Raw genomic sequence first — 55782 nt, forward strand, 5'->3', positions numbered from 1 at the left:
GCCCGCCCCGCGCGTGCCGAAAGCGTCGGTGACCTTCCACGACCAAGGGTGGTCGACGGTGCACATCACCGGGCGTACCACGGATGTGCTGCCGGTCTACCGCGCGGCGAACAACGACCCCCAGGCGTGGCTCAAGGACACGCGCAGCACGGGTGGGGACGCTGCGTTGACCACGGTGCTGAACATGGACATCGGCGACTTCGCCCAGTGGCGCACACGCGGCGACGGGGAAGTCGAGGTGCAGCTGACCAATGGTGAGTGGCTTTCTGGTGCGCAGTTGGTCAACCGGAAGCTGCACGCCTCGGGCTATATCGCTTTGATCTCCGCCACGGATGGGCCGGTGAACCTCTACCCGGTGCGTCTTGAGCGCCACGCGAGTGGTGAGTTGCGCGCGTTGATGAGCGCGGATGGCGTCACCTGTGCGTGGCCGGGGTGTAACCAGCCGGCGGATTTCTCGGAGGCGCACCACATCAAGGAGTGGTCGAAAGGCGGGGCGACCGAGATTGGGAATATGTGCTGGTTGTGCACGTATCACAATCGGCAAAACGGGCGGCCGAAACGCGGGCGGATGCAGCGCGTCGGCGGGCAGATCATGTGGCAAAGCCCCAAAGGCTACCTCTCACCCAGAGGCACACGCCACACCAACCCCGCACGCCGACACGCCCGACTCGCACACACCCCAGCAACAGGACCACCGGGGTAGTTAGGCGCGGTGGCGTCCGTGGGCCTTGCGCCCGGACGCCTGCTTGGCGCGCTGTGCGCGACGCAGTCGAACCTTCTCCGTTTCGGTGAGGTAGTCGCCTGCGCCCTTGACGTCGTGGCCCGGGGTGGCGGAAACGGGCGCTTCTGCAGGCTCGGGTGTGCTTGCAGGCGCGTCATCGACCACGCCGAACATTTCCGTCGGCGCGGCGATTTCCTCCGGACGCGGCCCACCCGCGAGCGAAACGTAGCGCGCGGTGTGCCGCGGACGCAGGACATCTTCGTCGTCAACAACGTAGTCGTGCTCGACGGTCACCGCCCAACTGCCGTCGGGGAAGTCGACCAGCGACCACGGCTGCCGCGGCCGCGCATCCGGCTCACTCAACGCCGGGACAAGGACGACGCCCTCATCCGGGTGGCCGACATCGAGGCCAGCCATGCCGTCCAACAGCACCGCGCGCGCGTAGACCTCGGGCGCGCCCATAGACAGCGCTTCGTCGACGGCGGCGGTGATGTCTGCGGCATCGGTGCCGTTGAAGCTGCCGATGACGCGGCCGTCGTAAAGCGCGACGACAGTGTCCGCGATGCGGTGGAGCGCGACGAACCACTGGCCCGGCGAAAGCAGCGCGAGCTCTTCGGCGGAGAATTCTCCCGCGGAGGTGTCGATGACGAGCATGTCACCCGGCGGCAGCACCCAGGCACCTGCTGGGGTGTTGTTGCGCGGGACGCTCAGCAGCGGGGGCGGCAGGATGACGGCGGGTTCGAACTGGCCGGTTTCCGCATTGAAGCTCACAGAGGCGGTTGTGCCGGGGCGCAAGAGCGAGCGGTGGACGCGCTCGATGTCGGGGAAGCGGGCGCGATCGGCGGCGGGCACGGAGCCGATGACGGCGCCGTTGTAGCGCACGCGCCACGTGCCGCTCAACGGGTTGGCCTCTAAGTCGACGTCGATGTAGCGCGTGGCGCGCTGCGGCGTGAAGTCGGTGAACAAGGCGGCCTGCACGACGTGCGTGAGCTGGATTTCCTCGCCGGCTCCCCAGATGGCGGGCGAGAGAGGGTAGCGCTGGAGTCCCACGGCGTGCTTGGCCTCCTTGTCCGGTGTGCGTACGTGTCTTGTGCCAGTCTAGGCGCACCCCGCGGCAGGACCCTAGGAGCGCTGCGTGAGCGCCTTCACTGCGCGGACGACGCCGAGGATAATTAGGCCGGCTGCGAGCCCGAAGAGCATTGAGATGCCGGTGTCGACGAACCATCCGGCCGCGCCGCCGCCCACGAGTTCGGTGCCGCGTTCGATCAGGTCGTGGGGGAGGTGCCAGCCGATGACTTCGTCGAAGCCGCGGACGATGAGGTGGCCGCCGACCCACAGCATGGCGACGGTGCCGATGATGCCGATGGCGTTGAGGACGTAGGGCATGCCGTTGACGAGCGCGCGGCCGAGGCCGGGGGCACGGTCGCGCTCGATCATGCCGAGGCCGATGTCGTCGATCTTGACCAGCACCGCGACCGCGCCGTAGACCACAAACGTGATCAGGATACCGACGGCGATGAGCACGGCTGCCTCCATCCACACGGGCTGGTCGGCGACTTCGTCGAGGGCGATGATCATGATTTCGGCGCTGAGGATGAGGTCGGTGGTAATTGCCGATTTCACCAGCGTGTCTTCGTCGTCGGGCGATTTGTTTGTGGCGCGCTCGGCGTCTTCCTCGGTATTAGAGGTGAGCTTGTGCACGATCTTTTCGGCGCCCTCGAAGCCCAAGTAGCAGCCGCCGAGCATGAGTAGTGGCACGAGCGCCCAGGGCGCAAAGGCGTTGAGCAGCAGCGCGATGGGCAGGATGATGAGCAGCTTGTTGCGCAGCGAACCTTTGGTGATCTTCCAGATCATCGGCAGCTCGCGCGCAGGCGTGACACCTGAGACGTATTGCGGGGTCACCGCCGCGTCGTCGATGACCACGCCCGCGGCCTTGGCGGAGGTTTTCGCGGTCAGGGCCGCCACGTCGTCGGTTGAGCTTGCGGCGGTGCGGGCGATGAGCGCGACGTCGTCAAGCAGTGCGAGGAGGCCACCGGCCATGTTTGTTCCTTTCCTTTGGGGGGCAGTGCAAGCTTATCGACGCCACGCTGCCCCGCGCCGCAGCGCCCCGCCTTTTTCGCGACGTGAGCTGTGGCAAGGGGAAGTTTCTGCGAGCGAGCTGCCAGCGGGGTTAACGGAGTTTATCCGGGAGGTGAAGAAAAACTTTCCAAACGGTTCCCATATTGCCGACAAATGTGATGCAATGGTAGCTAACCGCCCCTTGTGTGTCCTCTCACAAGTGGGATGGAGTGAACGTAGAGCGACATGTAAGGAGGCGCTGTGTTGGCGAAAAAGACCACAGCGATTTTGGCGGCAGGAACTCTGGCTTTTGGACTGGTCGCGTGTGGCGGCTCGTCTGATTCCGGGGCAGAGAATGCATCCGGGTCTGATGGTGCAGAGATCGGCAACGTCGTCCTGGCAAACGGTTCTGAGCCGCAGAACCCGCTGATCCCGGGCAACACCAACGAGACGGGTGGTGGCCGCATCGTCGACGAGATCTTCGCCGGCCTGGTGTACTACGACGCGGACGGCGAGGTGCACAACGATCTCGCCGAATCCATCGAGCTCGAGGGCGACAAGACCTACCGCGTCAAGCTCAAGGACGCGAAGTGGTCCGATGGCTCGCCGGTGACCGCTGAAGACTACGTCAAGGCGTGGAACTACACCGTGGCCAACTCCCTGCTGGCCTCCTACTTCTTCGAGCCGATCCTCGGCTACGAGGAGGGCGTGGAAGAGATGGAGGGCCTGAAGGTCGAAGACGACCACACCTTCACCATCGAGCTCGCGCAGCCGGAGGCTGACTTCCCGACGCGTCTGGGGTACTCCGCGTACTTCCCGATGCACCCCTCGGCCTACGACGACATCGATGCCTACGGCGAGGCTCCGATCTCCAACGGCCCGTACAAGCTGGTGGAGTGGAACCACAACCAGGACGCCACCGTCGTTCCTAACGAGGAGTATGCGGGCGAGCGCCAGGCGCAGAACGAAGGCGTGACCTGGGTCTTCTACGCGCAGCAGGATGCCGCGTACGCGGACCTGCTCGCCGGCAACTTGGACGTGCTCGACGCGATCCCGGACTCCGCGTTCGCGACCTACGAGGACGAGCTGGGCGAGCGCGCGGTGAACCAGCCCGCCGCGATCTTCCAGTCCTTCACCATCGGCGAGTCCCTGCCGCACTTCTCTGGCGAGGAGGGCAAGCTGCGTCGTAAAGCACTGTCCATGGCGATCAACCGCGAGGAGATCACCGACACGATCTTCGAGGGCACCCGCACCCCGGCGACCGACTTCACCTCCCCGGTCATCCCGGGCCACACCGATAGCCTCGAGGGCGCAGAGGTGCTGGAGTACAACCCGGAGGAGGCCAAGCGCCTGTGGGCCGAGGCCGAAAAGATCGCGCCGTTCGAGGGCGAGTTCACCATCTCCTACAACGCTGACGGTGGGCACCAGGCCTGGGTCGACGCGGTGGCCAACTCCATCCGCAACACCCTCGGCATCGAGGCCACTGGCAACGCGTACCCGGACTTCAAGTCCCTGCGCGACGATGTGACCAACCGCACCATCAAAGGCGCGTTCCGTACCGGCTGGCAGGCGGACTACCCGTCGCTGGGTAACTTCCTCGGCCCGCTGTACGGCACCGGCGCCGGCTCCAACGACGGTGACTACACCAACCCCGAGTTCGACTCGCTGCTATCCGAGGCGGCGAACGCCGGCGAAATCGAGGCGGCATCGGAGTCCTACAACAAGTCGCAGCAGATCCTGCTCGAGGACCTGCCTGCTATCCCGCTGTGGTACGCCAACGTCAACGGTGGTTCCGCAGACACGGTAGACAACGTCGTCTTCTCCTGGAAGTCGATGCCTGTCTACACCCAGATCACCAAGCAGTAACCCTTTACGCGCGAGCAACGCATCCCAACCCCGGCCGCCATGGTGCGCGGCGCGGGGTTGTGCGCCGTCAACGCGGCGTCGAGTGCGTGCTCCGAATCTGAAAGCATCATCATGCAGCGATACATCGTGCGGCGACTGCTCCAAATGATCCCCGTATTCTTTGGCGCAACGCTGCTGCTCTACGCACTCGTGTTCCTCATGCCCGGCGACCCGGTCGCCGCGCTCGGCGGCGACCGAGGCTTAACCGAAGCCGCCCGCGCCCGCATCGAGGCCGAATACAACCTGGACAAGCCGTTCCTCGTCCAATACCTGCTCTACATCAAAGGCATCTTCGTCGGAGATTTCGGCACGACCTTCTCCGGCCAGCCCGTGTCTTCGGTGATGGCGAACGCTTTCCCCGTGACGATCAAGCTGGCGCTCATGGCGATCGCCTTCGAGGCAATCTTTGGCATCCTCTTCGGCTTCATCGCCGGCATTCGCCGCGGCGGCATCTTCGACTCCACCATCCTGGTGGCCTCGCTGATCATCATCGCCGTGCCGTCCTTCGTCATCGGCTTCGTGCTGCAGTACCTCGTCGGCGTCAAGTGGGGGCTGCTGCCCGTGACCGTCGGGCGCAACGAAACCTTTGAGGCGCTGCTCATGCCGGCGGTGGTGTTGGGCGCGCTCTCGTGCGCCTACGTCATCCGGCTGACCCGGCAGTCGGTGAGCGAGAACCTGCAGGGAGACTACGTGCGCACCGCGCGCGCCAAGGGCTTAAGCGAAGGCTCCGTGTTGCGACGCCACGTGCTGCGCAACTCCATGATTCCGGTGGTGACCTTCCTCGGCGCGGATCTTGGCGCGCTGATGGGCGGCGCGATCGTCACCGAGGGCATCTTCGGCATCAACGGTGTCGGCGGCACCATCTACCAGGCAATCTTGAAGGGCGAGCCCGCCACCGTCGTCTCGTTCACCACCGTGTTGGTCATCGTCTACATCGTGGCCAACCTGCTCGTCGATCTGCTCTACGCCGTGCTCGACCCAAGGATCCGTTATGCATAACCACCCACACACAGAGACCAACACGAATCGGGCGGTCGCTCGGCGCGGCCAGGAATACTTCGTCGCCGAGGTGGATGAAACCGGCCTCGGCGCAGTCGACGCGGTTCCCGACGACCGCGCGCCGTCGAACCAGTGGACCGAGGCCTGGCACGCGCTGCGCCGCCGACCCCTGTTCTGGATCTCCGCGATCCTCATCGTGCTCGCCGTGGCAATGGCGCTGTTTCCCGGCCTGTTCGCCAGCGTCGACCCGCGCGAGTGCATGCTCTCGCGCTCGCTACAACCGGCGGAGTCGGGGCACCCCTTCGGCTTCGACCGGCAGGGCTGCGACATCTACGCGCGCACGATCTACGGGGCGCGCGCCTCGGTGACTGTCGGCGTGCTTACCACGCTGATCGTGACCCTGCTGGGCACGCTCATCGGCGCGATCGCCGGCTTCTACGGCGGTATCTGGGACACACTCCTGTCGCGCTTGACCGACATCTTCTTCGCCGTCCCGCTCGTGCTCGCGGCGATCGTGGTCATGTCGATGATGAAGGGCCAGCGCTCCATTTGGATGGTGGTCTTCGCCCTGTCCATGTTCGGCTGGACGCAGATCGCGCGCATCACCCGCGGCGCGGTGATGAGCGTGAAAAACGAGGAGTTCGTCACCGCCGCCCGCGCGCTTGGCGCAAGCAACCCGCGCATCATCATCTCCCACATCCTGCCCAATGCCGCGGCGCCGATTATCGTCTACGCTACCGTCGCGCTGGGCACGTTTATCGTGGCGGAGGCGACTCTGTCCTTCCTGGGCATCGGCCTGCCCACCACGGTGGTGTCCTGGGGCGGCGATATTTCGGCGGCGCAGGCGTCGCTACGCACCCAACCGATGGTGCTGTTCTACCCGGCAATTGCTCTGGCACTGACCGTGCTGAGCTTCATCATGATGGGCGACGCCGTGCGCGACGCCCTTGACCCGAAGGCGAGGAAGCGATGAGCACTGCACTTTCCAACGACACCCAGCCGCTGCTGGACGTCGAGGACCTGAAAATCACCTTTTCATCCACAACCGGCGTAGTCGAGGCGGTGCGTGACTTCAACCTGACGATCTACCCCGGCCAATCGGTGGCGATCGTGGGGGAGTCGGGCTCCGGCAAGTCCACCGCCGCGATGTCCATGCTCGGCCTGCTGCCCGGCACCGGCAAGGTGACCCACGGCGCGATCCGGCTCGAGGGCAAGGACCTCACCGAGCTGGACGCGAAGCAGTGGCGCGAGGTCCGCGGCAATCAGATTGGGCTGGTGCCGCAGGACCCGATGAGTAACCTGAACCCGGTGTGGCGCGTCGGCACGCAGGTGGAAGAGGCCTTGCGCGCGAACAACGTGGTCGAAGGCTCGAAGCGGCACGAGCGCGTCGTTGAGCTGCTCGAAGAGGCGGGCCTGACGGACACGGAGCGCCGCGCACGGCAGTACCCGCACGAGTTCTCGGGCGGCATGCGCCAGCGCGCGCTCATCGCGATCGGCCTGGCCGCGCGCCCGAAGCTGTTGATCGCTGACGAGCCGACCTCCGCGCTCGATGTCACCGTGCAGAAGAAGATCCTGGACCACCTGCGCTCGCTTATCGACGAGCTGGGCACCGCCCTCCTCTTCATCACCCACGACCTCGGGCTTGCCGCAGAGCGTGCTGACCACCTCGTGGTGATGCACCGCGGACGCATCGTGGAGCAGGGGCCCAGCCTGCAGATCCTGCGCAACCCGCAGCACCCGTACACGAAGCGCCTCGTCAAGGCAGCGCCCTCGCTCGCGTCGGCGCGCATCCAATCTGCGAAGAAGCAGGGCCTTGAGACCGCTGAAAAGCTGGCCACTGGCGAGGCAGGCGAGTGCGTCGTCGAGGTGAAGAACCTGGTCAAGGAATTCGAAGCGCGCGGCCGCAAGTCGAAGGGGAAGATGTTCCGTGCTGTGGACGATGTCTCCTTCGACATCCACCGCGGCACGACCCTGGCGCTGGTGGGCGAGTCCGGGTCGGGCAAATCGACGGTGGCCAACATGGTGCTCAACCTGCTCGAGCCGACCAGCGGCGAGGTGCGCTTTGAGGGCAAGGACGTCACTACGCTCAAGGGCGCGGAGCTGCGGGAGATGCGGCGCAAGATGCAGGTGGTCTTCCAAAACCCCTACGGTTCGCTGGACCCCATGCACTCGATCTACCGCTGCATCGAGGAGCCGCTGACCCTGCACAAGGTGGGCAACCGCAAACAGCGCGAGGCGCGCGTGGCGGAGCTGCTCGACATGGTGCAGATGCCGCGCTCAGCGATGCGGCGCTACCCGAACGAGCTCTCCGGCGGCCAGCGCCAGCGCATCGCGATCGCGCGCTCGATGGCGCTGAACCCGGAAGTGATCGTGCTCGACGAGGCGGTTTCCGCGCTCGACGTGCTTGTGCAGAACCAGATTCTGCAACTGCTCACGAGCCTGCAGGAAGAACACCAGCTGTCCTACCTGTTCATCACCCACGATCTCGCGGTCGTGCGTCAGACGGCGGACCACATTGTGGTGATGGAGAAGGGCCGCGCGGTGGAGCAAGGCAGCGCCGACGACATCTTCGACAACCCGCAGCACGAGTACACGCGAAACCTCATCGCCTCGGTGCCGGGGCTCAACATCGAGTTGGGCACTGGCGAGGAGCTCGGTATCGACGTCGGGTAGGCTATCTGGGCACTTGAAAACACGGGAGCTGGGCGCACGCTCGGCTGAGAATCCGCGACACGCGGTAAACCGTCGAACCTGATCCGGGTAATGCCGGCGATAAGGAAGGAAAACCATGACAAATCGTGCTGCCACCGGAACGAACTCCTGGCGCGTCATCGACATCGTCACTGCGGCGGTCCTCGGCGTGGCCTGCGGTCTGCTGTTCGTGCTGTGGAACGGCGTGGGCTACGCCGGGTACAAGGCGATCGACGCGCTCACGCCCGGCCTCGGCGGGCTGTTCAACGGCATTTGGCTCATCGGCGGCGTGCTGGGTGGGCTGATCATCCGCAAACCTGGCGCGGCCGTGTTCGTGGAGGCGCTCGCCGCCTCGGTGTCCGCGCTGCTGGGCAGCCAGTGGGCCATCGAGACGCTCTACTCGGGCCTGGCGCAGGGCCTCGGCGCCGAACTGATCTTCCTAATTTTCATGTACAGGCGCTTCTCGCTTGACGTCGCGGTACTTGCCGGCATCGGCGCCGGCGTGGGTGCGTTTGTGCTAGAGCTGTTTACCTCCGGCAACCTGGCGATGAGCCTGTCGTACAACCTGATCTACCTCGTGTGCACCTCGATCTCGGGCGCGGTGCTCGCCGGCGTGCTCGGGTACTTCCTGGTCAAGGCGCTGGCCAAGACCGGTGCGCTCGACCGCTTCGGCGCGGGCCGCGAGCGCTTGCGCGCTGAGGCTCGCTAGATGCCCGAACCCGCAATTGAGGCCAGGGGCTTAAGCTATCAGTACGCCACGCGCGCCGAGCCGGCATTTACCGGCGTCGACCTGCGCATCGAGCGCGGAGAGCGCGTCATCCTCACCGGTGATTCAGGCTCCGGCAAGTCCACGCTGCTCGCGGTGCTCGCGGGTTTGGCCGGTGACGAAGAAGACGGCCACGCTACAGGCCACCTCAGCGTCAACGGCACGGTCGGCATGGTCATGCAAGACCCGGAGGCGCAGACCATCCTCACCCGCGTTGGCGACGATGTCGCCTTCGGCGCGGAGAACCTCGGCGTCCCGCGCGAGGAGATTTGGCCTCGTGTGGAACGCGCCCTCGACGCGGTCGGGCTCGACGTGCCGCTGGAGCACAACACCGCACACCTCTCGGGCGGGCAGAAGCAGCGGCTGGCGCTCGCAGGCGTTCTCGCCATGGGCGCGGACATCCTCATTCTCGACGAGCCGACCGCCAACCTGGACCCAACAGGCCGCGACGAAGTCATCGCCGCCGTGGAACGCGTATGCGCTGAGTCCGGTGCCACGCTCATCGTTGTGGAGCACCGCCCGCGACATTGGGCGCACCTGGCCACGCGCGCGTATCGCTTGGAGTCCGCTGGGGTGGATGAGGTGGGCGTCGAGAAGCTGCCCGGGGCTCCGCAACTGCCGCCTGCGCGCGGCGTGCGAGCCGACGCTTCGGCGCTTGCCACGCGCGGGGTGAGAACCCGGGTCGGGCTCACGCGCGACCTGCGGATCCCGCAGGGGGCATCCACCGTGATCACAGGCGCGAACGGGGTGGGCAAGACGACGCTCGCGCACGTGCTGGCGGGCCTCGACGTGCCGCGGGCGGGCGAGGTGGTGTACGCGGAGTCGATCCGCCGCGGGCTCGACACCCCCGCGATCACGTGGAAGTCGGCGCAGCTCGCCGAGCGCATCGGCTTCGTCTTCCAGGAGCCGGAGCACCAGTTCGTCACCTCGACGGTGCGCGAGGAGATGGCGCTGTCTGGGGCGCCGCAGGCGCGCGTCGATGAGCTGCTGGCGCGACTGCGACTCGACCACCTGGTCGGTGCCAACCCCTTTACGCTCTCGGGCGGGGAAAAGCGGCGGCTGTCGGTGGCGACTGCGCTGGTCAACGCGCCCAGGCTTGTGCTTTTCGACGAGCCCACCTTCGGCCAAGACGACCGCACCTTCGTCGAGCTGGCGGCGCTGATCCGCGAGCTGACCGATGAAGGGGTGACCGTGGTGTCGATCACCCACGACGAGGCGTTCATCGCTTCGCTCGGCGACCACATCATCCACCTGGAGGCGGCCCAATGAACCTGCTCGAGGGGATCAACCCGGTCACGCGCATTCTGGGGCTGGCGCTTCTGACCACGCCGCTGCTGGTGAGCATCGATTGGGTGTCGGCCACCATCGCGATCGTGGCGACGCTTGTGGCCGCGCCGCTGTGCGGGGTGGGTTATCGACGGTTTGTGCGCCGCGCGTGGCCGATTTTCCTGCTCGCGCCCGTGGCGGGCATCCCGATGGCGCTCTACGGGCAGTCGGGCGGCGAGGTCTACCTCGACTATGGCCTGATTCAGGTCTCTGCGCTGTCGGTGTCGCTGGCGTGGGCGATTACGCTGCGTGTGCTGGCGGTGGCGCTGCCGGTGGTGGTGCTTTCGGCCGACGTGGATCCGACGGATTTGGGCGACGGGCTCGCGCAAGTGCTGAAGCTGCCGGCGCGGTTCGTGCTCGGGTCGGTGGCGGCGCTGCGGATGCTTACGCTTTTGCGCGAGGACGTCGAGGCGATGCGGCGGGCGCGGCGGGCGCGCGGGATCGCGGATACCAACCGGGTGCGATACGCGTTTTCGCTGGCTTTCGGGCTGTTGGTGATGTCGCTGCGCCGCGCGGGCAAGCTCGCCACGGCGATGGAGGCACGCGCGTTTGGCCGTGCGGGCGAGCGTACGTGGGCGCGCGAGTCAAAGCTTGGGCCCCGCGATTGGGGCGTGCTCGCCATCTGTGTGCTGCTCGCGGCGGTTGCGCTCGGTGCGGCGTGGGTGGCGGGCGAGTTCCGCCCGGTGTGGGCGGTGGGCTAAGTGCCGTACACGCTGCTTATCGACGGCCCCTCCGGCGCCGGTAAGACCACACTCGCCAACCAGGTCGGCGCGGCCTTGGGCGTCCGGGTGGTGCATCTCGACGACTTCTACCCGGGGTGGAGCGGCTTGGCGCAGGGCGCGGCGATGGTCGGGCGCGACGTGCTAGATCCGCGTGCGCCGGGGTACTGGCGCTGGGACTGGGAACGCGACCGGCGAGGGGAGTGGGTGCCACTCGACCCGGGCGCCGATGTGATTGTTGAGGGGGTGGGAGCGGTCACGTGGGCGTCGATAGGTAAGGCGCGGGCGCGCGGCCCGGTCGACACGGTGTGGGTGTGCGCGGACGAGAGCTTGCGGAAACGGCGCGCGCTGGCGCGGGATCCGTACTACGCCGAGTACTGGGACATGTGGGCCGCGCAGGAGGCGGCGCTTGCGCGGGCGCCGGCGGATGTGACGGTGCGCAGGCGCTAGCCGACGGGGGCGAGCTCGACCTCGTCAGCCCAGGTCAGCTCGATGCCGAGGGTGCGCAGCCACTCCATGGCGTCGTCGTCGTGGCGGGTGATGCCCTCGACCGCGCGCAGCGTGACGTCCATGGCTTTTTCGGCCTCCTCGGCGGTGATGAGGCCGGCGGAGCAGGCGGCGGCCAGCTCGTCGATGTCAAGCACGTCGATGGGGTTGCCGGTCAGCGAGACCAGGTCGACGTAGAGGTCGCGGGTGCGCCACACGCCGCCGTCGACATCGATATCGGCGACGTCGAAGTAGAAGTCCTGTTCTTTCTCCGCGCCCTCGCGGAAGTGGAAGATGTTGGCGCGCAGGCCCAGCTCGGGCAGCAGCCAGCTTTCCAGGTAGCCGAACTGCGGGTGGTTCGCGCCGCGCGCCATGTAGAGCCCGAAATCCGTGACCTTGAAGGTATCCACTTCGCGTAAGAACCCCTTGGGGTCGGTGTTCGTCTTCGAGGCAGTGTCGAAGCTCTCCTGCTTTACAGGGTGCAGATCGGCGCTCATGGTGCTTACCTCACGTGGAAACTCGCGGCGGTCGGGGCAAAGGTGCAGGTCTTGTCGGCGGTGCGCGCGGCACCGTCGATGACTGCGAGGACGCGGCCCGGGCCTGTCGCGGCGGTGCCGGACAAGGTGGTCGGTCCTGTGGGGTTTATCCCGTGATTGCCGAGCGGCGTTACACCGGTGCGCAAGGTGTCGAGGTTGATCCAGTATGCGTTGAGCCCTCCCTGCTGTTTTGCCGCCGGCGGGGTGCCGAGCGCGGTGAAGACGAACACGGCCTCGCCGGCGCGCGCGCCCGGCTGTGGTGTCTTCGTGGGTCCGGGTACCGCGATGGCGGAGGCGGTGGAATGCATGCGCGGGCCGATGCAGTTCGAGGACACCGTGGGCCAGGCGAACTGGGTAAAGGCGGGCGCGTTGTCCGGCAGCGGCGGGCCGCCGAGTTCGCCCTGGCCGGCGAAGAACGCGAGCGCGGTGCGCAGCGCGTTGGCGGCAGGCTCCGGGACGAAGGGCTGGCTGGCGAAGGCCTCGACGCGCGCGATCGTCTCGTCGTTGGGGCGGCCGAGGTTGTCGAGCGGGTTCGACGAGGTTGTCGAGCCGACGGTGATCGGCCCGGCGGAGGGCGCGGCGTTGGCTGGTGCGAGCGTTGCTGCCAAGGTGAGTGCGGCGGCGCAGGCAGCTGCAACGCGGCCGGCGCGCTTGGGCGTGTCGGTGATTCGCACGGCGGGGTCGGTGTCCTTCGTCGGGTCGGGGCAAGATTTGTCAGGCGCGCAGCAAACACCACGCAACTTAAGCAACACTAGTCACATTTGTCACACTGTCAAGGCGGATTGCCAGGAATCTGGGTGTCTGTAGTGGGGTAGGCGGGGTGCGATCCGCGGAGCACAGGGGTAAGGTTTAATCGTTCTACTCGCCTATGTATAAGGAGCACCGGATAAGTGTCGCATCCTGAATTTCGAAATGTCGCAATCGTCGCCCACGTTGACCACGGCAAAACCACCCTGGTCAACGGCATGCTGGAGCAGTCCGGCGTGTTCGGCGACCACGGCGAACACGGCGACCGCGTCATGGACTCTGGCGAGCTCGAGTCCGAGCGCGGCATCACCATTCTGGCGAAAAACACCGCAGTGCGCCGCAAGGGCAAGGGCAAGGATGGCCGCGACCTGGTCATCAACGTCATTGACACCCCGGGCCACGCCGACTTCGGTGGCGAGGTCGAGCGCGGCCTGTCCATGGTCGACGGCGTCGTGTTGCTGATTGACGCCTCCGAGGGCCCGCTGCCGCAGACCCGCTTCGTGCTGGGCAAGGCGCTCGAGGCGAAGAAGCCAGTGATCATCTGCGTGAACAAGACCGACCGCCCGGATGCGCGCATCGACGAGGTGGTGGAAGAAGCCCAGGACCTGCTCCTCGAGCTGGGCGCCAGCCTGGAGGACCCGGAGGCCGCTGAGGCCGCGGAGAACCTGCTCGAGCTGCCCGTGCTCTACACCTCCGGCCGCGAGGGTCGCGCGTCCCTGGAGAACCCGGGCAACGGCAACGTCCCGGACAACGAGGACCTGCAACCGCTTTTCGACGTCATCTACGACGTGCTCCCGGAGCCCTCCGCAGAGATCGACGCGCCGCTGCAGGCGCAGGTGACCAACCTGGACTCCTCTTCCTTCCTCGGCCGTATCGCGCTGATCCGCGTGTACAAGGGCACCGTGAAGAAGGGTGACACCGTCGCCTGGGTCCACTACGACGCCGAGGGCGAGCAGCACGTGAAGAACGTGAAGATCGCCGAGCTACTCGTCACCGAAGGTCTGGACCGCGTGCCGGCAACTGACGGCGTGGTCGCGGGCGACATCGCTGCGGTCTCCGGCATCGACGAGATCATGATCGGCGACACGCTGTGTGACCCGGAGCACGTCGAGCCGCTGCCGCGCATCAAGATCGACGACCCGGCCATCTCCATGACAATCGGTGTCAATACCTCCCCGATGGCGGGCCGCAACGGCGGCGACAGGCTCACCGCGCGCATGGTCAAGGCTCGCCTTGACCAGGAGCTTATCGGTAACGTCTCGATCAAGGTGCTGCCGACCGAGCGCCCCGACGCGTGGGAGGTGCAGGGCCGCGGCGAAATGGCGCTGACGGTGCTGATTGAGACGATGCGTCGTGAGGGCTTCGAGTTGACCGTCGGTAAGCCGCAGGTGGTGACGAAGGAGATCGACGGCAAGACCTACGAACCCTACGACCACATGATCATTGACACCCCGGCGGAGCACCAGGGCGCGGTCACGCAGCTGATGGCGAGCCGCAAGGGCCAGATGACCACCATGGGCAACGCAGGCAGCGGCGACTGGGTCCGCATGGAGTTCGACGTGCCTTCGCGCGGCCTCATCGGCTTCCGCACGACCTTCCTCACCGAGACGCGCGGCGCTGGCATCGCTAACTCCTACTCCATCGAGCACCGTCCGTGGGCCGGCGAGATCAAGGGGCGCCCGACCGGCTCGCTCGTCGCGGACCGCTCCGGCCAGGTCACCGCGTACGCGCTGCAGCAGCTCGCGGACCGCGGCGACTTCTTCGTCGAGCCGGGTGCAGAAGCCTATGAGGGCATGGTCGTCGGCGCGAACAGCCGCGACGAGGACATGGACGTGAACATCACCAAGGAAAAGAAGCTGACCAACATGCGCTCCGCGACCGCGGACGCGACGGTCACCCTGGCGAAGGCGCGCACCCTGTCCTTGGACGAGGCGATCGAGTTCTGCGACGAGGATGAGTGCGTCGAGGTCGCCCCGGAGGCGATGCGCGTACGCAAGATCATCCTGAACGCGACCGAGCGCGGCCGCGCGCGTTCCCGCGCAAAGGCGAAGAACAAGTAAGCAGGTTTTGCGTGCAGGGTCGATTTGCTGCGCGTGCCGCAGCGCTTTCCGCCGCGGCACTGCTCGCGGGCTGCGCGGCCAATCCCGGCCCGCCGCCGCTCGTCGACCCGGCGGAGGCCCCTGCTCAGGAACACAACGAGGACGCCGAGCAGGACCAGCCGCGCCAGCGCTCGACGCAGTCGCCCGAGCGATCGCAGGTCACCGTCGGCACGGACGGGCTGCGAGGCGGGCTCAACCCGCACCTGCAGGCGGATGAATCGGCGATGGTGCGCAGCATCGCCGACCTGGTGTTGCCGAGCGCCTTTTTAGGCGGGGAGCGCAACGACGAGCTGCTCAAGGCGGCGACGCGGCTGCCCTCTTCCCGCTATGCCATGACGGTGCGCTACGTCATCGCCCCCGAGGCGCAGTGGTCCGACGGGACCCCGATTACGGGCTCCGACTTCGTCTACCTGTGGCGCGGCATGACGCAGACCGCGGGCGCAATCGACGCGGCGGGCTACGACGCGGTGGTGGGCGTGCGTGTCTCAGGCACCGGCGGCAAGGTCGTCGACGTGGACTTTGCGCAGCCGGTGCGCTCCTGGCAGACCCTGTTTTCTCACCTGCTGCCCTCGCACCTGCTCGCCCCGGACGCGACAGATTTCCGCGCCGCGCTCCACGACACCATTCCCGCCTCTGCCGGCCGCTACATGGTGCGCGAGGTAGACCGCGGCCGCGGCACGGTCACGCTGCACCGCAACGACCGGTTCTGGGGCCACGCGCCGGCGAACATCGACATCGTGACGCTGCAGACGGTGCGCACCACAACCCAGGTTGCGGACCAGCTGCGCGCGGGCCAGCTCGGGTTCGTCGACAAGGCACCGCAAGAAACCTCCTCGCGCGTCCTTGCCCTCCTCCCGTCGACGCAGACACGCCTGGTCACGGGCCCGCGCACCCTCGGCGTGCACGTCTCGGCCACCTCCGGGCTGACTCACGCGATGCGCGAGGAGCTGCGCATGCTTATCGACGTCCCCCTGCTCGCCGCCATCGGCACCGGCCGCTCCACCGACCTGGCCCTAGCGCCCGAGACCCCACAGCTCGCGGGTGAGCCGGTAGCGCTGCAGCAGTATGTGGCGTCTCATCGCCCGCTGCGCATCGGCGCGGATGCCTCCGACCCGCAAGCCGCGGCGGCCGCCCGTTCGCTGGCCGATCTCCTGCAGCAGCGCGGCGTCCGCGCCAACGTGGTGACCACGGATACAGATTCGCTGTTGTCGCGGAGTTTGCCGGAGGGCAACATCGATGTGCTCGTGGGGTGGCGCGTTGACGCTGGCACGGCAACGCAGCTGGCGGGAAGGCTCACGTGTCCGGCGGATGGCGCGCGCGACGAGAACATTTCCGGGCTATGTACGCAGGAAAACCAGGAGCTGGCTGGCCGGATCCTCGCGGGTACCGTTGGGCTGGACGCTGCGCGTGCGCGCGTGGCCGAGATGGAGGCCCGCGAGGTGTTGTGGGTACCAATTGTGCACGAGACGCGCATCCAGGCCTTAGGGGCCGCGCTTCAAGGGCCGTCGCCGGATCTGCAACGATGGACGCAAGGACTCTCGGGCGCCGCCTCGTGGAGACTCGTGGGACCACACGCCGCGGACCCGGACGCGGCTGAATAGAAGGAGCTTTCGCAATGTTGGATACACACAACCGTGACCTGGCGGGGTACCGCGTGATGGCGGTGCACGCCCACCCGGACGACGAGGCGATCACGATGGGCGGGTCGCTGGCAGACCTTGTCGCTCGCGGCGCCGACGTGTTGGTGGTGACCTGCACGCTCGGCGAGGAGGGTGAGGTCATTGGCGAGACGTACCAGCAGCTCACCGTCGACCACGCCGATCAGCTCGGGGGCTTTCGCATCCGCGAACTTGCCGATTCTTTAGCGGCGATCGGGGTGCGCGGGGCGTTTCTCGGCGGGGCGGGCTGCTACCGCGATAGCGGGATGGCTGGCTCGGCGGCGCACGAGCACCCGCGGGCGTTTGTGCGAGGAGGGCAGGGGAGCGTCGAAAAGCTTGCGGCGCTGATGGAAGCGCAGCGCCCGCACCTGGTGCTGACCTATGGCCCTGACGGAGGCTACGGCCACCCTGACCACATCCGGGCGCACGAAATTGCGCATGCGGCGGCCGAGCGCGTCGGCGTGCCGCGCATCCTGTGGTCAGTGCGACTGGCGGAAGAGACCGCGGCGCTGCTGCCGAAGGTCGCGCCGGAAGGCTGGCGGCTGCCGGAAGACGGCGAGCTTGACGGCGTGGAGCACTCGGATATCGCGGTCCGGCTGTCCGAGCACGCCTACAGTGCCAAGGTCGCGGCGATGCGTGCGCACGCCACGCAGCTGTGGATCGCCGACGGGCGCACGAGTATCACCAACCCGCACGCGGCCTTCGCCTCCGGACCCGTGGTCTACTACGCGCTGTCGAACCTCATCGTGCAGCCGATCCAGCCCTTCGAGCACTTCCAGCTTGGCGCTGGCGTGCCTCTCGACGACCCGTCGGACGGCCTGTTCGGAGGGATCCCGCGGTGAGCGAGCCGGTCGTGCGCGATACCTTCACCCGCGGCGAGGTCGTTGGTGCCATGGTGTGGCTTGGCATCGGCGCGCTGGTCTCGCTGGTGCTCGAGGTGGTCTATGTTGGCGCCTACGTAGGAAGCGTGCCGATGCCGCTGAGCATCCTGTTCGCGTTCGCCTTCAACCTGGTGCTGACGAAGACTGCGCGGCTGTGGTCGCGCGGCAGCCTGCGGGTGACACTCCTGCCGCTCGCCGTGTGGACGCTTGGTTTCTTCGCCCTCATGTTCGTGGTTCCCGCGGTTGGCCCGAAGCTGGTGCCCGATAATATTCTGACATTGCTCCTGCTGTTCGCGGGAATAATGGGTGGCGTTTGGCCTATGTTTCGGGCGAAGTGACATACTGGAGCTCATGACTTACGTGATTGCTCAACCATGCGTGGACGTGCTGGATCGCAGCTGCGTCGAGGAATGCCCCGTCGACTGCATCTACGAAGGCAAGCGCATGCTCTACATCCACCCGGACGAGTGCGTCGACTGCGGCGCCTGCGAGCCGGCTTGCCCCGTCGAGGCCATCTTCTACGAGGACGACACCCCGGACGAGTGGTCCGAGTACTACGACGCCAACGTCGGCTTCTTTGACAAGCTCGGTTCCCCGGGCGGCGCGACGAAGACGGGCCCGACCGGCTACGACCACCCGTTTGTCGAGGCGCTGCCGCCGCAGAACCAGGACTAGGCCCTATGCCTACACAGCGACAGCGCCAGCCCCTCGGAACGCGGCTGCCGGAGTTTCCGTGGGACACCATCGCGGATGTGAAAGCTAAGGCGGCCGCGCACCCAGACGGCATCATTGACTTGTCTGTCGGCACCCCCGTCGACGAGGTCGCCCCGTCGATCCAGCTCGCGCTCGTCGAGCACGCCGCCGAGCCCGGCTACCCGCAGACCGTGGGCACGCCGGAGTTGCGTGAGGCAGTCGTGGCGGCGATGGCGCGGCGTTTTGCGGTCACCGGGCTCGATACGCGCTCGGTGCTGCCGGTCATCGGCACGAAAGAAGCCATCGCCTGGCTGCCCACACTGCTCGGGCTGGCCGGCCAAAAGGTGGTCATCCCGGAGCTTGCGTACCCCACCTACGAGGTCGGCGCGCTGCTCGCGGGCGCGGAGCCGGTGCGCTCCGACGCGCCCGTCGAGGGCGCGGCGCTTGTGTTTATCAACTCGCCGTCGAACCCCTCGGGCAAGGTCTTGAGCGTCGAGGAGATGCGCGAGTGGGTCGAGTTTTCCCGCGAGACCGGCGCGATCATCGCCTCCGACGAGTGCTACCTCGGCCTGCCGTGGTCGGCTGAGCCCGTAAGCATCCTCGACCCGCGCGTCTGCGGCGAGGACATGACCAACCTGCTGGCGCTGCACTCGCTGTCGAAGACCTCGAACCTCGCCTCCTACCGCGCCGGCTGGATCGCCGGCGACACGGAACTGGTCCAAGAGCTGCTCTTCGTGCGCAAGCACTCCGGGCTCATGGTGCCAGGGCCCGTCCAGCACGCGATGCGCGCCGCGCTTGTCGACGACGCACACGAGCAACTCCAGGCCACCGCCTATGCCGCCCGCCGCGCGAAGCTGCTTGAGGCGCTGCTTGCGAGCGGCTTTGCCGTCGATCACTCCGAGGCAGGCCTGTACCTGTGGTCGCGCCGCGAGGGGATGGGTGCGCGCGAAACACTGGACTGGCTCGCTGAGCGCGGCATCCTGGCGGCACCGGGCGACTTCTACGGCCCGGCGGGGGCTGGGCACGTGCGCATCGGGCTGACCGCGACGGATGCACGCATCGATGCAGCCGCCACACGCCTGAAGGCCTAAAAGCGTTTTCCTTCCACGCCTGACCGCGTACTAGACTGGGCAGGTTAGTTTTTCCAAGAAGGAGGCGTGCGTGCGCGACTCGGACCCAGGCCCCGTGGCGCGGCTGGCCACCGGACTGCGCGAATTCATTAAATTCGGCGTGGTCGGCGGCTCCGGCGTGGTGGTCAACCTGCTCGTGTTCTACCTGGCTAAGAAGTCCTTGGAGGCGGGCTGGAACCTCCACGAGGCCGATGCGCTCGTACAGATCCCGGGGACGCGCTTCAACGTGCGCTGGTACCACGTACTGTCCACGCTGGCCTTTGTCGTTGCGAACATCTGGAACTACCAGCTCAACCGCTCCTGGACCTTCCGCAAACTCGAGCAGCGCAACTGGTTCGCTGGTTTCTTCCCCTTCTTAGCAACCGGCGGCATCGCCTTTGCTGTCTCGTTGACGTTTATGACGCTGTTTATGAATCCGACTTCGCCGATCGCGCTGCCGGATCACCTGTTGGACGACTCGACGGGCCTCCGCACCAAGTCCTACTGGGCGCAGGGGATTTCCACGCTGATTGCGACGCCGGTGAACTTCATCATCAACAAGTTCTGGGCGTTTGGGAAGCCGAAGCACTCCACGGTCATAGAAAAAGCCCCGCACTAGTATGCGGGGCGAGTGAAGCGGAGGCGGCTAGTTGGCATGCAGGGCTTCGTTGAGCTCGATGCCCTTCGCTGCCACGACCTCGATCGCGCCGGAGGTGGAGTTGCGGCGGAACTGCAGGCCGTTTGCGCCGGAGAGCTCGAGCGCCTTGATCTCGGTGCCGGCTTCCTTGCCGAGCGCCTCAGCGACCTCGGCGGTGAGCACCACCTTCGCACCGGCGGTGACGTAGAGGCCGGCTTCGACAATGCAGTCGTCGCCAAGCGAGATGCCAATACCCGCGTTCGCGCCGAGCAGGCAGCGCTCGCCCAGGGTGATGGTCTCCTTGCCGCCGCCCGACAGGGTGCCCATGATGGAGGCACCGCCGCCGATGTCAGTGCCGTCGCCCACGGTCACACCGGCGGAGATGCGGCCTTCGACCATGGAGGCACCCAGCGTGCCGGCGTTGAAGTTCACAAAGCCCTCGTGCATCACGGTGGTGCCCTCGGCGAGGTGGGCGCCGAGACGGATGCGGTCCGCGTCGCCGATGCGCACACCGGAGGGGACGACGTAATCGACCATGCGGGGGAACTTGTCCACGGAGTAGACGATCACCGGGCCGCGGGCGGCGAGGCGGCCGCGCGTCATCTGGAAGTCGGAGACTTCGCAGGGCCCGTAGTTGGTCCACACCACGTTGGCTAGCAGGCCGAAGACGCCGTCCATGTTCGCGCCGTGCGGCTTGACCAGGCGGTGGGAGAGCAGGTGGAGGCGCAGGTAGACGTCGTAGGCGTCGATGGCTGGCTCGTTGATGTCAGCGATCGCAGTCTCTACCGGGATACGTGCGACGCCGCGTTCCTCGTCGGGGCCGACGAGGTGGGCGAAGCGGGCGTCGGCCTCTTCCAAGCGGGTCGTGCCGCTTGCAGAGACAGCCTCGCCCAGCTTCGGGGCGGGGTACCAGACGTCGAGGACAGTGCCGTCATGAGTCACCGTGGCAATTCCACGTGCAATCGCTGAAGTCATGCCTGCTAGCTTAGATCATTCTGCGCGGTCACTGGTGCCTTGCCCCGCGTGAAGAGGGACGCGACAACAAGCGCTGCGGAAACGATAAGGACGGCGAGGATCTGGCCGCGGGCGGAGGCGTCGATAAGCATGAGCCCCACGAGCGCGAGCAGCGCGGCGAGGGTGGCCCAGGGCACGAACATCCCGCCCTGGACCTCGACGGCAGAGTGGCCCTCGCCCGCGCGCATCTCCGGGCGCAGGCGGATGTAGCTCAGCGTGATCATGATCCAGGTGACGATCAGGCAGCCGCCAACGGCGTTCATGAGGAAGCTGAGCAGCCCCGGCGGGTTCCACCACTGCAAGCCCACGGCAACAAATGCGAAGAACATGGAGACGAGTACGGAGTTGGTCGGCACGCCGTTGGCGTTGGTTGTGGCGAGCCACCGAGGCGCATCGCCCTCGAGCGCCTGCTGGTAGGCCAGGCGCGAGGTGCCGAAAATCTGGGCGTTGAACGCGGACAGGAGCGCGAGCACGATGACGACTTCCATGAAGCCGACGACGCCGGGCAGGTTCGCCATTTCGAGCACCTGGGTGAACGGGGAGTCTGCCGCGGAGTCTGCGGCGTCGATCTGCGCGTAGGGGAGCAGAAGGATGATCACGACGACGGAGCCGACATAGAACAGGGCGATGCGCCAGATGATCGAGTTGACCGCATTCTTTACCGCCTGGGCCGGGTTCTCCGACTCGGCGGCGGCGATGGTCACGACCTCGATGCCTCCGAAGGCGAAGGCGACGGCGAGCAGCCCGGCGGCGATACCGGGGATGCCGTTGGGGGCGAAGCCGGACTCCTTCACGTGGGTCAGTCCGACGAACTCCTGGCCGGGCAAGAGACCGAAGAACAGCGCGGCGCCGATGACCAAAAAGCCAATGATCACCACGATCTTGATCATGGCGAACCAGTATTCAAACTCGCCGAAGCCTTTGACCTGCGCCAGGTTGACGACGGCGAAGAAGACGACCGCCACCAGCGCCGGAATCCACTGCGGGATGTCGAACCAGCCGGCCATGATGGCGGCGGCACCGGTAATCTCCGCGCCGCCGACCATGATGAGCAAGAACCAATAGAGCCAGCCCAACAAGAAGCCAGCCCAGTGGCCGAAGGCCTGGCGCCCATAGGTGGCAAAGGAGCCAGACGAGGGGCGGGTCGCGGCCATCTCGCCGAGCATGCGCATCACGGCGATGACAATCAGCCCGGCGATGAAGTAGGCGACCAGGATGGCAGGTCCCGCGGCGCGGATGCCTTCGCCCACGCCGAGGAAGAGGCCGGCACCGACCGCCATGCCCAGGCCCATCAGGGTCAGGTGTCGGGATTTCAGCCCTGTACCGAGCTCGGAATCAGCGGAGGCGGTGCTCATCGGATGTTCCTTTCGGCGGCTTTAGCGGCGTTGGTTTTGAAGGACTCAGTGCGGGTCCACAGCACGCCGGCGATGACGGCGATGCCCACGACGACGGCGACGGCGATCAGCTGCGTGCGCCCATCAGGGGTGGTGAGCATGAGCACGACGAGCGCAGCAGCGAGCGCGATGGTTGCCCACGGCAGCACGCCGGGCGCCCACATGCGCACGTGCGTGAGCTCGCCGGAGGCCACCAGGCGCGGGTGTAGGCGCAAGAAGGAGAAGCTGATGGCGAACCAGATGACGATCAGGCAGCCGCCCACCGCGTTGAGCAGGAAGGCGAGCAACCCCGGCGGGTTCCAATACTGCAGGGCCACAGCCACGAAGCCGAAGAAGACGGAGACGATGACGGCGCGCATCGGCACACCGCGCGAATCGGTCGAGGCGAAGGTCTGCGGGGCGTCGCCGCGCAGCGCCAGGTTGTGCAGAAAGCGCGAGGAACCGTAGATCTGCGTGTTGCACGCGGACAGCAGCGCCACCACGATGACGGCCTCCATGATGCCGACGGCACCCGGGATGTTTGCCAAGTGCAGCACGGCGGTAAACGGAGACTCGGAGGCATCATCCGCGCCCCCGATCTGGCCGAAGGGCAGCAGCATGACGATGAGTAGGACAGAGCCGATGTAGAAGATGCCGATGCGCCAGATGATTGAGCGGATCGCCGCGTGCACGGCGACCTCGGGATCTTCGGATTCGGCGGCGGCGATGGTGACCAGCTCGATCCCGCCGAAGGCGAAGGCGACGGCGAGCATCGCGGTGGCTACTCCGCCCCAGCCATTCGGCATGAAGCCGATCTCGGCGATATTGCTGGTGCCGACGAAGCTCGTGCCGGGCAAAAGACCCAGCCACAGTGCGACGCCGAGGATGAGGAAGGCGACGATCACGGCGACCTTAATCAGCGCAAACCAGAACTCGAATTCGCCGAAGTTTTTCACCGCGGCGAAGTTGATCGCGGTAAAGGCCACAATGGCCACCAGCGCGGGGATCCACGGGGAGATGCCAAACCAGGCCGCAATGATGGCGGAGGCGCCGGTGATCTCTACCGCCATGATCATGATCATCATGAACCAATAGAGCCAGCCGATGGCAAAACCCGCCCAGGGGCCGAAGGCCTGCTCCGCGTAGGTGGAGAAGGTGCCCGAGGAGGGGCGGGCGGCGACCATCTCGGCCAGCATCTGCATGATGCACACGGTGATCGCGCCCGCGATGACGTAGGCGATGATGACGGCGGGGCCGGCGGCGGCAATGCCCACGCCGGTGCCGAGGAAGAGCCCGGCGCCGATGGCGGAGCCGAGCCCCATCATGGTCAGGTGGCGGGTTTTGAGGCCCCGCTTGAGCGAGACGGAGGCCGAAGTCGGCGCGATGACCGGCACTGCCCCCTGGGAATCCTGTGAAGACATGGTCTTACTCTAAACCGTTGCCTTCCACGTGGTGCGAATGAGGCCTACGTCACCCTAGTTCGGAGAATGAATGCTAATCCACGCCGTGGTGTTCGCGCACGACGGGGCAATTGGAAAACGCCTCGCGGCGGATGGAGAGATTGCTCTGGCCGGAAATCTCGCGGGCCGGGATCTCGCGGTCGACCCGCGCGTCATAGACCACGGACTCGCTTTCCAACATGACGTTGACGCCGACGGTGCAGTTGTCGCCCAATTCCACGCCGAAGAGGCCGGAAGAAGGATGCAGCGTGCAGTGCTTGCCCACCCGCATTGGCACCCGGTCCCGATCGCTCGAATGCGCGGCCATGAGCACGGCCGAGACAGCGATATCCGAGCCTTCGTCGACCACCACCGCCGAGGACAACCGGCCCTCAATTCGGGCGGGTCCGAGCGTGCCGGCGTTGTAGGAGACGTAGCCCTCGCGCAGCACTGACGTGCCCGGCGCGAGGTAGGCGCCCAGCCGTACGCGCTCTGCCTGGGCGATGGACACCCCGGAGGGAACGACGTAATCCACCATGCGCGGCAGGCGCTCGATGCCCCAGACGTGGATCGTGCCGCGGGAGCGCAGGTTCGTGCGCACGAACTCGAAGTTGTCGCTTAAGCACGGCCCCTTATTCGTCCACACCACGGGCACGAGGTGTTCGAGGCAGTGGTCCATGTTGATTTCGAGCGGCTTGACCAGGCGGTGGGAGAGCAGGTGCAGACGCAGGTAGACGTCGTGGGCGTCTGCCGGCGGTTGGGCGAGGTCCGGGATGTAGGTGTGGATGGGCACCTGCTCGACGAGGCGGTCGCGGTCGAGGCCGACCAAGTTTAAGAAGCGGTCGGAAAGCTTATGCGCCCCGACGCGTTCGCTGCGGGCGGTGGGGGCGGGGTCCGGCGAGGCGACGTCGATAAGCGCGGGGTTTGGGTACCAGGTATCCAAGACCGTGCCATCCATGGCGATGTTGGCGATTCCGGTTGCTTCGGCTCCAATGGGCATACAGCCCATCTTAAGGCAGCCGCGCCCGTAGTATGAACGGTGTGACTACGCTCAACCTTTTCGCAGACCCAGTAGAACTCACCGCCGCACTCATCGACATCGAGTCGCCCTCGCACCACGAGGGGGACATCGCCGACGCCGTCGAGGCAGCGCTCAACGAGCTTGAGGGAGTCGAGGTCCAGCGCTTCGGCCACACCGTGGTGGCGCGCACACACTTCGGGCGCGAGCAGCGCGTCGTGCTCGCCGGTCACATCGACACCGTGCCGCTGGCGGAGAACACGCCGCACCATATGGAAGGCGAGACGCTCTTCGGCTGCGGGGCGGTGGACATGAAAAGCGGCATGGCCTGCTACCTCGGCGCGTTTGCGCGCCTGGCCAGCCAGGGCGCGGAGGGCCCGGCAGCCTTCGATCTCACGCTGATTGCCTACGAGGGCGAGGAAGTCGCCCAGGAATACAACGGCCTCTACCACTTGGAACGCGACCACCCGGAGCTGCTCGCCGGCGATATCGCGCTGCTCGGGGAGCCCTCCGGCGGCATCATCGAGGCGGGCTGCCAGGGCACCATCCGTGTCTTTGTCGACGCGCATGGCACGCGCGCGCACTCCGCCCGCTCCTGGCTAGGTCACAACGCCGCCCACGACCTGGCCGGTGTGCTTGGCCGCGTTGCCGCCTACTCGCCGCGCAGCGTCACGATCGCGGGCTGCGAGTACCGGGAGGGCCTCAACGTGGTGGGGATGGAAGGCTTCGTGGCCACCAACACCATTCCTGATGCAGCGCGGCTGGTGATCAACTTCCGCTACGCGCCCGACCGCTCTGTCAAGGATGCGAAGGCGCACCTGGAGGAAGCGCTCTCGCTGGAGGAGGGGCTCACGCTGACGTACGACGATGTCGCGCCGGGTGCCCTGCCGGGCCTCGACGACCCTGTCGCTGCCAACCTGGTCAAGGCTGTCGGCGGGAATTTCCGCGCGAAATTCGGATGGACGGATGTGTCCAGGTTCTCTAACCTGGGTGTTCCGGCCGTGAACTTCGGCCCCGGCGACCCCGGGTACGCGCACAAGAAGGATGAGCAGTGCCCGGTCGGCCAGATCCGCGAGGTGGCCGCGCAGCTGATGGACTACCTTGCTGTCGCGGACTGACTCGTAGGCGTCGACACACACCTTGAAGTAAGCAAGCACGAACACCGAGAAGGCACAGCACTGACATGGCACCGTTGACTACTCCACGCCCAGACCGCAACCGCAAGCTGCGCGGCCCCATGATGCTGCGCAGCGACGACGCGCAGCAGGCCTCCACCCACGACCGGCGCCTGCTGGAGTCGCTCGGTTCCACTGACCACGATTGGAAGCACGCGGACCCGTGGCGGGTCATGCGGATCCAGTCCGAATTTGTCGCCGGCTTCGACGCGCTGAGCGAGCTGCCGAAGGCAGTGACCGTCTTTGGCTCAGCCCGGCTTGGCGAGGACACCCCCGAGTACCAGCAGTCCTACGAGGTGGGCAAGGCGCTGGCGGAGGCCGGCTACGCCGTGATTACCGGCGGTGGGCCCGGCCTGATGGAGGGGCCGAACCGCGGCGCACACAACGCCGACGGGGTCTCCGTGGGCTTGGGCATCGAGCTGCCCTTTGAACAAGGTCTGAACGACTGGGTGGACCTGGGACTGAACTTCCGCTACTTCTTCGCGCGCAAGACCATGTTTTTGAAGTACTCGCAGGCCTTCATCGCGCTGCCCGGCGGCTTCGGCACGATGGACGAAGTCTTCGAGGTGCTGTGCATGGTGCAGACGGGCAAGGTCACCAACTTCCCGATCGTGCTCATTGGCACCGAGTTCTGGTCCGGGCTGGTGGAGTGGATCGTGGACCAGCAGCTTGCGCGCGGGCTGATCTCGCCTGGCGACGAAAAACTGTTCCTGGTCACCGACTCAGTGGAAGAAGCGGTTGCGCACATTGTGGAGAAGCACAAGGTCATGACGGACGAGCGCCTCGGCGCGCAGCACCCAGCGCAGGACCCGCATGCCCAGCAGTAGTTCCGCCTCTCTCGCCCAGGTGATGGCGATAGTCAACCGCACGCCTGATTCTTTCTACGACAAGGGCGCGACCTTCGCCATTGAGAAGGCGGCCGAGCGGGCGGACGCCGTGATCGCAGCGGGAGCGAGCATCGTGGATGTCGGCGGAGTGAAGGCGGGCCCCGGCGACGACGTCGACGCGCAGGAAGAAATCGACCGCGTCGTCCCGCTGATCGCCGAGGTGCGGGCCAGGCACGCGGACGTCTCCATCAGCGTGGACACCTGGCGCGCGAGCGTGGCCGAAGCCGCGATTCAAGCCGGCGCAGACCTGATCAACGACACGTGGGCCGGGTGGGATCCCGAGTTGGTTCAGGTCGCGGGTGCCCACGGCGTGGGCTACGTGTGCTCGCACACCGGCGGTGTCGTGCCGCGCACCCGCCCGCACCGCGTGCATTTTGATGACGTCGTCGCCGACGTGATCCGGGAAACCACCGGGTTGGCCGAGCGCGCCGTGGACTGCGGGGTGCCGGCCTCGCGTGTCTTTATCGATCCCACCCACGACTTTGGGAAAAACACCTTCCACGGCCTGGAAATCCTGCGCCGCATCGATGAGCTCGTGGCGACCGGCTGGCCGGTGCTCATGGCGCTGTCGAACAAGGACTTCGTGGGCGAGACCGTCGGCCGCGCCGAGCCCGCGCAGCGGGTCGCGGGCACCCTGGCCGCAACCGCGTGGGCAGCGGCGCGCGGAGTGGCGGCGTTTCGCGTCCACAACGTGGCGGAGACCGTCGATGTACTGCGCATGACCGCGGCCATCGAAGGCACGGTTCCGCCGCTTGCCACGGTGCGGGGGCTTGCGTGAGCGCACTCAAAGTCAGCGTGGTCATCCCTGCGCTCAACGAGGAAGCCACCGTGGGCGGCGTCGTCGAGGCCTGCCTGCGCAGCAGGTGCGTGTCCCAGGCCGGCGAGGTACTCGTCATCGATTCGGACTCCACCGATGCCACCGCGAAACACGCCGCCGCAGCCGGAGCGCGGGTGTGCAACTGGCGCGAGGTCAGCTCGCAGCCTACCCGCCCGGGCAAAGGCGAGGCGCTGTGGCGCGGGGTGCGCGCCGCCCGCGGCGATGTCGTGGTCTTTATCGACGCGGACGTTACCTCAGTGCAGCCCGAGTGGGTCGACGCGCTCGCCGCGCCTTTTGCCGACCCCAACATCCACCTGATCAAAGCCGCCTATCGACGCGAACTCAACGGGGGACCGGGCGGCGGCCGCGTCACCGAGCTCACCGCAAAACCCCTGCTACGCATGCTCTTCCCGCAGCTGAACCACATCTCCCAACCGCTGGCCGGCGAGTACGCGATTCGCCGCTCCACGGCACTCGGTGTGCCTTTTGTCGCAGGGTACGGCGTCGAGGTGGGCTTGCTTATCGACGTCGCATCCCTCCACGGGCCGACGTCAATCAGCGAAGCCCACTTAAGTGCGCGCCGACACCGCAACCGGCCGCTGGCACAGCTGGCCCCCATGGCGGAGGTCGTCGCGGCGACGATCCTGCAGCGCGCCGGGGTGGGCAATTCGGAGGTGCCACAGCGGCAAGCGTGGAACGAGACGATAGAATAACGGCCATGCTCTCTTGGATTCTGCTGATTCTTTGCCTGGCCGCGTTCTTCGTGTTGGGAATGTGGCTGTCGGCGAAACTTTTCGGCCGCGGTGAGGCGCTCGCCCCGCTGCCGGAGACCGAAGACGTCAAGGAGGCGAACCGCCGCGCAGTCGAGGACGGCAATTTTGGCGAAATCCAGCTGGAAGTCGTCCACCGCGGCTACCGAATGGATCAAGTCGACGCGCTCATCGCGCAGCTGACTGGCCAGGAGGCAACCGGCGCGGCCACACGCAACCCCCAGCAGGTGCAGACCCACTCGTTGACCGAAGGCGTGACGCTCGATGAGACCGCGCCGCTTACCGGCGGGTTCACACCCGCGAACACCGACGCGAAACCTGAGGATCGCGCATAGTTACCTGCGGGTATGCTGCAGGATCACGCTATGCCCGGCGAAAAGCGCGTATCATGAACTTCATACACTGTTGAATCTGAAGGAGAGAATACGCATGGCAGCAATGAAGCCGCGCACTGGTAGCGGTCCGATGGAAGCTGTAGAAGAGAGCCGCAAGATTGTGATGCGCATTCCATCCGACGGCGGCGGGCGCCTCGTTGTGGAGATGAGCAAGGAAGAAGCTGCCGAGCTCGGTGCTCTGCTCACCGAGGCAGCGGGCGAATAAACCGCCCGCCACCCTACAACCGCTGGGGTGTCCGCTATGTGCGGTAGAATCTCCACATGCTCAAAGACATCGTGGACGTGCTCGCGGACCCAGTAGACCTTTCCCCGTTACGCGGCGAGGACGACTTTCGGCGCCTCGTCTCGGACACGGGGCATTCTTATGACGTGGCCAAGCAAGGCTACGTCACCCTTACCAGTGGTAAGGGCTTAAACCACGAGGGCGATTCACTCGAGATGGTCAATTCCCGCGAGGCGTTTCTCTCCCAGGGACACTTCGCTCCCTTCGTTGAGGCAGTGACCGAGCACGTGCAGGACGTGCTCGAGCACAGCGCCCCGCTGGCGTCGGAGCCCACCGTCCTTGAGGTCGGCGCGGGTACCGGCTACTACTTGTCGCACACGCTCGACAGCGTTGTCGGAGCGCGCGGCGTGGGCTTGGACATCTCCGTTCCGGCGGCGAAGCACCTGGCCAAGTCGCACTCGCGCGTCGGCGCGATTGTCGCGGATGTCTGGGCCGGCTTGCCGGTGCGCGACGAGAGCATCCACGCGATTACCGACGTCTTCGCGCCCCGCAACCCGAAAGAGTTCGCCCGCGTCCTCGCCCCAGGCGGGGAAGTGGTCGTCCTGCTGGCCCACCAGGGACATTTGGACGAGCTGCGCGAGCCGCTCGGCATCCTTGGCGTCGAGGCCGGCAAGTTAGAGCGGATGCTGGAACAGGCGGACGGCCACCTCGAGCTGGCCGCCGACCCACAGCTGATCGAGTTCCCGATGTGCCTTGAGCGCGACGCGATTGCAGCGCAGGTGGGCATGAGCCCTTCGGCGCGCCACATCGAGGCCGCGGTGCTCCAAGAGCGCGTGGCTACCTTGCCCGAGCGCTTAGAGGTTTCCGCACGCGGGCAGCTGGTCCGCCTGCGTAAGGCCTAGCGGGCGCTCGGGAAGCCGCGGCGCCACTCGTTGAAGATCTCCGCCTCGCCCGTGGCGCGCGAGCGGATACCGGTGTAGCCGTTTGCGGACCAGATGCGCGAAGCGGTCACCACGCTGCCGCCGCCGGCGAAGACCTCGAGGGTGGAGCCGTCGACGATGATGGTGATGTTGTCTTCGTCGTCTTCGTTCACCTTGGCCTCGACCGGATCTCCGTCCAGGCGATCCACGGTGAGCGTTTCGCCGTTGTGGGTGATCACCGCGACAGGGTCCCCGTTGCCATCGAGCACGTCGGCCACCACCGTTGAGCCGACCGGGATATCGCACAGCCCGGTCCACATCAGCGCGTGGCGAGAAGACTGCACCGCTTCCGGCAGGCCGGGGGCGGGCACCTGGTAGAGCACGCCGTGCTGCAGCGTGGCGCGGCGCGGCAGGGTCAGTGCCTGTGCCCAGCCCTCCGACTCCCAGTTCGGCTCCGTGGTGGGGTCGATATTGCGTCCCGCCTTCGCCATGAACCCGAAGAAGTAGGTGCGCTCGAAACGGTCCTGCGCGTTGGAGGGCTCCAGGGTGTAGGTGGAGTTGCGCGGCCGGGTGAAGTCGTGGCCGTAGTCCAGCGGCGCCGCCGGGGTCGTCACGTTGAACACGTTGCCTTCTAGCGTGCCGACGAGGTAGACCGCAGTATCGCGGTCGTCGCCCTCGATGGTGAGGAAGAGGACATCGTAGATGGCGTTATCCACTTCGTCGCGCAAGCGGGTCAGACGCGGGGCGACCAGCCGGCTTCCTGCGTCGAGGCCGGACTCGCCCTCGAAGGTCAGCGCGCCCTCCACCTGCCACGATTGCCCGTCGGAGGAGGAAAGTACCACCGGCTGAGGCTCCTCGGTAGGGCCGGTGACCGCAAGCATGATCCAGCCGACGTGGGTCGCGCCGAGGTCGGCGCACTCGCGCCAATCACGCATGACGCACGGAGAGCGGAAGCTCGTAAACTCCTCGTCATCTTGGACTACGGTGCCGAGGCGTTTGATGCTTGCGGCTGGCAGTAGCCTGCCGTCCTCGGCCTCGTCGAGGTCTTCGGAGAGCGCCCCGAGATCGTCAGCGTGCGCGCGCTGGATGGTGTTGCCCGCAGCCGTGTTGGAGGTGAAGTAGAGGTCGATCGCCTCGGTTCCTGCCGCGCCGACACCGGAATCCTCGGAGGCAACGACAGAACCAGCGCGCACGTTGAGCTCGCCGCCTACCGGGACGACCGCGTCGTTGCACTCGAACCAGCTAAACGGGTCGTCCTCGCTTACCTCGTGGCCCCACGCGCTCGCCGCATCTGGCTCGAGCTTGTACTGGTAGAACATGTGCCACTCGCGGTTGTCCCTGTCGCCGGCGCGGATCACGCCCGCGGGCCCTTCGAGGATGCCGGTTTCTGCGGTGACGTGCAGTTCAGGTCTGTAAACGCTCATTCTTAGTGTAAGTTCCTCACGGATCTAATCGACGATGTACGTTGCTCGCTACAGCAGCGTCTTGTACACGTCCACGGTTTCCTGCGCGATGGTAGCCCAAGAGAATTTCTCACGAGCGCGGGCAAGCCCCGCCGCCCCCATGCGCTGGGACAGTGCGGTATCACCCGCGACCTTGTTCACGGCTTCGGCGAGGTCTCGTTCGAAGGTTGCTGGGTCGTCTTCTGCGTAGTCGACCAACACCCCGGTCTCGCCGTCGACGACCACCTCCGGGATGCCGCCCACGCGGGAGGCCACCACGGCGGTCTCGCAGGCCATCGCCTCCAGGTTGACGATACCCAGTGGCTCGTAGATGGAGGGGCAGACGAACACGTCGGCGGCAGCATAGACCTCGCGGATCTTCTCTGCCGGCAGCATGTCCTTGACCCAGAAGATGCCTTCGCGCTCTGCGCTCAGCTTGTCCACCAACGCCTCCGTCTCCGCCGCGATCTCGGGAGTATCCGGGGCACCGGCGCAGAGGATGAGCTGAATGTCCTGGTCAAAGTGCTGGGCTGCCTTGAGCAGGTGGGGCACGCCCTTCTGGCGCGTGATGCGGCCGACGAAGGCGGCGATCGGCTTGTTCGGATCCACCCCGAGCTCCTCGAGGATGGGAGTCTCGCACGGGTACCAGTGCTCCGGGTCGATCCCGTTGAGTACCACGTGCACCTTGTCCGGCTCGATGCGCGGGTACGCGCGCAGAATCGCGTCCTTCATACCCGAGGACACAGCGATGACAGCATCCGCGTACTCCATGGCGTTCTTCTCGCTCCAGGAAGAGACGTTGTACCCGCCGCCGAGCTGCTCACGCTTCCACGGCCGATCCGGCTCGAGCGAGTGCGCGGTCACCACGTGCGGGATCTCGTGCAGCTGCCCGGCAAGGTGCCCACCGAGGCCCGCGTACCAAGTGTGGGAGTGCACGACATCCAAGCCGGCAGCGGCGTTGGCCATGCGCAGCCCAGTCGACAGTGTCTTGATTGCGCCGTTGGCGTTTTCCAACTCGGGGTCGACTCCGTGCACGAAGACGCCGTCCATGTCGCGCGGTGCACCCATGCAGTGCACGTCGACGTCGACAAGCTTGCGCATGAACCTCGTTAACTCAGTGACGTGGACGCCGGCACCACCGTAGACCTCCGGCGGATACTCTCTGGTCATCATTCCGACTCTCATATGCCCCGAGGATAGTGACGATTCTGAAATGCTGCACCGAACCTGGGCGACTAACCCCGAAGTGGTGAAAAAGTCCACATGGCCGGGAGAACCACTGCACGGTTCGGGCATTTTCAATACGCTTGAGAAGTGTGAGAAGCCAGCCAAGAGTTCTAGCCATTGTCCTTGCGGGCGGCGAAGGGAAGCGACTGTTCCCGCTGACTGCCGACCGCGCGAAACCCGCCGTGCCTTTCGGCGGCAACTACCGACTGATCGATTTTGTACTGTCCAACCTGGTCAACGCGGGGTACATGCGCATTGCCGTGCTGACGCAGTACAAGTCGCACTCCCTTGACCGCCACGTGGCCACCGCGTGGAATGTCTCCGGGCCGACGCCGCAGTACATTGCTTCCGTGCCTGCCCAGCAGCGCCGCGGCAAGCGTTGGTACAACGGTTCGGCCGACGCGATCGTGCAGTCGTTGAACCTGATCTACGACGACAAGCCGGATTACGTCCTGGTCTTCGGCGCGGACCACGTCTACCGCATGGATCCCTCGCAGATGGTCGAAGACCACATCAAGTCCGGCAAGGCGGCAACCGTCGCCGGGATCCGCGTGCCGCGTGCCGAGGCGACCGCCTTCGGCTGCATCCAGTCGGACCCGGACGGCACGATTACCGAGTTTTTGGAAAAGCCGGCCGACCCGCCGGGGACCCCGGACGACCCGGAGATGACCTTCGCCTCCATGGGCAACTACGTCTTTTCCACCGAGGCGCTTGTCCAAGCGCTGTTGGAGGACGAGCAGAACGAGGATTCTGCGCACGACATGGGCGGCGACATCATCCCGTACTTCGTCAACAAGGGCGAGGCGAATGTGTACGACTTCTCTGAAAACCACGTGCCTGGCGCCACTGAGCGCGACAAGGGCTACTGGCGCGACGTCGGTACCATCGACTCCTTCTACGAGGCGCACATGGACCTCATCTCCTCGCACCCGGTGTTCAACCTCTACAACAGCTCCTGGCCGATCCACTCCACGGAGGACGGCAACCTGCCGCCGGCCAAGTTTGTCATGGGCGGCATCGCGCAGGAGTCCATCGTGGCCTCCGGCTCCATTGTCTCCGGTGCCACCGTGCGCAACTCCGTGCTCTCCACCGACGTGCGAGTAGAAGAGGGCGCCACTGTCGAAGGCTCCGTGCTTCTGCCTGGCGTGCGAGTTGGCAAGGGCGCGGTCGTGCGCCACTGCATCTTGGACAAGAACGTCTACGTCTCCGACGGGGAGCTGATCGGCGTGGACAAGCAGCGCGACAGCGAACGCTTCCGCGTCTCCGACAACGGCGTCGTAGTCGTGGGCAAGAACGAAGTGATCTAGCGCTTCGTCAACAGCGTCAAGCCCCCATCGAGGGGCAGGCGCGTGACCACGCCGTTGTGCTCGGCGGCGAAGTCACCCACGTAGTCGTCCGCCTCGCGCGCGGCTGCGGTTTCGCGGTCGCGACGGGTGGCGTCGGCAAGCGTGCCATCGAGCAGCGAGCCGGCGAGCATCAGCGTGCCGCCGGGGGCGAGCAGTGGCCACGCGGCGCGGATCATTGGTTCGAGCTCTACTGGCGCGACATCCGCGTAGATAAGCTGGTAGGCGCTCTTGGCCAGCCTGCCCATCACGTCGAGTGGGCGCGCGGTGAGGAAGCGCACGCGGGACGCCGAATACCCACCGGCGCGCAGCGCTTGTTTGGTACCGGACTGCAACGCGGCCTCCGGTTCGATGCACGTGAGCGTCGCCTTGTCCGGCAAACCACGGAGCATGCTCAGCCCCACCACGCCTGCCGCCGGGGTCACCGCCACCGCGCCGTGCGGGACGCCATCGCGCGAACCGGTCGCAGCGAAGCTGGTGAGCAGCGCACAGACGGTCGCGGAGGGGGCTGCCACGCCGTTTTCTTCCGCCTCGGTGCGCGCGAAGCGCAGGCCCTCGGCGAAAGGTTCCGGTGCGAGCGCGTCGGCTGCGGCGCGCTTGTTGGCATAGGCGATCATTTGGGAAAAAGCTGTCTCACTCACACCGCACATCATAGCCGGGCCGCGCAGGCGGCGGCAGGGTGTACCCACGAAAAGGCCCGGCTATCTGCTTGCCGTGGCCTAGGCGAATCTGCCACAATGGATTGGTGACTTCTTCCGACCTCACACGCCAGCCCGCCGCCGCCCACCAGGAATCGGACGTGCCAAAAACCTCTGGCACGGCGGCCTTTGATGCAGGATTGGCTGGGATGCCGAGCTGGTCGGAACTGGTTGAGGAACACGCGGACAGCGTGTACCGCCTGGCGTACCGGCTCTCGGGCAACCAGCACGACGCGGAAGACCTGACCCAAGAGACATTCATGCGTGTGTTCCGCAGCCTCAAGCATTACAAGCCGGGCACCTTCGAAGGCTGGCTGCACCGCATCACCACCAACCTCTTTTTGGATATGGTGCGCCACCGCGCCACCATCAGGATGGAGGCGCTGCCCGAGGATTACGAGCGCGTCCCCGGCACCGACATGACGCCCGAGCAGGCCTACACGGTGTCGAACCTCGACCCGGCGTTGCAGCACGCGCTCGACGAGCTGAGCCCAGATTTTCGCGTCGCGGTGGTCCTGTGTGACGTCGTGGGGATGACCTATGAGGAGATCGCCGACACGCTGGGCGTGAAGATGGGGACGGTGCGCTCGCGCATTCACCGCGGCCGGATGCAGCTGCGGGAATCGCTTCAGCGCCAGGCAAAGCACGACGACGCAGCCCACGAGCTCATCCGGACGCGCTAGCAGCGTGGTCAGTTCGGCGCGTAAGCTGGTGCCGTCGATAAGGATCCCTTTGGGCACGAGAGGAGTGCGGGCAACGGTGCACAAACGCTTTTCTTCCACCGAGCACCTCAGCCCGGAGGCGGTTGCCGCGTTTACCGACGGCGAGCTGAGCAACACCGCGATGCGCAGAGCACGCGTGCACCTCGCGCAGTGCCCGGAGTGCTGGGCCGAGGTGCTTGCACAGCGCCGCACCGCGCAACGCGTACGCGGTTGCAACGACGAGGAGTTGCACGCGCCGCCATCCCTGGTGGAGCGGCTCACGCAGTTGCGTCACGAGGACGCGAGGGAGAGCGAGGCTCGCGATGGGCAGGCCGCGGCGGCACAGAGTGGGGTGCTGGATAAGATGGAAACGGTGTTTCGCACCCTAACGCGGCGCGGGGAGAAGGAGTAAGGCAGTGTTTTCCAACATCGGTTGGGGCGAGATCTTCTTCATCATTGTCTTGGGCCTGATTATCATCGGCCCCGAGCGCCTGCCGGGCGTGCTGGAAGACGTCCGGGCGGCGATTTATGCGGCGCGCAAGGCCATCACCAATGCGAAAGCTGAGCTCAACGGCGAGCTCGGTGAGTTCGAGGAGTTCCGGCAGCCCATGGAGACGGTGTCCAAATACGCCGCCATGGGGCCGAAGCGCGCGATTTCGCAGATGCTTTTCGACGGCGACGAGCACCCCTTCGACGACATCGACCCGCGCACCGCGCTCAACGAGAGCCCACAGGCCCGGACTCCGAAGCCGCCGGTGAAGCGCAACCCCGACGGCTCACGCAAGCAGGAACCGCCGGCCGCCGGAGGAGGGTTCTCCTGGGCCGACATCACCTAGCGCGCGGAGTTACTTCACCTGCGGGTTGAGGCTCTTACCTGCAAGGGAGTCGCGGCGCACCTTGAGCTTGGCGGCGACGTCCGCGATGGCGCGTGCGGCGGGGGAGTCCGGCTGCGAAAGCACGACCGGCGTTCCTTCGTCGCCATTTTCCCGCAGCTTCGGGTCCAGGGGGATGGAGCCGAGGAGCGGGACCTCGTCGTCGGTGAGTGCGGTGAGCCGCTCGGCGACGTGCTCACCGCCGCCCTCGCCGAAAATGTGCATGGTGGAGCCGTCCGGCATGACCATGCCCGCCATATTTTCGATGACGCCGGCGATTGGCTGGTTCGTCTGCTGAGAGATGGTGCCCGCGCGCTCGGCGACTTCCGCGGCCGCGGCCTGCGGGGTAGTCACGATGAGCAGCTCCGCGTTGGGCACGAGCTGCGCAACGGTAATCGCCACGTCGCCGGTGCCCGGGGGCAGGTCCATAAAGAGCACGTCGAGGTCGCCCCAGTACACGTCGGCGAGGAACTGCTGGATCGCGCGGGTGAGCATCGGCCCGCGCCACACGATCGGGGCGTTGCCCTCGACGAACTGACCGACGGAAATGTGGCGCACGTTGTGGGCGATCGGCGGCATGAGCATCTCGTCGACCACGGTCGGCCCCTGGTCCTGCGAGCCCATGAGCCCGGGGATGGAGTGGCCGTAGATGTCGGCGTCGACAATGCCCACGGACAGCCCCTGCGCCGCGAGCGCGGTAGCCAGGTTGACCGTCATCGAGCTCTTACCGACGCCGCCTTTACCCGAGGCGACGGCAAAGACGCGGGTGCGCGTGTCCGGGTCAGCGAAGGGGATCACCGGGCCAGTTTGCTCGCCACGCAGCTTTTGGGCGAGCTCGCGGCGCTGTTCGTCGCTCATCGTGTGCAGGGTGACATCGACGCGGCCGACGCCGTCGAGCTCCTCGAGCACCGCGCGCGTGTTGGACTCGATAGTGTCCCGCATGGGGCAGCCGGCGATGGTGAGGTAGACCCCGACGGCGACGTCGGCACCGTCAATAGCCACGGACTCAACCATGCCGAGCTCGGTAATTGGTTTGCCAATTTCCGGGTCTTCGACGCGCGCGAGCGCCTCGTAGACAGCGGTTTCTGTAATCGGAGAAGAAGCAGTCATAACAGCCCCAAGTATAAGTTGTGCGTGGCGAAGAACCCACCTTGCCCCATTGCAGCCTTGCGCGCAGTACAATGAGGGTTTTGCACCCACCTGATTTGTCGCAACGCACGGGCAACACCCCGTAGAAAGTGAGCGTGACGCATGGCAACGCCGAATCCCCGCCAGCTGCCGACCCGTGAAATCCCTACCGGCTGGCCAGTCGGAAGTTTCCGCACGTACGCGGAGGCCCAAAGCGCCGTCGATGCGCTGTCGGATGCGGAGTTTCCCGTGGAAAAACTCACCATCGTCGGCGTCGACCTCATGCAGGTGGAGAAGATCACTGGGCGGTTGACGTGGCCGCGCGTCCTCGGCGGCGGGGCGCTGTCCGGGATGTGGTTCGGTCTGTTTATCGGCCTGCTGCTCGGGGTCTTTTCTCCCGGCGAGGCGACCTGGTCGATTCTGTTCATGTCGCTGCTCATCGGTGCGATCTTTGGGCTGATTTCTGCGGCAGCGGCCTACGGGTTTACCGGGGGCAAGCGTGATTTCTCCTCGGCGACCAACATCGTGGCTGGCCGCTACGACGTGCTCGCCGAGCAGGACGTGGCGATGCGTGCGCGAGACATGATCGCTGCCCACCCGGCGGATCCGAATGCCCAGCCGGAGGAGCGCGGACTCTAAACTAAGACAGGCAACCCAAGGCGGAAAGGAAGGTGTGCCGCGATGCGTGAGGCGCTGCGCCGAACGACGGCGATGCTGGTGACAGTGGCGGGTGCGCTGAGCCTCACCGGCTGCGCAGCCAGCGAGAAGTTCGCCACCTTTGGCGTGCTCCAAAATGACGGCGAGGAAACGCTCGCCATCGGCGTGAACCCGGAGGACGCGGAGCAATTGGTCGTCGGCGAGATCTACAGCCAGGTGTTCGCCGCCTACGGACGCCCCGTCGGGATGGCGGCGAACACCAGCTTCGAGCAGAGCAGCGCCTTGGACGCGCTGCGCGAGGGCGAAATCGACCTCGTGGTCAGCTGTACTGGCAAACTGCTGTACGACTTCGACCGCGCCACGGCTAAGACGTACATCGGTGAGGAAGAGGAAGCTGCCACCGCCCCGAATGCGCAGCGGGCTGATGAGGTCTACGCGTCGCTTGTGGCGACCTTCCCGCACGACATCCGTACGGTCGACCCTTCGCCAGCCCAGGGGTGTGCGGACAGTGAGGCGGCGGAGGTCGGCCTGCCGCAGAACCTCGTGCCCCTGTTGAAAGAGGGCAAACTGAGCCGCCGCGAAATCAAGCGCCTGAACTTCATTACCCGCGTGATGGCCACCGACGATATCGCGGAGATGGCCGAACGCGTCGATAATGGCGAAGGTGTGCGTGACGTGACCAAGGAATGGCTCATGGAGTACGCCGGCATCAACCCCGACAATCCGCGGTCGCAGAATGACAGCGATGCGGAAGGGGCGGAGGCACCGGTCTAAGACTTCGGCGGCGCGCGAAGAAAAGAGGACCGGCCCCGGGAATCGAAGAGTTCCCGGGGCCGGTTTTTCGTGGGCGTTTTGCTCGCCTACTTTTCGCCTACTTTTCGAAGGCTTCCTCGAGCAGCGCCTTCTCCTCCTGCTGGTGCACCTTTGCCACACCGGTAGCGGTGGTGGACTGGGAGCGGCGGGAGACGCGGACCATCTCCGGCATGTCCGGGATCAGGTTGCGCAGGTGCTCGTTGTAGAACGGCCATGCGCCCTGGTTGGCCGGCTCGTCCTGCACCCAGCGAATCTGCTTTGCGTTCGGGTAGTTCGCAAACGCGTCGCGCAGGCGGTTGAAGGGGATCGGGTGGAGCATCTCGACGCGGATGATTGCCACGTCGTCGCGGCCGTCCTTCTCACGCTTCTTCTCCAGGTCCCAGTAGATCTTGCCGGAGCACAGCATGATCGTGGTGACCTTGTCAGTGTCGGCGATCTTCTTGTTGCCGCGCTCGACGAACTTCGGGTCGTCGATGACGGACTGGAAGCGGTCCACCTCGATGAAGTCGGCCGGCTGGGATACGGCTGCCTTGTTGCGCAGCATGGACTTCGGGCTGAAGACCACCAGCGGACGCTTCATCTCGCCGAGCGCCTGGCGGCGCAGCAGGTGGAAGTGGTTCGCCGGGGTGGACGGCTGGGCGACGGTCATGGAGCCCTCTGCGACGAGCTGCAGGTAGCGCTCGATACGTGCCGAGGAGTGGTCCGGGCCCTGGCCCTCGTAGCCGTGGGGGAGCAGCAGCGTCAGCGACGACAGCTCGCCCCACTTGGTCTCGCCGGAGGAAACGTACTCGTCGATGATGGTCTGCGCACCGTTGGCAAAGTCACCGAACTGTGCCTCCCAGGCCACCATGGCGTCCTTGTTGCCCAGGGTGTAGCCGTACTCAAAGCCCATGCCCGCGAACTCGGTGAGCGCGGAGTTGAAGACCTCGAAGCGGCCGCCGTTGCCGGCCTCGATCGCGTTGTGATCGAGCGGGTTGTAGGCTTCGCCGTTATCCGGGTTGTACAGGACCGCGTGGCGCTGGGTGAAGGTGCCGCGCTGGGAGTCCTCGCCGGCGAGGCGGACGAACTTGCCTGCCTCGGCCAGGGAGCCGAAGGCGAGCAGTTCGCCCCAGCCCCAGTCGATGTCGCCGTCGGTAAACGAGCCACCGCGCTTCTTCATCACGGACTTCAGGCGCTTGTTCGCAGCAAAGTCCTCCGGCAGGTTCTGGAAGGCTTCGGCGAGGCGCTTAAACGTGTCCTCGCTAATCGACGTATCCAGGCCGCGCGTGAGCTCCTGCGAGTCGGTGATACCGGTCTGCTCGCTCGGCTTGCCCTCGCTCTCCTTCACGTCGGTGAACACGGAGTCCAGCTGGTCGTGGAAGTCCTGTGCGGCCTTCTCTGCGTCCTCGGCGGTGATGTCGCCGCGGCCGATGAGGTCCTTGGTATAGCGGGTACGCACCGAATCGTGGCTGTGGATGCGGTCGTACATCACCGGCTGGGTTACCGTCGGGTCGTCGGCTTCGTTGTGACCGCGCAGGCGGTAGCAGATGAGGTCGATGAAGACGTCCTTGCCGAACTCGCGGCGGTACTCGGTGGCCAGCTGTGCCACCCATGCGGCAGCCTCCGGGTCGTCGCCGTTGACGTGGAAGACCGGGCAGTCGAAGCCCTTGGCCAGGTCGGTGGCGTAGTAGGAGGAGCGGCCGGAGTCCGGGGTGGTGGTGAAGCCGATCTGGTTGTTCACCACGATGTGGACGGTGCCGCCGACGGAGTAGCCCGGCAGGCGGGACAGGTTCAGGGTCTCCTGGACCACGCCGAGGCCAGCGAAGGAGGCGTCGCCGTGCAGCATGATCGGCACGACCGGGTTGTCCTCGCGGACGCCGGCTTCCTTGAGCAGGTCCGCCTTGGCGCGAGCCATACCCACCAGGACCGGGTCGACGGCCTCGAGGTGGGAGGGGTTGGCGGCCAGGGAGACCTTGATCTCGCCGTCGCCGAACATCTGGATGTGCTGGCCTTCGAAGCCGAGGTGGTACTTCACGTCGCCGGAGCCGCCCTGCTGGGCGGACTGCACGTTGCCCTCAAACTCGTTGAAGATGGTAGCGACCGGCTTACCCACGATGTTGAACAGGACGTTGAGGCGGCCGCGGTGCGGCATGCCGATGACGACCTCGTCGAGGCCCTGGCCCGCAGCGGTGTCGATCACTGCGTCCATGAGCGGGATGAGGGTCTCTGCGCCCTCGAGCGAGAAGCGCTTCTGGCCCAGGTACTTGGTCTGCAGGAAGTTCTCGAAGGCCTCGGCGGCGTTGAGCTTCTGCAGGATGTACTTCTGCTCCGCGCTCGTCGGCTTCGGCATACCGATCTCGAGGCGGTCGCGGAGCCACTCGCGCTCGTCGCGGTCCATCACGTGGGTGAACTCGGCGCCGACGTGCAGGGTGTAGGCGGCGCGCAGACGCGACATGACCTCGCGCAGCGTCATGGTTTCCTTACCACCGAAACCGCCGACGTGGAAGGTGCGGTCCAGGTCCCAGATGGTCAGGCCGTGGGACTCGAGCAGCAGGTCACGCGAGTCCGGTACCGGCAGGCCCGGCTGGTGCCAGCGCAGCGGGTTGGTATCCGCAATGAGGTGGCCACGGGAGCGGTACGCCTGGATGAGCTGCATGACGCGGGTGTCCTTGTTGACACCAGAGTTCGGCAGGTCCTGTGCCCAGCGCATCGGGGAGTAGGGGATGTCGAGGGCGGTGAAGATCTCGTCCCAGAACTTGTCGTCGATAAGCAGCTGGGAGATGTCGCGCAAAAACTCGCCGGACTCCGCGCCCTGGATCACGCGGTGGTCGTAGGTGGAGGTCAGGGTGACCAGCTTGCCCACGCCGAGCTCGGCGAGGCGGTCCTCGGACGCGCCGGCGAACTCGGCCGGGTAGTCCATGGCGCCGACGCCGATGATGGTGCCCTGGCCCTTGGTCAGGCGCGGGATGGAGTGGCGGGTGCCGATGCCGCCCGGGTTGGTCAGCTGGATGGTCACGCCGGAGAAGTCGTCCATGGTCAGCTTGCCGTCGCGGGCGCGCTTCACAATGTCTTCGTAGGCGTCAATGAACTCGTTGAAGGCGAGCTTCTCGGTCTCCTTGATCGCGGCCACAACGAGGGAGCGGGAGCCGTCCTTGCCCGGCAGGTCAATGGCCAGACCGAGGTTGACGTGCTCCGGCTGTACAGCGAAGGACTTCTTGCCATCCTCCTTGTAGTTCTTGTTCATGTCCGGGTGCAGCTTGGTGGCCTGGACAATCGCGTAGCCGATGATGTGGGTAAAGGAGATCTTCCCGCCGCGGGTGCGCTTGAGGTGGTCGTTGATCAGCGAGCGGTTCTCAAACATCAGCTTGACCGGCATGTCGCGCACGGTGGTGGCGGTGGGAACCTCGAGCGACTCGTTCATGTTCTTGGCGATCGCCTTGAACGCGCCCTTGAGCTGGTATTCACCCGGTTCCACAGTGACGCCGTTGATGCCGTCGAGCGGCGACTTCTTCGGCTTCGGCAGCGCAGACGTCTGCTTGTTGGAGGTGGCCTTCGCCTTCTTCGCGGCGCTGTCGACCTGGGTTTCGCGGCCGTCCTGGCTCGGCGCGCCAGTGGTGGCGGCGACCTTTGCATTGGTCTTCGGCGCGGAAGCGGCAGTGTCCTTGCCGGCCTTGCCAGCTGTGCCTGCACCTTGTGCAGAACGGGGGCTGCCCTTGGCTTCAAAGAATTTGCGCCACTCCGCGTCTACGGAATTTGGGTCCTCCTGGTACTGCTGGAACATCTCGTCAACCAGCCAATCATTCTGGCCGAACGTGTTATCGCTGCTCACGGCAGGTCCTCGCCTCTTTCTGTCGGGTACGATCTCGAGTGTTTTCTAGACTGTAATTCTCTTGGTTAGCAGAGCGTTAAATCTCTACTGCATTCTTCCACGACACTACTGTTGCCTACCCCCGATCTCGGTTAATTGCCCACATTTGGGCATATTTTCCTTCCGATTTCACGAGGGTTTCGTGTGTCCCGGCCTCTATGATACGTCCTCCATCGATCACGATGACTCGGTCGGCCCGTTTTGCGGTGAGCAACCGGTGCGCCACGATGATCGAGGTCCGCCCCGCCGTCGCGCGCCCCGCGGCATCCAGCACCGCGTGTTCGGTCGCCGGGTCGAGAGTGGCGGTGGCTTCGTCGAGAAGCACGACGTCCGGGCGCAGCATCTCGGCCCGTGCCAGGGCGATGATTTGCCGCTGCCCGGAGCTTAAGCCCCGCCCGCGCTCACCGACGGGCGCGTGAAACCCGCCGGGGATCGCAGCGATCACGTCCAAGGCCCCAAGCCTGCGCACGGCGTCTTCGATTTCTTTTTCGCGTGCGCCTCGGTCGCCGCCGACGTCCCAGCCGTAGGCGATGTTGTCGGCGACGGTGCCGGGGAAGAGGTAGGACTCCTGCGGCACCTGCGCCAGCGCGCGCCGCCAGCTCGGCAGCGGGAAGTCCGCGATGTCGGTGCCGCTGGCGGAAATCCGGCCCGCCGTCGGGTCGTAGAAGCGCGCCAGCAGCTTGACCACGGTGGACTTGCCCGCGCCGGTTGGCCCCACCAGGGCGACCGTTTCGCCCGGTTGGATGGCAAGGTCCATGTCCTCGATGACGAGGCGCGGGTGCGAATGCTTCTCGACGCCACCGTAACCAAAGCTCACCCGCTCCAGCGCCAGCACGCCACGGGCGGCCTCGGCGGCACCCGGGTTGGTGCCGTGGTCGGGGACGGTGGTGCGCTCGTCGAGAAGCTGGGTGATCCGCTCGAAGCTCACGGTCGCCTGCTGCCAGGAGTCGAAGATCTGGCCCAGCTGCTGGATCGGCCCGTAGAGCTGGCTTAAGTACATGGTGAAGGCGACGAGCACGCCGACAGACAAGTCGCCGGCGGCCACGCGGTGCGCGCCCACGCCGACGACCGCGGCTGTCATAATCTGCGAGATGGCCTGCATTCCGGGGAAATAGGCGGCGAGCAGGCCGACCGAGCGCATGCGCAGCCGCTGGTAGTGCAGCGAGGCGCGCGCAAAGGCTGCCTCCGCGCGGGCCTCGGCGTTATACATCTGCGTGACGCGGATGCCGCCGATGAGTTCTGCGAACTCGCCGTTGACCGCGGAAATTTGCGTGCGGGCCGCGCGGAAGAAGCGGCGCGAGAGGCGGCGGAAGACGAACGTGGCCACCGCGATGACCGGCACCGCGCTGAGCGCGGTGAGCGTGAGCTGGTCGTCGGTCGCCAACAGCATGGCCGAGACGCCCACCAGGCTGCCGACCGCCACGATCGCCTGCGCCAGGCCCGTCTGCAAAAAGCTGGACAGCGTATCGATGTCGGTGGTCAGTCGCGTGATGATGCGCCCGGAAAGGTGCCGCTCGAAATAGCTCAAGCCCAGCTGCTGCAGGTGCGCGTACGAGCGCAGCCGCAGCCCGTAGAGTAGGCGCTCGCCGCTGCGCGCCGACAGTACCGTTAGCCAGGCGTTCGCGCCCCACGCCACACACACCACGCCGAGGGCGGCGCCGGCGATGGTAAACAGGGCGCGCGGATCGGCTGGGGCAATGCCGTTGTCGATGGACGCGCGGATCAAGGTGGGAAAGGCGAGATCCGCCAGCACCCCGATCACAAGCAGTACGACCGTCGCCGCGATCAGGCCGCGGACCGCGCGAAATAGCTGCGAGACCTTGAACTCGTTGCCCGCACCGGTCGGCGTGCGCAGGCGCGCGAGTGTGTCCTCATCGAGCCCGGGGGTCTCCCGCGCAGGGGGCAGCTTCTCGACGTTCGCGAGCACCTCCGCATCCGCCACCACCGCGTGCGGACCAGCGTGCGCCACGACGCGCCGCGTCGGTGCCGCGACCTCCGGCCACAGCTTGTCGTGCGTCGGCTCTCCGGCCGGTGCCGCGTCCTTTGCTTCTCCGGGTGCCATGAGGCGTGTGTAGGCTTCGGTGGCCACGACCTCCTCGCGCGTTCCCTCGGCGGTGACGGTGCCGGCGTCGAGGACAAGGACATGGTCGGCGTGGTCGACCGTGGACTGCCGGTGCGCGATGGCCACGACGGCGACCCCGTCGAGTTTGGTGCGGAGATTGTGCAGGATGTGTGCTTCGGTTGTGGCATCGATGGCGCTGGTGGCGTCGTCAAGCACGAGCACCTCGGGGCGCGAGATGAGCGCCCGGGCGAGCGCGATGCGTTGTCGTTGCCCACCGGACAGGGTCAGGCCCCGCTCGCCGACGGTGGTGTCGTAGCCGTTTTCGAGCTGCTCGATGAACTCGGTCGCGCACGCGAGCCGGGCCGCCTCATGGACGGCGCGCTGCAGGTCCGCGCCGCGGAGTGCGGCGGGTGCGCCGAGCGCGATGTTGTCGAAGACGGAGCTGGAAAACAGGAAGGCGTCGTCGAAGACGCAGGTGACCTTGCTGCGAATCTCGCTGGGGGAGAGGTCGGCGTAGTCGGTGGGGTGGCTGTTGGCGTCGAGAAGCAGGCAGCGGCCCGCATCCGGGCGATAGAAACCGCCGGCGAGCTGCACCGCCATAGTCTTGCCTGCGCCGGGCGGTCCGACGACCGCCAGTGTCTCACCCGGTGTGACGCGGAAGCTTACACCGCGCAGCACCGTGTTGCCGCCGGTGGCGAAGCGGACGCGGTCGAAGGCGAGCCCCACGGGCCCAGCCGGCGCACGGCCGCGGGTGGGAGCGGCGTCCGGGGCGAGCGCGAGGACTTGGTCGAGGCGGCCGAAACTGCTCATGCCCATCTGGAGGCGCACGTATTGGTTGGTCAGCATGGACATCGACGAGGTCAACGACGTCAGGTATGCAGTAAACGCCACAAATACGCCGATGGTGATGCCGCCGCGGATCACAATGAGCCCCGCCGCGACAATCGTGATCACCAGCGCCACGTTCGGCAGCTGGGTGAGCAGTGGCTGGAAGCGCGCCGACAGCTTCGCGGCCCGCATCTTCACCGCATACAGTTCGCGGCCCAAGCCATCAAGCGTGTCGACGCCACGCTGCTCCCCACCAAACGCCTTGACCACCCGCACCCCGGAGATGGTTTCTTCCACGTGCTCCGCCAAGTCCGCGGTGGCCTGCTGATTGACCCACGTCGCCGCGTAGAGCGCTTTGCGCGAGCGATTCGCCTCCCACAGAATCAGCGGCAACAGGCACAGCGCCATCGCGGTGAGCGAAAGATCCATGGTGCACATCACCACGAGCGTGCCGACCAGCTGCATCGCGCGGGTAAAAAACATCGGCGTTTGCCCCAGCACCATCGCATAGAGGTTCAAATCTGAAATCGAGCGCGAGACGATCTGCCCGGTCACGATGTCGTCTTGGCCGTTGCCGTCTAAGCGGTGCAGGGTGCGCAGCAGTTCCAGGCGCAACCAGTGCTGCGAGGTTGCCGCAAGCCTGCCGGAAGCGTAGCGGCGCAATGCCCCGAGCGCGTAGGTGACCAGCGCGATGCCCACCATCGCCCACGCCGTGGCAGTGATGGAACCCTCGGCGTTGCCGGTGGCGATATCCACCGCGCGCCCCGTCAGTGCCGGAAGCACCACCTGCAGCCCCGCGGCGAGCGCGGCAGCGGCGAAGGCGAGCGCCGTGGCGGCGCGGTTGGCAGCAAAAGAGCGGCGCAGCAGCTGCACACCGCGTTTCGGGGCGGGGGTGTCGTGCATGGGGCTAGTGTTTGGTGGCTTCTACCGCGGCGTCGATGTTGGCGCGCTCCGTGTCATCGTCATCCTTGCGGTCGAAGAGGTTGCGGATCCACCGGGCGTAGGACTTCGGATCGAGGCTCAAGCCTGCCGTCTCCTTCTCTTCCTTGTCGCGCGGAGGCAGTGGGGCGGCAAAGGCATCCGGGAGCAGGGCAAGCGAGTTCGAGACGCGGGAGATGATCGCGTCGGCGAGCTTGCGGTTCGCTGTCGTACCTGCGATCGCGCCGAGTCCGAGCGGCAGCATCTTGCCAATCCAGGCGCGGCGCATCCGCTTGCGCACCGTCTTCATCGTCTTCATCGCGGTGCGGGCCAGCATGCCGTTGGCCTCCGCCAGGCCGGGACCGGCAAAGCGGCTCAGCGTGGAGCGCGAGGGCAGTCGCGTCGCGTTTTCACCGACGAAAGTATCCACGACAGCGAGGCCTTCTGCGTCTGCGAGCACGGTGAGCACCATCGCGCGACGCTGCTCGGGGTCCTCCGGGTCATCCCCGCGCAGGTACGCCGACGCCACGGTGTAGAAGGCTGCAAGATCCAAGAACAGGACCGACTCACCGGCCACCGCAGCCGAGCCGGTAACCAGGCCTACACCGGGTACGGCTGCCGCCGCACCAACGCCGGCGCCGGTGGCGGAAACGGTATTGCGGAAGTGCGCGTCCATGCGTTCCTGCACCTGCGCCGGGGTGGCGCTTTCATCCTGGCGACGCAGCCAATCGACGTAGGCGCGGATCGTGCTGGTCTGCAGCTGGACGGCCTTTTCCACCGCGCTGATAAACGCGCGCCCGATCGGCCCGGAGGCCTGCTTAAGCTCCGCCAAGTCCGTCGGCGCAGCAGTGCCCTCTCCGCGGTCCTCTCCGCGTGCGGGCGCGTCCTTCTTGCGGCGTGAAAACAATCCCATATACCTCTCCTTCAAGCATGACTTCTGCTCCATTTTGCAACATTGGGCGGCGACGGGGGAGGCGGGGCGCATTGATGCGCGTGCTCGCTTACTGTGGGGTGCTATGGAGACCACGGAGGAGCCAATCGCTGTCACCACGGCAGGCCGGGTGCGTGGCGTGGTGGATCCCCGCACCGGCGTGCGCACGTTCCGTGGCGTGCCCTACGGTGCCACCACCGGCGGCGAGGGGCGCTTCCGCGCGCCCAAACCTGTCGCACCCTGGTCCGGGACCCGTGATGCCACAGCGTATGCCCCGCCCGCAATGCAGGGCTTCTTCGGCTGGACCGACAACGTCATCGGCACCGAGGACTGTCTCACCCTCGACATCGTGCGCCCCAATACCGACGAGGAACTGCCCGTGGTGGTGTACTTCCACGGCGGGACCTTCGTCACGGGCTCGAGCCACGAAAAAGTCCTGCAAGGACACTTCCTGGCCAACACCACCGACGTGGTCTACATCTCCGTGAATTTCCGCCTCGGCGTGTTCGGCTACCTCGATTTCCGCAGCCTCGGCGGCGATTGCGTGGCCAACCCAGCCCTCCTCGACCAAATCCTTGCCCTGCGGTGGGTACACGACAACGCGGCGAATTTCGGCGGCGACGCCGGACGCGTGACCATCATGGGCGAGTCCGCAGGCGGCGCTGGCGTTATCCACCTCATGTGCGCACCGGCAGCGCGCGGTTTGTTCCACCGCGCGATCGCGCAGTCGCCGCCGGTGGCAAGCGTGCACTCGCGTGTCCAAGCCGAGATGTGGGTCCGCAAACTGCTGCGCGGCATGGGGCTGCCGCCGAGCACCGGGCTGGCAGAGCTGCGCGCCGCCGACGCCGAAGCGCTCGTGCGGGTGGGGCAGTCCATGCTGCTCAACCGCAAAGAAATCGTCCAATTCAACACCAGCTTTATGCCGACTGTCGACGGCATCACGCTCCCCGCGCACCCAATCGACGTCTTCCAACAAGGCGAGCAGGCGGCTGTGCCGCTGATCATCGGCACGAACTCGGACGAGGCGAGCTTTGCCAAAGCGCTCTACCAAACCAACAAGTCGCGGTTGAAGGCCGCGCGCCGGGCACTCGGCGTCTACGACCCGGCTCACGCAGACGCGGTGCTGGCCACCTACGACCACGTGGACGGGCGCCGCAAGTTCGCGGCGCTCATCGCCGACGCGGTCTTTTGGGCGCCGTCAGTCATGCTGGCCACCGAGCACCGACGCAAAGCCCCAACCTGGATGTACCGCTTTGAATACGCCTCGGCCACGATGCGGCGGCTCGGCCTGGGGGCGATGCACACCTCGGAGCTAACTGCCGTCTTCGGGGACGCGCGCGCGACCCGCGCAGCCAAACTCGACCCGTTCCCGCAGCGCGCAGACTTTGATGAGGTCAGCGCCGCCATGCAATACCACTGGGGGTCCTTTTTCCATAACGCCCACCCTGGGGAGAAGTGGCCGATCTACGGCTTCCGCAGCGACACCGAACCAGGTCGCGCTACCGCGGTGTTCGCGGCGTCCTCTTATGTGGAATACGACCCGAAGGCGGCGCAGCGTCGCGCTTGGGAGGGCTTTGACATGCGCGAATGGGGCATGCACCGGCAGGATCTGGTGGATTCGTTTACGCAGGGGCTTGCGCAGGACGGGCCGGTGTAAGCGGAAGTGCTGACGTGGCGCGGGTTTCCTCGCTAGGCTAGGGCAGGCCTGGACTGGAGAGTGGAAGGAAACCGCCGCCATGAGCTTTTTCGAAGACATTGCAACCAGCCTTGACCGTGAGGGAATCGAGTCCCGCGTCCACGACGAGACGATGTTCGTACCGATCACGTCCGAAGTGGAAATCCAGTTTGTTGAGATCGATCCGCTACTGCCTGCCGCTAACGTCTACATCGCCGCCGCGGACGTCGACGAAGACGACGAGGAGTTCGAGGCCGCGCTGGTTTCGGTGGTGTTCTCGGTGGAAAGCGCGGTGGCGACAGTCGCCGAGCACATGGCCACCGACCAGGTCATCACGGTGCTGCGCGACCTGCTCGAAGGCACCGACGAGCGCATCGAGGACCTCGAGTTTTACCCTGATCGGCTGAACAACCAGCTCGTGCGCGCGGAAGTCGGCGAAAGCGCGGAGCTGCAGGTCCACGTCGAGGTCGTTGACGCTACGGCGACGGCCGCGGTCACCTTCATCGCGCTTTCCGACAACTACGACGACCTGATGGACGACGCAATCGGCGAACTGTGGGAGTCCGACGGCGACGCCGAGCTGACCGAGGAGGACCGCCTGCGCCTGTTCGAGACCGTCCACAGCGAGGCCGTGTCTGAAGCAGAGGTGCTCGAGTTGGGCACGTTTACCGACGTCGATCGGCTCTTCGACGTCCTGTCGCTCGCCGCCGACCAGGCCGAAGAATGGGAAGGCCAGCTGTTGCCGCTCGAGGACGAGGACGACGAGCTCGACATCTACGACATCTTTGGTCTCGATGACGGTGACGACACCGACGACACCGAAGACACCGAAGACTAGCTACGCTGCGGTGAGCCCCTCGAACATCGAGGGCGGGGAGGCAACCGGGGCGAAATCACCATCGGCGAGCCACACGTAGTTGGCAGTGCGCGGCGAGGGGAGCTCGTGGATTGCGTCAACCGCGTCGCGCGGGACGAGCGCACGCACCCAGGCTTCGGCGAGGCGCCGGTCGGTGGGCAGTCCGGAGGGGTCCGAGATGCGGACCTCGATGAGGAAGGCGGGGACGCGAGTCTCGCCGAAGCCACGGATGCGGGCTTGCGCGCGGGGGCCGACTCTGCGGCGGGTAATTGCGATGTTGAGCTCGGCGCCGTGGGCGAGGCGGGGGAGTCGCTTTGTTGGTGGGCGCCAGGTCGCGCTTTCGCGGGCGAGCGAGCGCGGGTGATGGATGATACCGCGGAGGCGGTCGACGCACTCGGGCTCGGTGACGTGGATGTGCTCGGCGAGCGCGGCTGGCGTGTGGCTGACGGGGGCGGGTGTGCTGTGCGTGAAGTTCATCATGGTTGGCACTCTAAAGGCCGGGCCGAACACAGCCGCCACGCATTCGAACGGGTGTGTTAATGTGCTGGTGGCGTGTCCGGAAGCGAGAGGTGAGTGCCTTGAAGAAGCGGTGACGCGCTACGCTACTCGCGATGAGCAAACCCACCCCACGACTTTCGGCAACCCCCGCACCGCGGATTCCCCGCACAATCTGGGTGCTGGTGGGGGCTGCGTTCATGATCGCGCTTGGCTACGGCTTCATCGCACCGATCTTGCCGCAGTTCACGGCGAGCTTCGGCGTGTCCATGGCGGCTGCGGGCGCGGTGGTCTCTGTCTTCGCCGCGGCCCGACTTATCGGCGCTCCCGGGGCAGGTTGGCTGGTGGACAAGCTCGGCTCGCGCCCCATCTACATCACCGGCTTAAGCGTGGTCGCGGTCGCGACCTTCTTCGTCGCCTTCGCAACCGCCTATTGGCAGATTTTCGCGCTGCGCTTTCTCGCCGGCTTCGGCTCGACCATGTTCACGCTCTCGGCGCAGGCGCTCATTGTGCGGGTGACGCATCCGTCGATCCGCGGGCGCGCCAACGCCGTCTACGCTTCGGCGTTCTTGCTCGGCAATATTATTGGGCCGGTGATCGGCGCGGCGCTGTCGTTTCTGGGCTTTCGCATCCCCTTCGCCGTGTACGGCCTGATGGTGGGCGCTGCCGCGCTGTTCGTCTGGGCGGCGACGCGCGACCCGCAGGGCAGGGCACAGCTACCGCCGCCGCTGTCGCCGATGCAGCTTTCCAGCGCGCTGCGCATGCCGACCTACCGGGCACTGTTGTCTTCGGCGTTCACGCACGGCTGGGTCAACTTCGGCACCCGCGTGTCCGTTCTCCCGCTGTTCGCCGCCGCCTTCTTTACTAACGGCGGTGCCGCCGCGGGCTTCGCGCTCACCGCCTTTGCCCTGGGCACTGCGGTCACGCTGCAGTTCTCCGGCCGGCTCGCGGATAAGCACGGGCGCAAACCGCTGATCGTCGCCGGGCTCGCCGCCACGGCGCTGTTTACCGGGTCGATGGGGCTGGCCACCTCTGTGGTGCCGCTGCTGGTGCTCTCCGTGCTCGCGGGAGTGGGCAGTGGGCTCATCGGTCCGGCGCAGCAGGCGTCGTTGGCGGATATCATCGGCAACGATCGTTCGGGCGGTAAGGTGCTGTCGACCTTCCAGATGGCGCAGGACGCGGGCCAGATCTTCGCGCCCATCGTGGTCGGGCTGCTCGCCCAGGCCTTCGGGTTCGGGGTGGCGTTTGTGGCGTGCGCGGGGATAGCGGTGGCGTCGATAAGCATTTGGCTTGGCTGCGGCAAGGAAACGAAAAGGAGCTAAACCATGAGAGTCGTGCTGGACTGCGATCCCGGGATCGACGACGCATTCGCGCTGGTCTACCTCACTGCGGCGCACCACGCGGGCGAGATTGAGCTCGACTGTGTGACCACTACCGCGGGCAACGTGGATGCGGTGCAGTGCGCGCAAAACGCGGCTTGGATTCTCACGCAGTGCAACCTGCCCGCCGTTCCGCTGGCCGCGGGCGAGGCGCAGCCGCTCGAGCTGGCGCTGACCACCACTCCCGAGACCCACGGCGAGTATGGGCTGGGTTACGCGCACGCCCCGGCGCGGCACGTCGCCAGCGACTGGGACATGCTCTGGTGCGACGCCATCGAGCGCGGCACTGAGGACCTCCACCTCATCGTCACCGGGCCGCTGACCAACCTCGCCACCTTCGCGCGCCGCTACCCGCGCCACTTTGCGCGCCTGCGCCACATCACCGTGATGGGCGGGGCCGTGAACTATCCGGGCAACACCACCCCGACCGCCGAGTGGAACTTTTGGGTCGACCCGCACGCCGCCGCAGAGGTCTTCGCGCGTACGCCCGTGCCGATCACCCTGTGCTCGCTGGGGGTGACCGAGCAGCTCGTGCTCGACCCGCCGCGCCTCGAGCGGCTGGTGGAAGCGCTGGGCGACACCCCCGTCGCCGCAGTGCTGTCCGAGATCACGCGCTTCTACTTCGAGTTCCACGAAGACGTCGGCGAGGGCTACTGCGCGCAGCTGCACGACCTGCTTACCGTGCTCATCGCGCTCGGCCGCATCGAGGTTTCGGCCCTCGATGCCACCGTCGACGTCGAAGCGTCTAGCGAGCTCATGCGCGGCACCGTCGCCGCCGACCTGCGCGGCATGTGGGAGCGCGAGCCCAACGCGCGCGTGGTCACCGCCGCAGCCATCGAGCGCGCCTGGCCGCTTATCGACGCCGCGTGCACCCTCCACGCCCGCTTCACCGCCGGCGACGCAGACCTCAAAGCCGCCTACCACTTAAAGGCCGAGGAGTAACTGCTAGACTTTCGCGCGGAAAGCTTCGCCGAGGTGACATAGGCGGGGGTTTAGGCCTACTTTAGGGAGCCTTTGATGTCACACCCTGTTTCTGCCTCCGACTGGACGCCCGCGCGCCGCGCGCTCGTCGCCGCGGGGGCCCTCGTCATCGCCGCGACGTGGATCTACCTCGTGCTGGTGCGTCCAACCGACTGGGAAAGTGTCGGCGGCGCGACCGAAGCCACGCTCACCCTTGCCGGCTACGGCATCGGCACGGCCCTGCTGCTGGTCGCCACGGTGCCGATGCTGCCGGCTCGCACGCTTGGGCTGATTCCGCTGGCGATCATCATCAACTCTGTTGTCGGCGAGATCGTCGGCTCGATCGGCCTGCCTTTGTACCTGGATTGCATCGGCACCGTGCTGGTCGCGGCACTCGCCGGGCCGGTGGCGGGGCTGACCACCGGCGCGCTGAACAATGTGGTGTGGGGCCTGCTCAACCCGGCCGCGCTGCCCTTTGCCGCGGGCGCGGCGCTGATCGGCTACCTTGCTGGCGTGTGCATCCACCGCTTCAACGCGCTGTCGTCCATCGTCCGCGTCGTCGGCTTCGGCATCGTGTTGGGCCTGGTCGGCGGCATGGTCGCCGCACCCGTCGCCGCGTTTGTCTACGGCGGGACCGCGGGCGTGGGCACCGGCGCGCTCGTCTCGCTCTTCCGCGAAATGGGCGGCTCACTTATCGCCTCGGTGACGACGCAGGCCTTCCTCTCCGACCCGGTGGACAAAGTCATCGTGATGGTGGTGGCCTACCTGACCGTCAAGGCGTTGCCGCAGCGCACCTTGCGCGCCTTCGCTCCGCGTCATGCGCACGCCGATTAACCCGCTGACCGCGCTTGTGGTCGGCGTGTGCGGGTGGATCCTCGTCTTCGGGCTGAACAGCGCGGCGGCTAGCGCCGCGATTGTGGTCATCGCGTGCGCACTCGGCGTGTGGCGCACACGCAACGCCTCGGTACCCGCGGCGGTACTCGCGCTCGCGGTGCCGGTCGGCCTATCGATGCTGCTCATCCACACCCCCTACGGCACGCGACGCATCGCGCCGCTGCTCACCGTGGACGGGCTGGCCACTGGGGGAGCGCTCGCCCTACGCTTTTGCGCGTTGATGGCCTGCATGATCGCGGCCGTGGCGTGGGTGCGCATCCCGGACCTGGTCAAGGCCGTCCAGGTCCTGCCCGGCGGTAACAAGCTCGCCTACTTGACCGGTGCCACCCTGCAGCTCGTCCCGCAGGGCCACGCCCAGGTGCAAACGGTGCGCGACGCCCAAGCGCTCAAACGCACCCCAATCACCGCCCGCAACGCGATCACGCACTTGGTGCTGCCGGTGCTCACGGCGCTGCTCACGCATGGGTCCGCGCGCGGGGCAGCGCTGGAGACAGCCGGCTACGACCTGCCCGGGGCCCGCACCGTCTTGCGTCCCGTGCCGGATTCGCATCTGCAGCGCGCCGTGCGCTGGGTGCTGCCGGTGGTGTGCCTGGGGGTGGCGCTGTGGATCTGACGCAGCTCGCCCGCTTGCTTGAAACCCACGACCGCGTCCAGATCATCGGCCCATCCGGATCCGGCCTGACCCGACTCACCGAACACATCCACGAGCACTGGCCACACGCCGGCGTCGTCGGCCAAGACGCCAGCGCGCACGTGACCTACTTGCGCGACACGGTTATCGAGGAGGTCGCGGTCGGGCTCGAACAGCGCGGCGTCGCGCGCGCCGAGATGCAGGCCCGCTGCGAGCGGATCCTGCGCCGCGTCGGCCTTACCCACCTCGCCGAGCGCAACCCGGCCACGCTTTCCGGCGGCGAGACCCGTCGCCTCGCCATCGCCACGGTCGCCGTCCTCGAGCCCGAGCTGTTGGTGCTGGACTTGCCGTTCGCGGGGTTGGATGTGGCGTCGGCAAGCATGGTGCTCGAGCTGCTCGCGCACTCGCGCGCGGTGATCACCGGCTACCAGCCGCGCGACATCGACGCCGTGAGCATCTCGCTTGCCGACGCCCCGCCCACCGCACTGCCCGCGCCCGTCGCCGCGGGCGAGCGCATCGAGCTGGGCGACGTCACCGCCGCCCGCTCCGCGCCGCGCCGCAAGTGGTGGCACTTCCGCGAACGGACCGGCGAGGGTTTCCGCGTCGGCCCGGTGCCGCTCGCCCCGCGCAGAGGCGGGGTGGTGTGGTTACGCGGCGCGAACGGTTCTGGCAAGACGACGCTGCTGCGTGCGCTCGCGGGCCTCGACGGGAACCCGGCGCGCATCGACGCCTCGCTCGCGCTGCAGCGCGCGGCCGACCAGGTCGTCGAGACCACAGTCGCCGAGTTTGCCGGCGGCGATTCGCAGACCCACCCGCTCGACTTGCCGCAAGCCGAGCTGCGGCTTGCCCAGCTGCGGCAAGTCTTTGAGCAAGGCCGCGAGCTCGTGCTTCTCGACGAACCCGACACCTCCCTCGACCCCCGCGGCCGCACCGCCGCACACGCGCAGATCGCCGCGGGGCTGCGCGCCGGGCAAGCGGTGATCCTGACCTGCCACGACGAGGGGTTCGTTGGCGAGGTCGCGGCGTACGCGGAGGTGGAATCGGTCGTGCTCGACGGGTAGTGCCTAACCCTTATTAGACGCATGTTCCGGCTCGTTGGTTCCGTTTCGGGCCGATATTGGGTTCATTCTCACAATTGCTTGTTTGCGCAGGTAAGCGTGGTTTACCCTCGGGTGCATGACAGATTTGGATGCACTCGCCATGTTCGACCGTTGCGGTTTCGACTTCGTTCACGCTGCGGCCGGATGCACGCCTGCGCAGTTGCAGGCACACGGCATCCAAAAAGACCGCGCAAAACAACTGCACGCCACCGCTTCCGTATTGTGCGGTGCGACCTCGCACACGAAATACCAGGCGCGCGCCG

At 66.4% G+C, this 55782-nt stretch carries 53 protein-coding genes and 1 riboswitch; of the genes, 37 read left to right on the top strand and 16 right to left on the bottom strand.

Features of this window, described 5'->3' with window-relative positions:
• The coding region (locus M3G14_RS10750) for an HNH endonuclease signature motif containing protein (RefSeq protein WP_259926526.1) at positions 1 to 703 on the top strand (703 nt) is incomplete at its 5' end.
• Here M3G14_RS10750 and M3G14_RS10755 read toward each other — a convergent pair.
• A complete protein-coding gene (locus M3G14_RS10755) occupies positions 704 to 1771 on the bottom strand; it encodes a hypothetical protein (RefSeq protein ID WP_259926528.1) in 1068 nt (355 codons plus the stop codon).
• A 72-nt stretch (positions 1772 to 1843) separates the two neighbouring features.
• On the bottom strand, positions 1844 to 2761 hold the full coding sequence (locus tag M3G14_RS10760) for a DUF808 domain-containing protein (protein WP_259926529.1): 918 nt from the start codon (positions 2759 to 2761) through the stop codon (positions 1844 to 1846).
• Between the two features lie 279 nt (positions 2762 to 3040).
• Between M3G14_RS10760 and M3G14_RS10765 the strand changes: the two genes are divergently transcribed.
• The 8 genes from M3G14_RS10765 to M3G14_RS10800 all read left to right on the top strand — a co-directional run bounded on the left by M3G14_RS10765 (position 3041) and on the right by M3G14_RS10800 (position 11635).
• Complete coding sequence (locus M3G14_RS10765) at positions 3041 to 4645, top strand: ABC transporter substrate-binding protein (protein WP_259926531.1); 1605 nt, start codon at positions 3041 to 3043, stop codon at positions 4643 to 4645.
• 111 nt (positions 4646 to 4756) lie between these two features.
• Positions 4757 to 5683 (top strand): ABC transporter permease, encoded by a 927-nt coding sequence (locus M3G14_RS10770; RefSeq protein ID WP_259926577.1) that lies wholly within the window; start codon positions 4757 to 4759, stop codon positions 5681 to 5683.
• Positions 5676 to 6656, top strand: coding sequence for an ABC transporter permease (locus M3G14_RS10775; RefSeq protein ID WP_259926532.1), 981 nt, complete (start codon positions 5676 to 5678; stop codon positions 6654 to 6656). Before M3G14_RS10770 ends, M3G14_RS10775 begins: the two co-directional genes overlap by 8 nt.
• The gene (locus tag M3G14_RS10780) at positions 6653 to 8356 is read left to right on the top strand and encodes an ABC transporter ATP-binding protein (RefSeq protein ID WP_259926533.1); all 1704 of its coding nucleotides are present in this window, start codon (positions 6653 to 6655) and stop codon (positions 8354 to 8356) included. Before M3G14_RS10775 ends, M3G14_RS10780 begins: the two co-directional genes overlap by 4 nt.
• Before the next feature lie 11 nt (positions 8357 to 8367).
• Positions 8368 to 8480, top strand: a riboswitch (TPP riboswitch).
• Positions 8472 to 9083: an ECF transporter S component gene (locus M3G14_RS10785; protein ID WP_259926534.1), complete on the top strand. Its 612-nt coding sequence runs from the start codon at positions 8472 to 8474 to the stop codon at positions 9081 to 9083. Its footprint overlaps the riboswitch before it by 9 nt.
• Complete coding sequence (locus M3G14_RS10790; RefSeq protein ID WP_259926535.1) at positions 9084 to 10409, top strand: ABC transporter ATP-binding protein; 1326 nt, start codon at positions 9084 to 9086, stop codon at positions 10407 to 10409. It abuts the gene before it with no gap.
• Positions 10406 to 11167 carry an energy-coupling factor transporter transmembrane protein EcfT gene (locus M3G14_RS10795; RefSeq protein WP_259926536.1) on the top strand — a complete coding sequence of 254 codons (762 nt, stop codon included), beginning with the start codon at positions 10406 to 10408 and terminating at the stop codon, positions 11165 to 11167. Before M3G14_RS10790 ends, M3G14_RS10795 begins: the two co-directional genes overlap by 4 nt.
• Entirely contained in the window at positions 11168 to 11635 is a 468-nt protein-coding gene (locus M3G14_RS10800) for a hypothetical protein (protein WP_259926537.1), read from the top strand.
• Here M3G14_RS10800 and M3G14_RS10805 read toward each other — a convergent pair.
• Together M3G14_RS10805 and M3G14_RS10810 are read right to left on the bottom strand one after the other, a co-directional pair.
• On the bottom strand, positions 11632 to 12168 hold the full coding sequence (locus tag M3G14_RS10805) for a DUF402 domain-containing protein (RefSeq protein WP_259926538.1): 537 nt from the start codon (positions 12166 to 12168) through the stop codon (positions 11632 to 11634). The two genes, M3G14_RS10800 and M3G14_RS10805, sit on opposite strands and share 4 nt — an antisense overlap.
• A gap of 5 nt (positions 12169 to 12173) precedes the next feature.
• Positions 12174 to 12881 (bottom strand): hypothetical protein, encoded by a 708-nt coding sequence (locus M3G14_RS10810; RefSeq protein WP_259926539.1) that lies wholly within the window; start codon positions 12879 to 12881, stop codon positions 12174 to 12176.
• A gap of 216 nt (positions 12882 to 13097) precedes the next feature.
• Between M3G14_RS10810 and typA the strand changes: the two genes are divergently transcribed.
• From typA to M3G14_RS10845, 7 genes are all read left to right on the top strand, one after another.
• Complete coding sequence (gene typA, locus M3G14_RS10815) at positions 13098 to 15014, top strand: translational GTPase TypA (RefSeq protein WP_259926540.1); 1917 nt, start codon at positions 13098 to 13100, stop codon at positions 15012 to 15014.
• A gap of 11 nt (positions 15015 to 15025) precedes the next feature.
• Entirely contained in the window at positions 15026 to 16654 is a 1629-nt protein-coding gene (locus tag M3G14_RS10820) for an ABC transporter family substrate-binding protein (RefSeq protein WP_259926541.1), read from the top strand.
• Between the two features lie 14 nt (positions 16655 to 16668).
• Positions 16669 to 17553 (top strand): N-acetyl-1-D-myo-inositol-2-amino-2-deoxy-alpha-D-glucopyranoside deacetylase, encoded by an 885-nt coding sequence (mshB, locus tag M3G14_RS10825; protein WP_259926542.1) that lies wholly within the window; start codon positions 16669 to 16671, stop codon positions 17551 to 17553.
• Positions 17550 to 17930: a hypothetical protein gene (locus tag M3G14_RS10830; protein ID WP_311201373.1), complete on the top strand. Its 381-nt coding sequence runs from the start codon at positions 17550 to 17552 to the stop codon at positions 17928 to 17930. The genes mshB and M3G14_RS10830 overlap by 4 nt, the downstream gene beginning before the upstream one ends.
• Before the next feature lie 13 nt (positions 17931 to 17943).
• Positions 17944 to 18267, top strand: a complete 324-nt coding sequence (gene fdxA / locus M3G14_RS10835; RefSeq protein WP_259926543.1) for a ferredoxin — start codon at positions 17944 to 17946, stop codon at positions 18265 to 18267.
• A gap of 5 nt (positions 18268 to 18272) precedes the next feature.
• Positions 18273 to 19376, top strand: coding sequence for a succinyldiaminopimelate transaminase (gene dapC / locus M3G14_RS10840; RefSeq protein ID WP_259926544.1), 1104 nt, complete (start codon positions 18273 to 18275; stop codon positions 19374 to 19376).
• A 70-nt stretch (positions 19377 to 19446) separates the two neighbouring features.
• Complete coding sequence (locus M3G14_RS10845) at positions 19447 to 20013, top strand: GtrA family protein (RefSeq protein ID WP_259926545.1); 567 nt, start codon at positions 19447 to 19449, stop codon at positions 20011 to 20013.
• Positions 20014 to 20040: 27 nt separating this feature from the next.
• Here the strand turns inward: M3G14_RS10845 and dapD are convergent, their stop codons facing one another.
• The 4 genes from dapD to M3G14_RS10865 all read right to left on the bottom strand — a co-directional run bounded on the left by dapD (position 20041) and on the right by M3G14_RS10865 (position 24857).
• On the bottom strand, positions 20041 to 21006 hold the full coding sequence (dapD, locus tag M3G14_RS10850) for a 2,3,4,5-tetrahydropyridine-2,6-dicarboxylate N-succinyltransferase (protein WP_259926546.1): 966 nt from the start codon (positions 21004 to 21006) through the stop codon (positions 20041 to 20043).
• A 5-nt stretch (positions 21007 to 21011) separates the two neighbouring features.
• Positions 21012 to 22400, bottom strand: a complete 1389-nt coding sequence (locus M3G14_RS10855) for an amino acid permease (protein ID WP_259926547.1) — start codon at positions 22398 to 22400, stop codon at positions 21012 to 21014.
• Positions 22397 to 23839, bottom strand: a complete 1443-nt coding sequence (locus tag M3G14_RS10860) for an amino acid permease (protein ID WP_259926548.1) — start codon at positions 23837 to 23839, stop codon at positions 22397 to 22399. Before M3G14_RS10860 ends, M3G14_RS10855 begins: the two co-directional genes overlap by 4 nt.
• A 73-nt stretch (positions 23840 to 23912) precedes the next feature.
• A complete protein-coding gene (locus tag M3G14_RS10865; RefSeq protein ID WP_259926549.1) occupies positions 23913 to 24857 on the bottom strand; it encodes a succinyltransferase in 945 nt (314 codons plus the stop codon).
• Positions 24858 to 24889: 32 nt separating this feature from the next.
• On the opposite strand from M3G14_RS10865, the gene dapE reads away from it, so the two are divergent.
• From dapE to M3G14_RS10900, 7 genes are all read left to right on the top strand, one after another.
• On the top strand, positions 24890 to 25993 hold the full coding sequence (gene dapE / locus M3G14_RS10870; RefSeq protein WP_396122254.1) for a succinyl-diaminopimelate desuccinylase: 1104 nt from the start codon (positions 24890 to 24892) through the stop codon (positions 25991 to 25993).
• Positions 25994 to 26058: 65 nt separating this feature from the next.
• Positions 26059 to 26877: a TIGR00730 family Rossman fold protein gene (locus tag M3G14_RS10875; protein ID WP_259926551.1), complete on the top strand. Its 819-nt coding sequence runs from the start codon at positions 26059 to 26061 to the stop codon at positions 26875 to 26877.
• Positions 26864 to 27715, top strand: coding sequence for a dihydropteroate synthase (folP, locus tag M3G14_RS10880; RefSeq protein WP_259926552.1), 852 nt, complete (start codon positions 26864 to 26866; stop codon positions 27713 to 27715). Before M3G14_RS10875 ends, folP begins: the two co-directional genes overlap by 14 nt.
• On the top strand, positions 27712 to 28467 hold the full coding sequence (locus M3G14_RS10885; RefSeq protein ID WP_259926553.1) for a glucosyl-3-phosphoglycerate synthase: 756 nt from the start codon (positions 27712 to 27714) through the stop codon (positions 28465 to 28467). The genes folP and M3G14_RS10885 overlap by 4 nt, the downstream gene beginning before the upstream one ends.
• A 5-nt stretch (positions 28468 to 28472) precedes the next feature.
• Entirely contained in the window at positions 28473 to 28859 is a 387-nt protein-coding gene (locus tag M3G14_RS10890; RefSeq protein ID WP_259926554.1) for a cell division protein DivIVA, read from the top strand.
• A 94-nt stretch (positions 28860 to 28953) separates the two neighbouring features.
• Positions 28954 to 29124: a DUF3117 domain-containing protein gene (locus M3G14_RS10895; RefSeq protein ID WP_070763036.1), complete on the top strand. Its 171-nt coding sequence runs from the start codon at positions 28954 to 28956 to the stop codon at positions 29122 to 29124.
• 56 nt (positions 29125 to 29180) lie between these two features.
• The gene (locus M3G14_RS10900; protein ID WP_259926555.1) at positions 29181 to 30044 is read left to right on the top strand and encodes a methyltransferase domain-containing protein; all 864 of its coding nucleotides are present in this window, start codon (positions 29181 to 29183) and stop codon (positions 30042 to 30044) included.
• Here M3G14_RS10900 and M3G14_RS10905 read toward each other — a convergent pair.
• Both M3G14_RS10905 and glgA read right to left on the bottom strand, forming a co-directional pair.
• Positions 30041 to 31486: a GH32 C-terminal domain-containing protein gene (locus M3G14_RS10905; protein ID WP_259926556.1), complete on the bottom strand. Its 1446-nt coding sequence runs from the start codon at positions 31484 to 31486 to the stop codon at positions 30041 to 30043. The two genes, M3G14_RS10900 and M3G14_RS10905, sit on opposite strands and share 4 nt — an antisense overlap.
• Positions 31487 to 31534: 48 nt before the next feature.
• On the bottom strand, positions 31535 to 32689 hold the full coding sequence (glgA, locus tag M3G14_RS10910; RefSeq protein ID WP_259926557.1) for a glycogen synthase: 1155 nt from the start codon (positions 32687 to 32689) through the stop codon (positions 31535 to 31537).
• A 122-nt stretch (positions 32690 to 32811) separates the two neighbouring features.
• Here glgA and glgC point away from each other — a divergent pair, with 122 nt between their 5' ends.
• On the top strand, positions 32812 to 34038 hold the full coding sequence (glgC, locus tag M3G14_RS10915) for a glucose-1-phosphate adenylyltransferase (RefSeq protein WP_259926558.1): 1227 nt from the start codon (positions 32812 to 32814) through the stop codon (positions 34036 to 34038).
• Here the strand turns inward: glgC and M3G14_RS10920 are convergent.
• Positions 34035 to 34724: an O-methyltransferase gene (locus M3G14_RS10920; RefSeq protein WP_396122262.1), complete on the bottom strand. Its 690-nt coding sequence runs from the start codon at positions 34722 to 34724 to the stop codon at positions 34035 to 34037. The two genes, glgC and M3G14_RS10920, sit on opposite strands and share 4 nt — an antisense overlap.
• Positions 34725 to 34819: 95 nt before the next feature.
• Here M3G14_RS10920 and sigE point away from each other — a divergent pair, with 95 nt between their 5' ends.
• From sigE to tatB, 3 genes are all read left to right on the top strand, one after another.
• Positions 34820 to 35455, top strand: coding sequence for an RNA polymerase sigma factor SigE (gene sigE, locus M3G14_RS10925; RefSeq protein WP_259926560.1), 636 nt, complete (start codon positions 34820 to 34822; stop codon positions 35453 to 35455).
• Positions 35456 to 35531: 76 nt separating this feature from the next.
• Positions 35532 to 35885, top strand: coding sequence for a zf-HC2 domain-containing protein (locus M3G14_RS11660; RefSeq protein ID WP_311201374.1), 354 nt, complete (start codon positions 35532 to 35534; stop codon positions 35883 to 35885).
• Between the two features lie 4 nt (positions 35886 to 35889).
• Positions 35890 to 36309: a Sec-independent protein translocase protein TatB gene (gene tatB, locus M3G14_RS10935; RefSeq protein WP_259926561.1), complete on the top strand. Its 420-nt coding sequence runs from the start codon at positions 35890 to 35892 to the stop codon at positions 36307 to 36309.
• 9 nt (positions 36310 to 36318) lie between these two features.
• Here the strand turns inward: tatB and M3G14_RS10940 are convergent, their stop codons facing one another.
• Positions 36319 to 37455: an Mrp/NBP35 family ATP-binding protein gene (locus M3G14_RS10940; RefSeq protein WP_259926562.1), complete on the bottom strand. Its 1137-nt coding sequence runs from the start codon at positions 37453 to 37455 to the stop codon at positions 36319 to 36321.
• A 141-nt stretch (positions 37456 to 37596) separates the two neighbouring features.
• Here M3G14_RS10940 and M3G14_RS10945 point away from each other — a divergent pair, with 141 nt between their 5' ends.
• Both M3G14_RS10945 and M3G14_RS10950 read left to right on the top strand, forming a co-directional pair.
• Positions 37597 to 38112: a general stress protein gene (locus M3G14_RS10945; protein ID WP_259926563.1), complete on the top strand. Its 516-nt coding sequence runs from the start codon at positions 37597 to 37599 to the stop codon at positions 38110 to 38112.
• 42 nt (positions 38113 to 38154) lie between these two features.
• Positions 38155 to 38904, top strand: coding sequence for a hypothetical protein (locus M3G14_RS10950; protein WP_259926564.1), 750 nt, complete (start codon positions 38155 to 38157; stop codon positions 38902 to 38904).
• 97 nt (positions 38905 to 39001) lie between these two features.
• Here M3G14_RS10950 and M3G14_RS10955 read toward each other — a convergent pair whose 3' ends face one another.
• The 3 genes from M3G14_RS10955 to M3G14_RS10965 all read right to left on the bottom strand — a co-directional run bounded on the left by M3G14_RS10955 (position 39002) and on the right by M3G14_RS10965 (position 47511).
• On the bottom strand, positions 39002 to 42751 hold the full coding sequence (locus M3G14_RS10955) for a multifunctional oxoglutarate decarboxylase/oxoglutarate dehydrogenase thiamine pyrophosphate-binding subunit/dihydrolipoyllysine-residue succinyltransferase subunit (RefSeq protein WP_259926565.1): 3750 nt from the start codon (positions 42749 to 42751) through the stop codon (positions 39002 to 39004).
• Between the two features lie 115 nt (positions 42752 to 42866).
• Positions 42867 to 46583, bottom strand: a complete 3717-nt coding sequence (locus M3G14_RS10960; protein ID WP_259926566.1) for an ABC transporter ATP-binding protein — start codon at positions 46581 to 46583, stop codon at positions 42867 to 42869.
• Positions 46584 to 46587: 4 nt separating this feature from the next.
• A complete protein-coding gene (locus M3G14_RS10965; RefSeq protein WP_259926567.1) occupies positions 46588 to 47511 on the bottom strand; it encodes a hypothetical protein in 924 nt (307 codons plus the stop codon).
• Between the two features lie 103 nt (positions 47512 to 47614).
• Between M3G14_RS10965 and M3G14_RS10970 the strand changes: the two genes are divergently transcribed.
• Together M3G14_RS10970 and M3G14_RS10975 are read left to right on the top strand one after the other, a co-directional pair.
• On the top strand, positions 47615 to 49186 hold the full coding sequence (locus M3G14_RS10970; protein ID WP_259926568.1) for a carboxylesterase/lipase family protein: 1572 nt from the start codon (positions 47615 to 47617) through the stop codon (positions 49184 to 49186).
• 79 nt (positions 49187 to 49265) lie between these two features.
• The gene (locus M3G14_RS10975) at positions 49266 to 50042 is read left to right on the top strand and encodes a hypothetical protein (protein WP_259926569.1); all 777 of its coding nucleotides are present in this window, start codon (positions 49266 to 49268) and stop codon (positions 50040 to 50042) included.
• Here M3G14_RS10975 and M3G14_RS10980 read toward each other — a convergent pair whose 3' ends face one another.
• The gene (locus M3G14_RS10980; protein ID WP_259926570.1) at positions 50043 to 50540 is read right to left on the bottom strand and encodes a hypothetical protein; all 498 of its coding nucleotides are present in this window, start codon (positions 50538 to 50540) and stop codon (positions 50043 to 50045) included.
• Positions 50541 to 50671: 131 nt separating this feature from the next.
• Between M3G14_RS10980 and M3G14_RS10985 the strand changes: the two genes are divergently transcribed.
• The 6 genes from M3G14_RS10985 to M3G14_RS11010 form a co-directional block, all read left to right on the top strand.
• Positions 50672 to 51877 (top strand): MFS transporter, encoded by a 1206-nt coding sequence (locus tag M3G14_RS10985; RefSeq protein ID WP_259926571.1) that lies wholly within the window; start codon positions 50672 to 50674, stop codon positions 51875 to 51877.
• Between the two features lie 3 nt (positions 51878 to 51880).
• Positions 51881 to 52876, top strand: a complete 996-nt coding sequence (locus M3G14_RS10990) for a nucleoside hydrolase (RefSeq protein WP_259926572.1) — start codon at positions 51881 to 51883, stop codon at positions 52874 to 52876.
• Positions 52877 to 52951: 75 nt separating this feature from the next.
• A complete protein-coding gene (locus M3G14_RS10995) occupies positions 52952 to 53728 on the top strand; it encodes an ECF transporter S component (protein WP_259926573.1) in 777 nt (258 codons plus the stop codon).
• Positions 53712 to 54401: an energy-coupling factor transporter transmembrane component T gene (locus tag M3G14_RS11000; protein ID WP_259926574.1), complete on the top strand. Its 690-nt coding sequence runs from the start codon at positions 53712 to 53714 to the stop codon at positions 54399 to 54401. Before M3G14_RS10995 ends, M3G14_RS11000 begins: the two co-directional genes overlap by 17 nt.
• Positions 54392 to 55480, top strand: a complete 1089-nt coding sequence (locus M3G14_RS11005) for an ATP-binding cassette domain-containing protein (RefSeq protein ID WP_259926575.1) — start codon at positions 54392 to 54394, stop codon at positions 55478 to 55480. Before M3G14_RS11000 ends, M3G14_RS11005 begins: the two co-directional genes overlap by 10 nt.
• 115 nt (positions 55481 to 55595) lie before the next feature.
• On the top strand, positions 55596 to 55782 hold a 187-nt coding region (locus M3G14_RS11010), incomplete at its 3' end, for a hypothetical protein (RefSeq protein ID WP_259926576.1).

The organism is Corynebacterium sp. p3-SID1056 (assembly GCF_025152525.1).
In the GTDB taxonomy this organism is placed as follows: Bacteria; Actinomycetota; Actinomycetes; order Mycobacteriales; family Mycobacteriaceae; genus Corynebacterium.

Coding starts and splice junctions, on each gene's coding strand:
- dapD (WP_259926546.1), bottom strand. CDS start 21,006: ATGACTTCAGCGATTGCACGTGGAATTGCCACGGTGACTCATGACGGC.
- M3G14_RS10900 (WP_259926555.1), top strand. CDS start 29,181: ATGCTCAAAGACATCGTGGACGTGCTCGCGGACCCAGTAGACCTTTCC.
- M3G14_RS10995 (WP_259926573.1), top strand. CDS start 52,952: ATGTCACACCCTGTTTCTGCCTCCGACTGGACGCCCGCGCGCCGCGCG.
- M3G14_RS10970 (WP_259926568.1), top strand. CDS start 47,615: ATGGAGACCACGGAGGAGCCAATCGCTGTCACCACGGCAGGCCGGGTG.
- dapE (WP_396122254.1), top strand. CDS start 24,890: ATGAACGGTGTGACTACGCTCAACCTTTTCGCAGACCCAGTAGAACTC.
- M3G14_RS10965 (WP_259926567.1), bottom strand. CDS start 47,511: ATGGGATTGTTTTCACGCCGCAAGAAGGACGCGCCCGCACGCGGAGAG.
- M3G14_RS10795 (WP_259926536.1), top strand. CDS start 10,406: ATGAACCTGCTCGAGGGGATCAACCCGGTCACGCGCATTCTGGGGCTG.
- M3G14_RS10780 (WP_259926533.1), top strand. CDS start 6,653: ATGAGCACTGCACTTTCCAACGACACCCAGCCGCTGCTGGACGTCGAG.
- folP (WP_259926552.1), top strand. CDS start 26,864: ATGCCCAGCAGTAGTTCCGCCTCTCTCGCCCAGGTGATGGCGATAGTC.
- M3G14_RS10760 (WP_259926529.1), bottom strand. CDS start 2,761: ATGGCCGGTGGCCTCCTCGCACTGCTTGACGACGTCGCGCTCATCGCC.
- M3G14_RS10775 (WP_259926532.1), top strand. CDS start 5,676: ATGCATAACCACCCACACACAGAGACCAACACGAATCGGGCGGTCGCT.
- glgA (WP_259926557.1), bottom strand. CDS start 32,689: ATGAGAGTCGGAATGATGACCAGAGAGTATCCGCCGGAGGTCTACGGT.
- dapC (WP_259926544.1), top strand. CDS start 18,273: ATGCCTACACAGCGACAGCGCCAGCCCCTCGGAACGCGGCTGCCGGAG.
- M3G14_RS10890 (WP_259926554.1), top strand. CDS start 28,473: ATGCTCTCTTGGATTCTGCTGATTCTTTGCCTGGCCGCGTTCTTCGTG.
- M3G14_RS10895 (WP_070763036.1), top strand. CDS start 28,954: ATGGCAGCAATGAAGCCGCGCACTGGTAGCGGTCCGATGGAAGCTGTA.
- M3G14_RS10855 (WP_259926547.1), bottom strand. CDS start 22,400: ATGAGCACCGCCTCCGCTGATTCCGAGCTCGGTACAGGGCTGAAATCC.
- M3G14_RS10805 (WP_259926538.1), bottom strand. CDS start 12,168: ATGAGCGCCGATCTGCACCCTGTAAAGCAGGAGAGCTTCGACACTGCC.
- M3G14_RS10770 (WP_259926577.1), top strand. CDS start 4,757: ATGCAGCGATACATCGTGCGGCGACTGCTCCAAATGATCCCCGTATTC.
- M3G14_RS10875 (WP_259926551.1), top strand. CDS start 26,059: ATGGCACCGTTGACTACTCCACGCCCAGACCGCAACCGCAAGCTGCGC.
- M3G14_RS10790 (WP_259926535.1), top strand. CDS start 9,084: ATGCCCGAACCCGCAATTGAGGCCAGGGGCTTAAGCTATCAGTACGCC.
- M3G14_RS11000 (WP_259926574.1), top strand. CDS start 53,712: ATGCGCACGCCGATTAACCCGCTGACCGCGCTTGTGGTCGGCGTGTGC.
- M3G14_RS10865 (WP_259926549.1), bottom strand. CDS start 24,857: ATGCCCATTGGAGCCGAAGCAACCGGAATCGCCAACATCGCCATGGAT.
- M3G14_RS10905 (WP_259926556.1), bottom strand. CDS start 31,486: ATGAGCGTTTACAGACCTGAACTGCACGTCACCGCAGAAACCGGCATC.
- M3G14_RS10960 (WP_259926566.1), bottom strand. CDS start 46,583: ATGCACGACACCCCCGCCCCGAAACGCGGTGTGCAGCTGCTGCGCCGC.
- M3G14_RS10990 (WP_259926572.1), top strand. CDS start 51,881: ATGAGAGTCGTGCTGGACTGCGATCCCGGGATCGACGACGCATTCGCG.
- M3G14_RS10920 (WP_396122262.1), bottom strand. CDS start 34,724: ATGTGCGGTGTGAGTGAGACAGCTTTTTCCCAAATGATCGCCTATGCC.
- M3G14_RS10950 (WP_259926564.1), top strand. CDS start 38,155: ATGCGTGAGGCGCTGCGCCGAACGACGGCGATGCTGGTGACAGTGGCG.
- M3G14_RS10945 (WP_259926563.1), top strand. CDS start 37,597: ATGGCAACGCCGAATCCCCGCCAGCTGCCGACCCGTGAAATCCCTACC.
- M3G14_RS10785 (WP_259926534.1), top strand. CDS start 8,472: ATGACAAATCGTGCTGCCACCGGAACGAACTCCTGGCGCGTCATCGAC.
- mshB (WP_259926542.1), top strand. CDS start 16,669: ATGTTGGATACACACAACCGTGACCTGGCGGGGTACCGCGTGATGGCG.
- M3G14_RS10975 (WP_259926569.1), top strand. CDS start 49,266: ATGAGCTTTTTCGAAGACATTGCAACCAGCCTTGACCGTGAGGGAATC.
- M3G14_RS10980 (WP_259926570.1), bottom strand. CDS start 50,540: ATGATGAACTTCACGCACAGCACACCCGCCCCCGTCAGCCACACGCCA.
- fdxA (WP_259926543.1), top strand. CDS start 17,944: ATGACTTACGTGATTGCTCAACCATGCGTGGACGTGCTGGATCGCAGC.
- M3G14_RS10860 (WP_259926548.1), bottom strand. CDS start 23,839: ATGTCTTCACAGGATTCCCAGGGGGCAGTGCCGGTCATCGCGCCGACT.
- M3G14_RS10940 (WP_259926562.1), bottom strand. CDS start 37,455: ATGACTGCTTCTTCTCCGATTACAGAAACCGCTGTCTACGAGGCGCTC.
- M3G14_RS10985 (WP_259926571.1), top strand. CDS start 50,672: ATGAGCAAACCCACCCCACGACTTTCGGCAACCCCCGCACCGCGGATT.